The 57671-nt window shown below is 65.6% G+C and carries 57 protein-coding genes (2 of these 57 only partly in view); 44 read left to right on the forward strand and 13 right to left on the reverse strand.

The genetic code is table 11. The features are described from left to right. The 8 genes from NY08_RS02075 to NY08_RS02110 all read left to right on the forward strand — a co-directional run. Positions 1–567: the 3' portion of an FAD-binding and (Fe-S)-binding domain-containing protein gene (locus tag NY08_RS02075; RefSeq protein ID WP_094647545.1), read on the forward strand. 2346 nt of this gene lie to the left of the window's left edge; 567 of the gene's 2913 nt are visible here — the last part of the coding sequence; the start codon falls outside the window, past its left edge; it ends in the stop codon at positions 565–567. Further along, the gene (locus NY08_RS02080; protein WP_045194630.1) at positions 564–2039 is read left to right on the forward strand and encodes an NAD-dependent succinate-semialdehyde dehydrogenase; all 1476 of its coding nucleotides are present in this window, start codon (positions 564–566) and stop codon (positions 2037–2039) included. Before NY08_RS02075 ends, NY08_RS02080 begins: the two co-directional genes overlap by 4 nt. 15 nt (positions 2040–2054) lie before the next feature. Then, a complete protein-coding gene (locus NY08_RS02085; RefSeq protein ID WP_235387077.1) occupies positions 2055–2768 on the forward strand; it encodes a GntR family transcriptional regulator in 714 nt (237 codons plus the stop codon). Between the two features lie 222 nt (positions 2769–2990). Further along, positions 2991–4169: a M24 family metallopeptidase gene (locus NY08_RS02090; protein ID WP_045199566.1), complete on the forward strand. Its 1179-nt coding sequence runs from the start codon at positions 2991–2993 to the stop codon at positions 4167–4169. Positions 4170–4171: 2 nt separating this feature from the next. Further along, a complete protein-coding gene (locus NY08_RS02095) occupies positions 4172–5464 on the forward strand; it encodes an aminotransferase-like domain-containing protein (protein WP_045194632.1) in 1293 nt (430 codons plus the stop codon). After that, positions 5461–6657, forward strand: coding sequence for a M20 family metallopeptidase (locus NY08_RS02100; protein ID WP_045194634.1), 1197 nt, complete (start codon positions 5461–5463; stop codon positions 6655–6657). The genes NY08_RS02095 and NY08_RS02100 overlap by 4 nt, the downstream gene beginning before the upstream one ends. Before the next feature lie 114 nt (positions 6658–6771). Then, positions 6772–8202, forward strand: a complete 1431-nt coding sequence (locus NY08_RS02105; protein ID WP_230596658.1) for an MFS transporter — start codon at positions 6772–6774, stop codon at positions 8200–8202. Then, entirely contained in the window at positions 8202–9158 is a 957-nt protein-coding gene (locus tag NY08_RS02110; RefSeq protein WP_045194636.1) for a D-2-hydroxyacid dehydrogenase, read from the forward strand. Before NY08_RS02105 ends, NY08_RS02110 begins: the two co-directional genes overlap by 1 nt. A gap of 17 nt (positions 9159–9175) precedes the next feature. Here NY08_RS02110 and NY08_RS02115 read toward each other — a convergent pair whose 3' ends face one another. Further along, the gene (locus NY08_RS02115; RefSeq protein WP_045194637.1) at positions 9176–10327 is read right to left on the reverse strand and encodes an NADH:flavin oxidoreductase/NADH oxidase; all 1152 of its coding nucleotides are present in this window, start codon (positions 10325–10327) and stop codon (positions 9176–9178) included. Positions 10328–10440: 113 nt separating this feature from the next. Here NY08_RS02115 and NY08_RS02120 point away from each other — a divergent pair, with 113 nt between their 5' ends. The 11 genes from NY08_RS02120 (at position 10441) to holA (ending at position 21107) form a co-directional block, all read left to right on the forward strand. Next, the gene (locus tag NY08_RS02120; RefSeq protein ID WP_032394570.1) at positions 10441–11718 is read left to right on the forward strand and encodes a glutamate-5-semialdehyde dehydrogenase; all 1278 of its coding nucleotides are present in this window, start codon (positions 10441–10443) and stop codon (positions 11716–11718) included. Positions 11719–11763: 45 nt separating this feature from the next. Then, entirely contained in the window at positions 11764–12645 is an 882-nt protein-coding gene (locus NY08_RS02125) for an AAA family ATPase (RefSeq protein ID WP_032394569.1), read from the forward strand. A gap of 1 nt (position 12646) precedes the next feature. Beyond that, complete coding sequence (locus NY08_RS02130; protein ID WP_045194639.1) at positions 12647–14062, forward strand: vWA domain-containing protein; 1416 nt, start codon at positions 12647–12649, stop codon at positions 14060–14062. A 107-nt stretch (positions 14063–14169) separates the two neighbouring features. Then, positions 14170–14883: a nicotinate-nucleotide adenylyltransferase gene (gene nadD / locus NY08_RS02135; RefSeq protein ID WP_045194641.1), complete on the forward strand. Its 714-nt coding sequence runs from the start codon at positions 14170–14172 to the stop codon at positions 14881–14883. Continuing rightward, positions 14880–15269 (forward strand): ribosome silencing factor, encoded by a 390-nt coding sequence (rsfS, locus tag NY08_RS02140; RefSeq protein ID WP_032394567.1) that lies wholly within the window; start codon positions 14880–14882, stop codon positions 15267–15269. The genes nadD and rsfS overlap by 4 nt, the downstream gene beginning before the upstream one ends. Then, positions 15266–15919: a histidine phosphatase family protein gene (locus NY08_RS02145; RefSeq protein WP_032394566.1), complete on the forward strand. Its 654-nt coding sequence runs from the start codon at positions 15266–15268 to the stop codon at positions 15917–15919. Before rsfS ends, NY08_RS02145 begins: the two co-directional genes overlap by 4 nt. Next, positions 15906–16655, forward strand: coding sequence for a diglucosylglycerate octanoyltransferase (gene octT, locus NY08_RS02150; RefSeq protein WP_032394565.1), 750 nt, complete (start codon positions 15906–15908; stop codon positions 16653–16655). The genes NY08_RS02145 and octT overlap by 14 nt, the downstream gene beginning before the upstream one ends. Further along, positions 16652–17500 (forward strand): DegV family protein, encoded by an 849-nt coding sequence (locus NY08_RS02155; RefSeq protein ID WP_032394564.1) that lies wholly within the window; start codon positions 16652–16654, stop codon positions 17498–17500. The genes octT and NY08_RS02155 overlap by 4 nt, the downstream gene beginning before the upstream one ends. Before the next feature lie 109 nt (positions 17501–17609). Then, positions 17610–18491 (forward strand): ComEA family DNA-binding protein, encoded by an 882-nt coding sequence (locus NY08_RS02160; protein ID WP_045194643.1) that lies wholly within the window; start codon positions 17610–17612, stop codon positions 18489–18491. Continuing rightward, positions 18488–20080 (forward strand): ComEC/Rec2 family competence protein, encoded by a 1593-nt coding sequence (locus NY08_RS02165; RefSeq protein ID WP_045194645.1) that lies wholly within the window; start codon positions 18488–18490, stop codon positions 20078–20080. The genes NY08_RS02160 and NY08_RS02165 overlap by 4 nt, the downstream gene beginning before the upstream one ends. A 52-nt stretch (positions 20081–20132) precedes the next feature. Continuing rightward, the gene (gene holA, locus NY08_RS02170) at positions 20133–21107 is read left to right on the forward strand and encodes a DNA polymerase III subunit delta (RefSeq protein ID WP_032394759.1); all 975 of its coding nucleotides are present in this window, start codon (positions 20133–20135) and stop codon (positions 21105–21107) included. A 129-nt stretch (positions 21108–21236) separates the two neighbouring features. Here the strand turns inward: holA and rpsT are convergent, their stop codons facing one another. Next, positions 21237–21497 (reverse strand): 30S ribosomal protein S20, encoded by a 261-nt coding sequence (gene rpsT, locus NY08_RS02175; protein ID WP_027497522.1) that lies wholly within the window; start codon positions 21495–21497, stop codon positions 21237–21239. Between the two features lie 214 nt (positions 21498–21711). Between rpsT and NY08_RS02180 the strand changes: the two genes are divergently transcribed. The 3 genes from NY08_RS02180 to NY08_RS02190 are packed head-to-tail and all read left to right on the forward strand — an operon-like array spanning position 21712 to position 25220. Beyond that, positions 21712–23406 carry a circularly permuted type 2 ATP-grasp protein gene (locus tag NY08_RS02180; protein ID WP_442970788.1) on the forward strand — a complete coding sequence of 565 codons (1695 nt, stop codon included), beginning with the start codon at positions 21712–21714 and terminating at the stop codon, positions 23404–23406. Beyond that, the gene (locus tag NY08_RS02185; RefSeq protein WP_032394562.1) at positions 23407–24381 is read left to right on the forward strand and encodes an alpha-E domain-containing protein; all 975 of its coding nucleotides are present in this window, start codon (positions 23407–23409) and stop codon (positions 24379–24381) included. A gap of 8 nt (positions 24382–24389) precedes the next feature. Further along, entirely contained in the window at positions 24390–25220 is an 831-nt protein-coding gene (locus NY08_RS02190) for a transglutaminase family protein (protein ID WP_032394561.1), read from the forward strand. Positions 25221–25269: 49 nt separating this feature from the next. On the opposite strand, the gene NY08_RS02195 is transcribed toward NY08_RS02190, so the two are convergent. Further along, positions 25270–25839, reverse strand: coding sequence for a type II toxin-antitoxin system PemK/MazF family toxin (locus NY08_RS02195; RefSeq protein WP_032394560.1), 570 nt, complete (start codon positions 25837–25839; stop codon positions 25270–25272). 150 nt (positions 25840–25989) lie between these two features. Between NY08_RS02195 and lepA the strand changes: the two genes are divergently transcribed. Together lepA and NY08_RS02205 are read left to right on the forward strand one after the other, a co-directional pair. Beyond that, on the forward strand, positions 25990–27837 hold the full coding sequence (lepA, locus tag NY08_RS02200; protein WP_045194648.1) for a translation elongation factor 4: 1848 nt from the start codon (positions 25990–25992) through the stop codon (positions 27835–27837). Between the two features lie 150 nt (positions 27838–27987). Continuing rightward, complete coding sequence (locus tag NY08_RS02205) at positions 27988–28995, forward strand: nitronate monooxygenase (RefSeq protein ID WP_045194650.1); 1008 nt, start codon at positions 27988–27990, stop codon at positions 28993–28995. 10 nt (positions 28996–29005) lie between these two features. Here NY08_RS02205 and NY08_RS02210 read toward each other — a convergent pair whose 3' ends face one another. Beyond that, positions 29006–30997 carry a glycoside hydrolase family 15 protein gene (locus tag NY08_RS02210; protein ID WP_373453500.1) on the reverse strand — a complete coding sequence of 664 codons (1992 nt, stop codon included), beginning with the start codon at positions 30995–30997 and terminating at the stop codon, positions 29006–29008. 147 nt (positions 30998–31144) lie between these two features. On the opposite strand from NY08_RS02210, the gene NY08_RS02215 reads away from it, so the two are divergent. The 6 genes from NY08_RS02215 (at position 31145) to NY08_RS02240 (ending at position 35553) form a co-directional block, all read left to right on the forward strand. Beyond that, the gene (locus tag NY08_RS02215) at positions 31145–31378 is read left to right on the forward strand and encodes a hypothetical protein (RefSeq protein WP_045194654.1); all 234 of its coding nucleotides are present in this window, start codon (positions 31145–31147) and stop codon (positions 31376–31378) included. 118 nt (positions 31379–31496) lie between these two features. Beyond that, on the forward strand, positions 31497–31586 hold the full coding sequence (locus NY08_RS26625; RefSeq protein ID WP_327205197.1) for an Ms4533A family Cys-rich leader peptide: 90 nt from the start codon (positions 31497–31499) through the stop codon (positions 31584–31586). 201 nt (positions 31587–31787) lie between these two features. Further along, positions 31788–32810 (forward strand): sulfate ABC transporter substrate-binding protein, encoded by a 1023-nt coding sequence (locus NY08_RS02225; RefSeq protein ID WP_032394555.1) that lies wholly within the window; start codon positions 31788–31790, stop codon positions 32808–32810. A gap of 6 nt (positions 32811–32816) precedes the next feature. After that, a complete protein-coding gene (gene cysT / locus NY08_RS02230) occupies positions 32817–33710 on the forward strand; it encodes a sulfate ABC transporter permease subunit CysT (RefSeq protein WP_045194658.1) in 894 nt (297 codons plus the stop codon). After that, complete coding sequence (cysW, locus tag NY08_RS02235) at positions 33707–34510, forward strand: sulfate ABC transporter permease subunit CysW (protein WP_032394553.1); 804 nt, start codon at positions 33707–33709, stop codon at positions 34508–34510. The genes cysT and cysW overlap by 4 nt, the downstream gene beginning before the upstream one ends. Then, the gene (locus NY08_RS02240) at positions 34507–35553 is read left to right on the forward strand and encodes a sulfate/molybdate ABC transporter ATP-binding protein (protein ID WP_032394552.1); all 1047 of its coding nucleotides are present in this window, start codon (positions 34507–34509) and stop codon (positions 35551–35553) included. Before cysW ends, NY08_RS02240 begins: the two co-directional genes overlap by 4 nt. On the opposite strand, the gene NY08_RS02245 is transcribed toward NY08_RS02240, so the two are convergent. From NY08_RS02245 to NY08_RS02265, 5 genes are read right to left on the reverse strand one after another with little or no spacing between them, the layout of a single operon-like run. After that, on the reverse strand, positions 35484–36254 hold the full coding sequence (locus NY08_RS02245; protein ID WP_045194660.1) for a sirohydrochlorin chelatase: 771 nt from the start codon (positions 36252–36254) through the stop codon (positions 35484–35486). The two genes, NY08_RS02240 and NY08_RS02245, sit on opposite strands and share 70 nt — an antisense overlap. Next, positions 36251–37555: a sulfate adenylyltransferase subunit 1 gene (locus NY08_RS02250; protein WP_045194662.1), complete on the reverse strand. Its 1305-nt coding sequence runs from the start codon at positions 37553–37555 to the stop codon at positions 36251–36253. Before NY08_RS02250 ends, NY08_RS02245 begins: the two co-directional genes overlap by 4 nt. Further along, the gene (cysD, locus tag NY08_RS02255) at positions 37555–38499 is read right to left on the reverse strand and encodes a sulfate adenylyltransferase subunit CysD (protein ID WP_032394549.1); all 945 of its coding nucleotides are present in this window, start codon (positions 38497–38499) and stop codon (positions 37555–37557) included. Before cysD ends, NY08_RS02250 begins: the two co-directional genes overlap by 1 nt. Continuing rightward, complete coding sequence (locus tag NY08_RS02260; RefSeq protein ID WP_045199569.1) at positions 38496–39206, reverse strand: phosphoadenylyl-sulfate reductase; 711 nt, start codon at positions 39204–39206, stop codon at positions 38496–38498. The genes cysD and NY08_RS02260 overlap by 4 nt, the downstream gene beginning before the upstream one ends. After that, on the reverse strand, positions 39203–40921 hold the full coding sequence (locus tag NY08_RS02265) for a nitrite/sulfite reductase (protein ID WP_032394756.1): 1719 nt from the start codon (positions 40919–40921) through the stop codon (positions 39203–39205). The genes NY08_RS02260 and NY08_RS02265 overlap by 4 nt, the downstream gene beginning before the upstream one ends. A gap of 336 nt (positions 40922–41257) precedes the next feature. On the opposite strand from NY08_RS02265, the gene hemW reads away from it, so the two are divergent. After that, the gene (gene hemW, locus NY08_RS02270; protein WP_045194664.1) at positions 41258–42469 is read left to right on the forward strand and encodes a radical SAM family heme chaperone HemW; all 1212 of its coding nucleotides are present in this window, start codon (positions 41258–41260) and stop codon (positions 42467–42469) included. Positions 42470–42479: 10 nt separating this feature from the next. On the opposite strand, the gene NY08_RS02275 is transcribed toward hemW, so the two are convergent. Beyond that, entirely contained in the window at positions 42480–42785 is a 306-nt protein-coding gene (locus tag NY08_RS02275) for a type II toxin-antitoxin system VapB family antitoxin (RefSeq protein WP_008715485.1), read from the reverse strand. A 133-nt stretch (positions 42786–42918) separates the two neighbouring features. Here NY08_RS02275 and hrcA point away from each other — a divergent pair, with 133 nt between their 5' ends. The 8 genes from hrcA (at position 42919) to era (ending at position 50775) form a co-directional block, all read left to right on the forward strand. Continuing rightward, positions 42919–43962: a heat-inducible transcriptional repressor HrcA gene (hrcA, locus tag NY08_RS02280; protein ID WP_027497502.1), complete on the forward strand. Its 1044-nt coding sequence runs from the start codon at positions 42919–42921 to the stop codon at positions 43960–43962. Between the two features lie 98 nt (positions 43963–44060). Beyond that, a complete protein-coding gene (dnaJ, locus tag NY08_RS02285; protein ID WP_032394547.1) occupies positions 44061–45218 on the forward strand; it encodes a molecular chaperone DnaJ in 1158 nt (385 codons plus the stop codon). 3 nt (positions 45219–45221) lie between these two features. Beyond that, entirely contained in the window at positions 45222–45995 is a 774-nt protein-coding gene (locus tag NY08_RS02290; protein WP_045194667.1) for a 16S rRNA (uracil(1498)-N(3))-methyltransferase, read from the forward strand. Beyond that, complete coding sequence (locus tag NY08_RS02295) at positions 45992–46747, forward strand: alpha/beta hydrolase family protein (RefSeq protein WP_045194669.1); 756 nt, start codon at positions 45992–45994, stop codon at positions 46745–46747. Before NY08_RS02290 ends, NY08_RS02295 begins: the two co-directional genes overlap by 4 nt. 93 nt (positions 46748–46840) lie before the next feature. Beyond that, complete coding sequence (locus NY08_RS02300; protein ID WP_032394544.1) at positions 46841–47884, forward strand: PhoH family protein; 1044 nt, start codon at positions 46841–46843, stop codon at positions 47882–47884. A gap of 53 nt (positions 47885–47937) precedes the next feature. Further along, positions 47938–48480, forward strand: coding sequence for an rRNA maturation RNase YbeY (gene ybeY, locus NY08_RS02305; protein ID WP_032394543.1), 543 nt, complete (start codon positions 47938–47940; stop codon positions 48478–48480). Between the two features lie 40 nt (positions 48481–48520). Continuing rightward, positions 48521–49843 carry a hemolysin family protein gene (locus tag NY08_RS02310; RefSeq protein WP_045194672.1) on the forward strand — a complete coding sequence of 441 codons (1323 nt, stop codon included), beginning with the start codon at positions 48521–48523 and terminating at the stop codon, positions 49841–49843. Positions 49844–49860: 17 nt separating this feature from the next. Then, positions 49861–50775, forward strand: coding sequence for a GTPase Era (era, locus tag NY08_RS02315; RefSeq protein ID WP_045194673.1), 915 nt, complete (start codon positions 49861–49863; stop codon positions 50773–50775). Between the two features lie 42 nt (positions 50776–50817). Here the strand turns inward: era and NY08_RS02320 are convergent, their stop codons facing one another. Further along, positions 50818–52239, reverse strand: coding sequence for an amidase (locus NY08_RS02320; RefSeq protein ID WP_045194675.1), 1422 nt, complete (start codon positions 52237–52239; stop codon positions 50818–50820). A gap of 72 nt (positions 52240–52311) precedes the next feature. On the opposite strand from NY08_RS02320, the gene recO reads away from it, so the two are divergent. Genes recO through NY08_RS02340 form a run of 4 tightly spaced genes read left to right on the forward strand, consistent with a single transcriptional unit; the run spans position 52312 to position 55375 of the window. Next, positions 52312–53145: a DNA repair protein RecO gene (recO, locus tag NY08_RS02325; RefSeq protein WP_008715506.1), complete on the forward strand. Its 834-nt coding sequence runs from the start codon at positions 52312–52314 to the stop codon at positions 53143–53145. Next, complete coding sequence (locus tag NY08_RS02330) at positions 53102–53920, forward strand: isoprenyl transferase (RefSeq protein ID WP_045194677.1); 819 nt, start codon at positions 53102–53104, stop codon at positions 53918–53920. Before recO ends, NY08_RS02330 begins: the two co-directional genes overlap by 44 nt. Next, positions 53913–54332 (forward strand): hypothetical protein, encoded by a 420-nt coding sequence (locus NY08_RS02335; protein ID WP_045194679.1) that lies wholly within the window; start codon positions 53913–53915, stop codon positions 54330–54332. Before NY08_RS02330 ends, NY08_RS02335 begins: the two co-directional genes overlap by 8 nt. A 50-nt stretch (positions 54333–54382) precedes the next feature. Then, the gene (locus tag NY08_RS02340; protein WP_082073669.1) at positions 54383–55375 is read left to right on the forward strand and encodes an iron-siderophore ABC transporter substrate-binding protein; all 993 of its coding nucleotides are present in this window, start codon (positions 54383–54385) and stop codon (positions 55373–55375) included. A gap of 6 nt (positions 55376–55381) precedes the next feature. Here the strand turns inward: NY08_RS02340 and NY08_RS02345 are convergent, their stop codons facing one another. Together NY08_RS02345 and NY08_RS02350 are read right to left on the reverse strand one after the other, a co-directional pair. Next, positions 55382–55822, reverse strand: coding sequence for a Fur family transcriptional regulator (locus NY08_RS02345; RefSeq protein ID WP_045194682.1), 441 nt, complete (start codon positions 55820–55822; stop codon positions 55382–55384). Next, on the reverse strand, positions 55819–56280 hold the full coding sequence (locus tag NY08_RS02350; protein WP_306436606.1) for an ArsR/SmtB family transcription factor: 462 nt from the start codon (positions 56278–56280) through the stop codon (positions 55819–55821). The genes NY08_RS02345 and NY08_RS02350 overlap by 4 nt, the downstream gene beginning before the upstream one ends. A 183-nt stretch (positions 56281–56463) precedes the next feature. On the opposite strand from NY08_RS02350, the gene NY08_RS02355 reads away from it, so the two are divergent. Further along, positions 56464–57671, forward strand: the 5' portion of a protein-coding gene (locus NY08_RS02355; protein WP_032379159.1) for a glycine--tRNA ligase. 178 nt of this gene lie beyond the right edge of the window; only the first 1208 of its 1386 coding nucleotides appear in the window; it begins with the start codon at positions 56464–56466; the stop codon falls past the right edge of the window.

The following is a 57671-nucleotide window of genomic DNA, read 5'->3' on the forward strand; positions in this document are numbered from 1 at the left end:
CGCGCGCACCTCACGAAAGCCGTTGCAGCACTGGACGACGGCACCGACCGGCCCATCGTCGTCACCGAACCGAGCTGCGCGGCGGCGTTCCGCAAGGACATGCCGGAGTTGGTTCCCACCCCGGCCGCGAGACGAGTCGCGGCGCGAGTACAGAGTTTCGCGGGCGCGGTGATCGATCAGGCCGCGGCCGGGTGGGTGCCCACGGCGGAGATTCCCGACTCGGTGACCGTACAGACCCACTGCCACGAATATGCGGTGTTCGGCAACGCCACCCAGCGCACGGCATTGGCCTCCGTCGGTATCGACGCGGTGCGGGAGGCCACCGGATGCTGCGGCGTGGCAGGCAATTTCGGCTTCGAGTCTCGGCACTTCGAGCTGAGCATGGCGGTCGCCGAGCAGGCCCTCGCACCGGCGCTCCGTGACGCCGAGCCGGACACCCCGATTCTGACCGACGGATTCTCCTGCCACATGCAGGTGCGTCAACTCACCGGTGACCTGACCGGTGACGCGTCCGTACACCTGGCGCAGATACTCGATCCACGTTCGACGAAAGGACCGCGGCCATGACCGCCAGTTCGACCACCAGCCTCACGCGTCCTACCATCACGGCTCCGACCGACCTGTTCATCGCGGGCACGTGGACCGCCGCAGCGTCCGACGCCCGGTTCGATGTCATCGATCCCGCCAGCGGCGAGGTCATCGCCAACGTCGCCGACGGCGGCATCAAAGATGCCGAGAACGCCATGGCCGCAGCGGTCGACGCCGCCGCCGACTGGGCCGCGACTGCGCCCCGTGCCCGCAGTGAAATCCTGCGTAAGGCTTACGAATTGATCATGGCGCGGTCGGAGGAACTCGCCGCGATCATCACCGCGGAAATGGGGAAACCGCTGGCCGACGCGCGAGGTGAAGTGGCCTACGGCGCGGAGTTCTTCCGGTGGTTTTCCGAAGAAGCAGTGCGTATCTCAGGTGATCACACCCTCACCGGAGACGGTAAGAACCGCATCGTGGTCACCCGAGCACCCGTCGGACCGTGCATTCTCGTCACTCCGTGGAACTTCCCATTGGCCATGGGAACTCGCAAGATCGGCCCTGCATTGGCGGCAGGATGCACCGTGGTGTTCAAGCCGGCCGAGCAAACTCCGTTGACGGCTTTTGCCCTGGCCGAAATCCTGCGCGACGCCGGTGTTCCGGCGGGAGTGGTCAATGTCGTGACCACCACCGACGCGTCGGGTGTCGTGGGCTCGTGGATGAGCAGCGGTTCGGCCCGCAAGATCAGCTTCACCGGGTCGACGGCGGTGGGCAAGATCCTGCTCGAACAAGCTGCATCGACCGTGATGCGCACCTCGATGGAACTCGGTGGCAACGCACCCTTCATCGTCATGGACGACGCCGATCTCACGCGCGCCGTCGACGGTGCGATGGTCGCCAAGATGCGCAACATGGGTGAGGCGTGCACCGCCGCCAACCGATTCTTCGTACACCGCAGCGTCACAGCGCAGTTCGCGGAGGCGCTCGCCGAGCGGATGGGTGCACTGTCGGTCGGGGCCGGAAGTGCACCCGGAACCGAGGTGGGTCCACTGATCGACGACGCGGGCCGCACCAAGGTGCAGACACTCGTCGACGACGCCCTCGGGCGCGGCGCACGTGCGATCGTCGGGGGAGTGGCCCCGGACGGACCCGGCTACTTCTACCCACCGACGGTCCTCACGGACGTCGACGCGGCGTCGGATCTGATGTCACAGGAAATCTTCGGGCCGGTGGCAGCAATCGTCCCGTTCGACACCGAGGACGAGGTGATCGCCCTCGCCAACGACACCGAATGGGGACTCGTCGGATACGTCTTCACCCAGGACATCGACCGTGCTCTTCGGATGGGTGAGCGCCTCGAGGTGGGCATGGTCGGCCTCAACACGGGGCTGGTGTCCAATCCGGCTGCGCCGTTCGGTGGTGTCAAACAGTCCGGACTCGGCCGCGAGGGCGGAAAAGTCGGCATAGACGAATTTCTGGAGTACAAATATTTCGCCATTCCCCGAGGCTGAGAGAGGTTTTCGATCATGCCCAGTTCGAGACGACTGACGCCCATCGACGCACGCAACACGTCGATGGTCATTGCCGACCAGATTCGCGACCGCATCATCGACGGGTCCTACGCCCCAGGGGAACAGATCAACGAGGCCAACGTCGCCGCGGAACTCGAGATCTCGCGGGGACCGGTCCGGGAGGCGCTGCAGCGTCTCAATCAGGAGGGGCTCCTCGTCAGCTACCGGAATCGAGGCGTGTTCGTCGTCGAGCTGAGCAGCGAGGATGTCACCGAGATCTACGAATCCCGCGCGGCGATCGAGGTCGGTGCCGCGTGGACTCTCGTGCACGGCGATCGCGCTCGTTTGGTTTCGGCTGCCGATGAGCTCTCGGCCATCGTGATACAGATGCAGCCGTTCATCGATCGGGCGGACTGGCGAGGTCTTGCCGAACGGGATCTGGCGTTTCACACCGCCCTGGTCGCGGCAACGCGCAACAGCCGAATGTCGCGAACGTACGCCACGCTCGCTGCAGAGGCGCGAATCTGCATGGCCAACCTCGAAACCGCGTACTACCGGCCCGAGGCGCTGGTGGAGGAACACCAGCTGATCGTCGACCTCCTGCTCGGATCGGACTGGGACGCGCTGGAAAAGGGCGTGCACGAGCACATGGACACCGCTATCCACGATCTGACTCGCGCCATGGTCGAGGAGCAGGCAGGACACTCGGCGCTGGCCACTCCGGGTTAGTCGCCTGCCCGCAACACAGCATTTACATCCGAAGTCTTGCGAACCTCTCGCGCCAGCGCTTAGCCTGATTGTCAACAATCTACTAAAACGACTTCCTTGAAGGGGGTGCCCGTGAACGACTCACCCGACGCCGCCTACGTCACCGCACTCGGACCCGACGAGACCACAGGACGGGCCGCTCCAGGCCTGGCTCGGTACCCCGATGTTCCGAACAGCACGCCGATCACCTTCACCGACGAGGAGTACGCCGCCCGGCTCGCTGCCGTCCGAGAGCGGATGGCAGCGCAGAACCTCACCGCGCTCATCGTCACCGATCCCGCGAACCTGTACTACCTGCTCGGCTACAACGCCCTCTCCTTCTACACCCCGCAGATGCTGTACGTGCCCCTCGACGGAGAGATGTACTTCTTCGCCCGCGAGATGGACGCCAACGGCGCGTTTCGGACGTCATGGCTGCCGCAGGATCGAACGTTCGGCTACCCCGAAACATTCGTACAGCGCAAGGACACCCACCCGTTCGTCTGGGTCGCCGCAAAGCTGCGGGAACTGGGACTGGTGAACAACTTCGAGCACGGCCAGGTCGGGTTGGAGATGGACTCGTACTACTTCAGCCCGAAGGCATTCGAGGCACTGGTGAAGTCGCTGCCCGAATACCGCTTCACCGACTCCTACGAACTGATCAACTGGGTGCGAGTGGTCAAGTCGCCGGCGGAGATCGCCCTGATGCGCGGTGCCGCCCAGGTGTGCGAGTCGGCGATGTCGGCCGCGTACCGGTCGATCTCGGTCGGTGAACGGCAGTGCGATGCAGCTGCTGCCATCATGAACGCACAGGTACGCGGCACCGAGGAGTTCGGCGGCGACCACCCCGCCATCGTCCCGATGCTGCCCACCGGTGCCGGAGCCGACACCCCTCACCTGACCTGGTCGCATCAACCCTTCGTGCGGGGCGAGACCACCGTCGTCGAACTGGCCGGAGTGTTCCGGCGCTACCACGTCCCGATGGCGCGCACCATCGTTCTCGGAAAGCCAAGTTCGCGTTTGGATTACCTCGCCAAGTCCACCGGGGAAGCCCTGAACGACGTGCTCGCAACCGTACGGGCAGGCGTCACCGCCACCGAGCTGGCGCAGGTGTGGAACACCAGCCTGGCCAAGCACGGACTGCACAAACCGTCGCGCATCGGCTACTCGATCGGCATCGCCTACGCACCCGACTGGGGTGAGCGCACCGTCAGCCTGCGCACCGACGACGAGACGGTACTCGCCGAGAACATGACGTTCCACATCATCGGCGGAATGTGGATGGACGACTACGGATACGAGGTATCCGAGGCCGTTCGTGTCACCGAGAACGGCCTCGAAACCTTCACCGCATACCCCCGAGAACTACTGACGAAGGAGTGAGCATGACCGCCACCGCACAAGGTCGCCCCGCAGGCTCCACTCCTGCCATCCATGGTCGTTCCGCAGGCTCCACTCCTGCCATCCCCTGGGCACTACGAACCGACAAGCTGGTGGGATCGGTGATCGATTCGTCGACATCGCTCCTCGCCGCGCAGAAACACGACATCGTTCGATTCGCCATGGGATCTCCTGCAGCCGAGACGGTTCCGGCCGCTGCGTTCACCGAGATCGCCGGCAGCGTACTCACCGCGGACGCATTCGATTACGGTGCCACCGAGGGTGATCCGGGTTTGATCGACGCGTTGCTCGCATACCTCGACTCGGTGGGCGAACCCACGACCGAGGAGCGGGTGGTGATCACCTCAGGCGGAATGCAGGGCCTCGACATCGCGTGCAAGCTGTTCATCGACCCGGGCGACCTGGTGATCGTCGAAAGTCCCACGTACACCAACGGAACTGCCACCGTACTCAGCTACGGAGGTGACATTCTCGAAGCTCCGATGGACAGTGACGGCCTCATCGTCGAGGCGTTGCCCGAGCTCGTCGAGCGCGCAGGTCGAGTGCCGAAGATGATCTACGTGATTCCCAACTTCCAGAACCCGTCCGGGGTCACCCTGTCGCTCGAGCGGCGTCAGCTGCTCATCGAGCTGGCACATCGGTGGGGATCGGTGATTCTCGACGACGATCCGTACGGCCTGCTGCGCTTCTCGGGGGATCCGATTCCCAGTTTCGGCACGCTCAGTCCGAACGACCCGCTGATCTTCTCGGTTCGGACCTTCTCCAAGATGATCGCTCCAGGCCTGCGAGTGGGGTGGGTGGACGCCGCCCCCGAGGCTCGGCAACTGATCGTCAACGCCAAACAGGCCATGGATACGTGCACCAACCTGCCCGGTCAGCGGATGGTGGCCGAGTACATCCGGCGCGGCCTGCTCGACGAGCATCTTCGATCGTTGGCCTCGGTGTACCTGCCCCGCAAGGTCGCGATGCAGAACAGCATCGAGAGGTACTTCGGCGAGTCGATGTCGACGACGGATCCTGAGGGAGGCTTCTTTCTCTGGGCGACGTTGCGCGGCAACGATGTCGACTTCTCGACGCAGGACCTGTTCGAGACGGCGCTGGCCGAGGGCGTGGCCTACATACCGGGGCCGGCATTGTCGGTGGGTGGGAAGTTCCACGACTCGTTACGGCTGTGCTTCGCCTCGTCGACGCCCGAACGTATCGACGAGGGGATCAGGCGGCTGGCGGCAGCGGTGGAGAAGTCCAAGCATCTGCTCGCCTCCGATCCCACCCGATGACCGTCTCGGATTCCGAACGCGCTCTGCTGGATTCGATCGACGAGCACGAGATCGTCACTCTGACAGCGGCATTGATCGACGCGGGCGGCGAAAACCCCGGCGACACGGAGGAGAAGACCGCAAAGGTCCTCGCCGAGCACTGTCGCGCACTGGGATTCGACGTTCGAGCCGTCGAGGTGGTTCCGGGTCGGCCCAACATCATCGTGTCGATCGGATCCGACGATCGCCCGGGAGTCCTCTTCGTCGGGCACTCGGACGTGGTCCCCGCGGGAACGGGCTGGACCACCGACCCCTTCTCCGCCGTGGTTCGAGACGGCCGCATCGTCGGCCGCGGGGCCTGCGACATGAAGGGCGGCCTCGCCGCCGTCGTGGCCGCGATGACCGCGGTGCAGCGCGCCGGTCTTGCCGACGAGCATCCGATGACGTTGGCGTGCCTGGTCGACGAGGAGGACACCGGTCTCGGCATCCGAGCGTTCGTGGCCGACCCACCACTGCGGAACCACAGCCACTGCGTGGTGGCCGAGCCGACGGATCTGATCACCATTGTCGGTTGCCGAGGCGCCGCCAATCTGGAGATCGAGATCCGCGGCCGCTCCGCACATGCGGGACAACCTCGTAACGGAGCCAATGCCATAGCGGCTGCAGCGCGCATCATCGCGATGATCGAAGACTGGCAGATCGAGCTGGACGGCAAGCCCGACCCCGAGTTGGGCCCCGCCACCTGGAACGTGGGAACCATCTCGGGTGGGACGGGAACCTCGATGGTCGCCGATCGCTGCACGCTCACCGTCGATCGGCGACTGCTTCCCGGCGAGCGCGCCATCGATGTCGTCGCCGAATTGCGCTCACGTATCGAAGCAGCGGATGTGACCGGATCCGGTATCGAGGTGACAATCGACGTCGCGATGGAGATGCCCGGCTTTCTGACCAGCGCAGACAGCGGATTGGTCAGCACCGCAGTGCAATCGGTCCTCGACACCGGATCTGCGAGTTCGACTGACATCTGGACTGCTTCGTGCGATGGTGGTTTCGTGGCACAGCAGATGGGTATCGGCACCGTCGTGCTCGGTCCGGGGGAGATCGAAAACCAGGCACATCGGCCGGACGAATCCGTGGCCGTGCGGCAATTGACCGACAGCGCAAGGGCGTACGCGTTGATAGCCACCAGAATCGCTGCGCCACCTGGTCTTTAGCTTCCGAGAAGGGGGTTGGCCGAAAAGCACGTTCCGGTTGGCCGTACAGTCGAACGCTGCGAAGTACCACACCGACGCTCCATGTTGTTCACAAAAGCGAGAGGTATTTCGACCGTGACCGAAAATTCAGGGTCGGCATCCACGCCGACCGGATATCCACCGAGCACCGACACGCTGAGCCCGAACGAGACGAAGATCCTGCACCGAGCGATCGGCGGATCGGCGCTCGGAAACGCAGTCGAGTGGTTCGACTACGCGGTGTACGGCTATCTGGCCGTGTACATCGCCGCGAACTTCTTCCCGTCCGAGGACGGGGGCGCAAGCCTGCTCTCCACTTTCGCCGTGTTGGCCGCGTCGTTCATCATCCGCCCCATCGGCGGCATAGTGCTCGGCCCACTCGGCGACCGCATCGGTCGTCAGAAAGTCCTCGTGCTGACCGTCTCGATGATGACGTTGGCCACGGCGACGATCGGTGTGCTGCCGACATTCGACACCATCGGCATCGCCGCACCGTTGTTGCTGCTCGTCTGCCGATTGGTGCAGGGCTTCTCCACCGGTGGTGAGTACGGTGGCGCAGCAGTGTTCATGGCCGAGTACGCGCCGGACAAGAGGCGCGGATTCTTCGGATCGTTCCTCGAATTCGGCACCCTCGCCGGCACCGTGGGCGGTGCCACCCTGTGCACCCTGCTCAACGTCGCGCTCGGCGACGAGACGATGGAGGCCTGGGGCTGGCGCATCCCGTTCCTGGTCACTCTGCCGCTGGGCATCGTGGCACTGTGGTTGCGGACCCGCCTCGAAGATTCTCCGGTGTTCGCCGAGGCCAAGGAGGACGGCGGCACGGTCGACGAGGGTGCGGGCGGAGCGATCACCTCGCTCAAGGCCACCATGACGTACTGGCAGCGGATCCTGATCCTGATGGGATTCGTGTTGCTGCTGAACATCGCCTACTACACGGTGCTGACGTTCTTGCCCTCGTATCTGAGCGACACGTTGGGCCACAGCACGACTCAGTCCAACTTCACTCTCGTGGCCATCATGATCGTCATGATGGCGATCATCAACCCCATCGGCGCTCTGTCCGACCGAGTGGGCCGAAAGCCGTTGCTGCTGGCGGCCTGCGTCGGGTACTTCGTGCTCAGCGTTCCGCTGTTCCTCCTGATCATCAACACCGGACTGATCGGCCAGAGCATCGGCCTGCTCGGTCTCGGAGTGTTGCTGGTCATCATGTGCTCGTGTGTGTCGTCGACCCTGCCCGCGCTGTTCCCCACTCAGGTGCGCTACGGAGCGTTCGCCATCGGATACAACGTCTCGACGGCGCTCTTCGGCGGTACCGCTCCGCTGATCCTGACGTTCCTCATCGAACGGACGGGCTCGAACCTGGTCCCGGGCTGGTACATGATGATCGCGGCCGCCATCGCCTTCGTGCCGATTCTGCTGATGCCGGAAACTGCGGGCCGTTCGTTGCGCGGAACCCAGTGCCCCGGCGACAACGACGACGAGGTGGCCGCGTCCGGCGTCGAACTCGTCGGCTACAAGAAGAAGTAGTGGCACCGGTCCTCGTCGTTCTGCACGCCGGCGACCTCCCCGACGGGCTCGACTCCGTCGCGGAGGTCGCCGACGTCCGGTACGCCACTGCCGACACCCTCGGTGATGCGGTCGACGGTGCCGACGCGTTGTTGCTGTGGGACTTCTTCTCCTCCGCAGTCGAATCGGCATGGCCGCGCTGCAGTTCGCTGAAGTGGATCCACATCGCCGCCGCAGGCGTCGACTCGTTGATGTTCGACGATCTGGTCGATTCCGATGTGGTCGTGACCAATTCGCGGGGAGTCTTCGACCGACCGATCGCAGAGTTCGTGCTTGCGCAGATCCTCGCCTTCGCCAAGGACTCCGAACGTTCACGTGCACTGCAGCATTCGAAGATCTGGCAGCACCGCGAGACCGAGCGCATCGACGGTGCCCACGCGATGATCGTGGGTACCGGCGCGATCGGCCGCGCGATCGCGAGCCTGCTGAGCGCGGTGGGAATGTCGATCTCGGGTGTGGGTCGAACGGCACGAGAGGGCGACCCAGATTTCGGCACCGTCTGTGCCAGTGCCGATCTCGCGACTCGAGTAGAGCGTGCCGACTACCTGGTGCTGGTCGCCCCGCTGACCGATCTGACGAGGGGGATGGTCGACGATTCGGTGCTGGCCGCGATGAAGCCCGGCGCGCGGGTGATCAACGTGGGCCGCGGGGAGTTGCTCGACACCGAGGCACTGCTGGCGCACCTGGCCACCGGGCACATCGCAGGTGCCGCACTCGACGTGTTCGAGACCGAACCGCTCTCGGCCGACCATCCGTTGTGGACGGCCGAGAACGTGATCGTCACACCGCACATGAGCGGTGACGCCTCGGGATGGAAGCTGCGACTGGCAGAATTGTTCGCCGACAACGCCCATCGGTACTTCCGCGGCGAACCGTTGCTCAATGTCGTCGACAAGAAGCTCGGCTTCGTGGTCTGAGGTCGTGGTCTGAGGTCTCAGTAGGCCCGCTCGTACTGCGGTGCCACGGCCGGGAGCATCTCGACGCCGAGTTCGCGGGCAGCGCGCCGCGGCCAGTACGGATCCCGCAGTAGCTCGCGCGCCAGCAGCACGGCCGTCGCCTCGCCCAGCGAGACGATGTCCTCCGCCTGCTTGGGTTCGGTGATCATGCCGACCGCGGCAGCGGGCATGGTCGTCTCGTTCTGGATGCGCCGCGCGAACGGAACCTGGTAGCCGGGACCGACCGGAATCTTGGCGTGCACGTTTCCGCCGGTCGAGGTGTCGACCAGATCCACCCCGTGCTCGGTGAGGATCTGCGCCAAGGCCACCGTCTGATCCGACGTCCAGCTCGGAGCCTCCAATGCGGGCGTGCCCTCCCCACCGGGTCGTTCCGCAGACTCCACTCCTGCAGCATTCTCGGGCTCGTCGAGCCAATCCGTCGCCGAGAGGCGAACGAAGACCGGAAGCTCGGCCGGCCACACCTCACGCACCGCGTCGACGACCTCGATCAGCAGCCGCGTGCGACCCGAGAAGTCGCCGCCGTACGAGTCGGTCCGCGTGTTGCTGGCGGGGGACAAGAACTGGTGCAGCAGGTAGCCGTGTGCGCCGTGTATCTCGACAACCCGGAATCCTGCTTTCAGCGCGCGCTGAGCGGCAGTCCGGAAGTCGTCGACGATTTTCGCGATGTCCTCGGTTGTGGCCTCCCTCGGGGTCGCGTAGTCACCGAACGCAACCGCGCTCGGGCCGACGGTCTCCCAGCTTCGGGGATCCTCGGCGGGCAAGGACTTGCCACCCGACCAGGGAGCCGCGGTCGACGCCTTGCGGCCCGCGTGTGCCAGCTGGATACCCGGCACGGTTCCGAAGGATTCGATCTCGGTGACGATCGCCGCCAATGCGTCGGCCTGAGTGTCGTTCCAGATACCCAGGTCCGACGGGCTGATGCGACCCTCGGGGCTCACCGCGGTCGCTTCGGTGATGATCAACCCGGCACCGCCGATCGCCCGGCTCACCAGGTGGGTGCGATGCCAGTTGCCGGCGACACCGACACTGTCACCCGCCTCGTCGGCCGAGTACTGGCACATCGGTGCCATCCACACCCGGTTCGGGAAGGTGACCTCACGCAGGGTCAGAGGCTCGAACAGCGCACTCACAAGTGGTTCCTCCGGTCTTCGGGCGGCGTCGACGGTCGGTCGACGATCTTCACGCTGTGCTGCAACGACGCGGCGATGCAGCTTCATTCCCGGCCCCTATTAGTGTGTAGTTCATGACAGCTTCCGTCTCGGCCGAACCGGTGACCACGACTGCCGACGAGCGAGAGAACGTGCACGCCGCAGCCCGCCGAGCGCGCACCGCATCACGCGCGCTCGCGCTGCTGACGACTGCAGAGAAGGACGCTGCGCTGCATTCCGCGGCCGACGCGGTCGTCGCTGCAGCGGAGTCGGTACTCGCCGCGAACGCAGTCGATATCGAGAACGCGCGAGCGGCCGGTACCGACGAGGGGCTGCTGGACCGCCTGCGGCTGACCGCGTCGCGCATCGACGGCATCGCCGCCGGTCTGCGACAGGTGGCCGGGCTGCCCGATCCGATCGGCGAGATCATCCGTGGTTCGACGCTGCCCAACGGGCTGGAGATTCGGCAACTGAGAGTTCCGCTCGGCGTGGTGGGCATGGTCTACGAGGCTCGACCCAACGTCACCGTCGACGCGTTCGGTCTCGCGTTCAAGTCCGGCAACGCGGTGCTGCTTCGTGGTTCGTCGTCGGCGGCACGGTCCAACGCGGCACTTGTCGAGGCACTGCAGGGAGCGTTGCGCGGTCACGGTCTGCCCGAGGCCGCGGTGCAACTTCTCGGAAGCGCCGACCGTGCCACGGTCACCCACCTCATCCAGGCGCGCGGACTGGTGGACGTGGTGATCCCGCGCGGTGGAGCAGGACTGATCGCTGCGGTCGTGCGCGACGCAACGGTCCCCACCATCGAGACCGGCGTCGGAAACTGCCACGTGTACATCCATGCCTCTGCCGATCCGGAGACGGCCGAGAAGATCGTGCTCAACGCCAAGACCCGACGGGTCAGCGTCTGCAACGCCGCCGAGACCGTGTTGGTGGACTCCGCGATCGCCGAGACCATGGTGCCCCGGCTGCTCCAGGCGTTCCAGATGCACAGCGTCACTGTGCACGGGGACCTGCCCGGGCTCGTGCCTGCGCGCGACGAGGACTGGTCGCAGGAGTATCTCTCCCTCGACATCGCGCTGAAGGTCGTCGGCGGTATCGACGAGGCGATCGAGCACATCGACCGATACGGCACCGGCCACACCGAGGCGATCGTCGCCGCCGACATCGGTGCCGCGCGCGAGTTCACCCAGCGGGTCGATGCGTCCGCGGTGATGGTCAACGCGTCTACGGCGTTCACCGACGGAGAGCAATTCGGCTTCGGAGCCGAGATCGGTATCTCGACTCAGAAGTTGCACGCGCGTGGACCCATGGGATTGCCCGAATTGACCTCGACCAAGTGGACCGTGTGGGGCGACGGACACGTCCGAGACTGACACCCCTCGAAGTACCGGCCAGACCCGATCATCAGGAGCTGTGACATGGATCGTGCCCTACCGACGACACCCCCGCTGTTCGCCAGCGTGGACGACGTCCAGAGGCGCCTGGCCGAGACGGGCTATCTGGCCGACAAGGCCACCGCCACCTCGGTGTTTCTCGCCGATCGCCTCGGCAAGCCGCTGCTGATCGAAGGTCCGGCGGGAGTGGGCAAGACCGAGTTGGCCCGTGCCGTCGCGCAGACGACCGGGGCCGAACTGGTGCGGCTGCAGTGCTACGAGGGTGTGGACGAGGCCCGCGCGCTGTACGAGTGGAACCACGCCAAGCAGATCCTGCGCATCCAGTCCGGTACCGCGGCCGATTGGGACTCGACCAAGCTCGATGTCTTCTCCGAGGAATTCCTGTTGGCGCGGCCGCTGCTGCAGGCGATTCGTCGTACCGATCCCACGGTTCTGCTCATCGACGAGACCGACAAGGCCGATGTCGAGATCGAGGGTCTGCTGCTCGAGGTGCTCAGCGACTTCGCGATCACCATTCCCGAACTCGGCACGATCGTGGCCGAGCGGACGCCGTTCGTGGTGCTCACCTCCAATGCCACCCGTGAACTGTCCGAGGCCCTGAAGCGTCGCTGCCTGTTCCTGCATCTGGACTTTCCCGACGCCGACCTCGAGCGCCGGATTCTCGCCAGTAGGGTTCCCGAACTGCCCGAGGCCGTCGCCGAGCAGATGATCAAGACGGTGCGGGTACTGCGCGCGATGCAGCTCAAGAAGTTGCCCTCGGTGGCCGAGACCATCGACTGGGGACGCACTCTGTTGGCGCTCGGTATGGACACCCTCGACGACGATGCGGTTCGCTCCACACTCGGTGTGGTGCTCAAGCATCAGTCGGACCAGGTCCGCGCGGCAGCCGAACTCCGGCTCAACTGACATGCAGGCCCCGCACGGAATTCCCGGTCACCTCGTCGGTTTCGTCGATGCGCTGCGTCGGCGTGGAATTTCGGTCGGGCCGTCGGAGACGGTCGATGCCGGACGCGTCCTGTCGGTTCTCGACCTGCTCGATCGGGAGGCCGTGCGCGAGGGTCTGGCCTGTGCACTGCTGCGCCGGCCGACGCATCGCGGAGTGTTCGACGCCCTGTTCGACCTGTGGTTTCCGGTGGCATCGGGTACCAGGGACTCGGGGCAGATCGATACCGCGTTGCCTCGCACCGACGCCGGCGACGTCGACATCGATGCGCTCCGCGAGTTGTTGGTGGATCTGCTCTCGGACGACTCGGCCGAGGCCGCGGAGTTGACCCAGATGCTGGCAGCGCAGATGGTCGAGGAACTCGGACAGTACAAGTCCTCCAACGGGCCCTCGTTCTCGGCGTATCAGGCCCTGCGCGACGTTGCGCCCGAAACGTTGCTGCGCAAGATTCTCGACGGATTGCTCGGGCGCAGCGACGACGCGCCCGATCGCCCCACCGACGACTACGAGTCCGAGGTTGCCAAACGCACTGCCGCGCAACGTATCGCAGACCTACGCAAGATGGTCGAGAGCGAGACGAGGCGTCGTTCGGCAGAGAAGCTGGGCCGTGAGCGGGTAGCGAGCTACGGGGTGCCCAAGCTCGCCGAGGAAGTCGACTTCCTGCGGGCCTCGGACACCGAGATGGCGGCGCTGCGGCGTAACGTCACCCCTCTCGCCCGGCTGCTGGCGTCGCGACTTGCGGTGCGGCGCAGCCGAAGCAGACACGGCTCGATCGATCTGCGTCGCACGCTGCGCAAGTCGATGTCCACCGGCGGCGTCCCGATCGACCTGGTCGAGCGCAAGCCTCGGAGAGCACGCCCCGAACTCGTTGTGCTGTGCGATGTCTCGGGCTCGGTGGCAGGATTCAGCAATTTCACTCTGCTGCTGGTGCATGCACTACGCGAGCAGTTCTCGCGCGTGCGCATCTTCGCGTTCATCGACTCCACCGACGAGGTGACGCGATTCTTCGATTCCGGTTCCGATCTCGGAGCCGCGATGAGCCGCATCATCGGCGAATCCGATCTGGTGACGTACGACGGACACTCGGACTACGGCCATGCACTGACGACGTTCGACGAGAAGTACGCCCATGCGGTCACCAGTCGCAGTTCGGTGCTGATTCTCGGTGACGCCCGCACCAACTACCGCGAACCGAAGCTGCCGGCGTTGGCGCACATCGTGTCGGTGGCCAAGCATGCGTACTGGCTCAATCCGGAACCGAAATCGCAGTGGGGTTCCGGCGATTCGGCGGCCAAGGTGTACTCCGACGTGATCGCGATGCACGAGTGCCGATCGGCTCAGCAGCTCGCCACCGTGGTCTCGCGTCTGCTACCGGTGTGAGGCGTGTGACGCCCAGCGGCAGCCCGGACGTAGAATCGGCGGTTGTGCAGCGCGAATCCGAACCCGGCGACGATACCGGTAGGCAGTCCGTCCGCCGTTTAGGAGTGATGGGCGGCACCTTCGACCCGATTCATCACGGGCACCTCGTGGCCGCCAGCGAAGTGGCGAACAAGTTCGCTCTGGACGAGGTGATCTTCGTCCCCACCGGAAACCCGTGGCAGAAGGAAGGCAAGTCGGTCAGCCCGGCAGAGGATCGCTACCTGATGACCGTCATCGCGACGGCGTCCAATCCGAGATTCTCGGTCAGCCGGGTGGACGTCGACCGGGAGAAGTCGACCTACACCGTCGACACCCTGCGCGATCTGCGATCGCAGCATCCCAATGCCGAGCTGTTCTTCATCACCGGCGCGGACGCGCTCGAGTCGATCCTCACGTGGCAGAACTGGGAGGAGCTGTTCGAGCTCGCCAAGTTCGTCGGCGTCTCGCGTCCCGGGTTCGAGCTCGGCGTCGAACATCTGGCCAACCACCTTCGATCGCTACCCGCGGACACTCTCACATTGATGGAAATCCCTGCACTCGCGATATCGTCGACGGACTGTCGACTTCGAGCCGGTGAGAATCGGCCGGTCTGGTACCTCGTACCGGACGGCGTCGTGCAATACATCTCGAAGAGGAATCTCTACAGACCACGAGGCGCTCAGCGTCTCGACGGATCCGTCACCATGTCGGAACCAGCGCCCCAGAAGAAGCAACCGGCAGGGTCGGTCACCAGCGCAATGACCGAGAACCCGAGCCATACGAGTGGGAGTACACCGAAGTGACTGCAACAGCCGAAGCCGCCGAGATGGCGCGGATCGCCGCGCTCGCAGCCGACGACAAACTGGCCGGCGACGTGGTGATTCTGGACGTCTCCGATCAGCTCTACATCACCGATTGCTTCGTCATCGCCTCCGCGCCCAACGAGCGTCAGGTCAACGCGATCGTGGAGAACATCGAGGACCAGCTGCGTGAGGCCGGACACAAGCCGGTCCGCCGCGAGGGCACCAGAGAAGGCCGTTGGGCGCTGCTGGACTACTCCGACATCGTCGTGCACGTCCAGCACAACGAGGAGCGGAACTTCTATGCGCTCGAGCGGTTGTGGAAGGACTGCCCGACCATCGAGGTTCCCGGTCTCGGACAGCATCCGGCTCCGGAATCGGAGCAATGATCAGACGGCTCATCCTGCTTCGGCACGGTCAGACGGAGTACAACGCCACCGACCGCATGCAGGGTCAGCTCGACACCGATCTGTCCGAGCTCGGCCGCAGCCAGGCGAAGACGGCCGCCGCCGAGCTGGCGACGCGTGATCCGATCAGGATCGTCTCGTCGGATCTGCGGCGAGCTCTGGACACTGCGACCGCGCTCGGAGACGCAGCCGGTGTGGCGGTGTCGGTGGACGAGCGTCTGCGCGAGACCCATCTCGGTCAGTGGCAAGGGCTTACCCACACCGAGGTCGACGACATCGCTCCCGGGGCACGACCGGCCTGGCGCGCGGACGCCACCATTGCCCCACCCGGTGGGGAGAGCCGCATCGACGTCGCCCGACGCAGCGTGCCGCTGGTTCGTGAACTCACGGCAGGCGTCCCCGAGTGGGGTGCAGGCGGCAGCGAGCGACCGCTCGTCCTCGTCGCGCACGGAGGTCTGATCGCGGCGCTCACCGCCGCGCTGCTCGATCTACCGACCGATCGCTGGCCGGTACTCGGAGGCCTCGCGAACACCAGCTGGGTTCAGCTCGGCGCGCACGGCCCCGGCGAGAACCCGTCCTGGCGACTGGACGTGTGGAACGCCTCCGCGCGGGTGGCCAGTGACGTCCTCTGAGACGGCGCGGCCCGCGCTGCTCGTCCTCGCGGACTCGTTGAGCTACTACGGACCCGAGGGCGGACTGCCCGTCGACGACCCGCGACTGTGGCCCAATCTCGTTGCAGCGGAACTGGATTGGACGGTCGAGTTGGTTGCGCGCATCGGCTGGACGAGTCGTGACGCGTGGTGGGCCCTGACCCAGGATCCGCGAGTGTGGGCAGCCATTCCCCGTGCCGGTGCCGTCGTGCTCGGAATCGGCGGCATGGATTCGCTCCCGTCACCGTTGCCGACTGCGCTCCGGGAGCAGATCAGATACGTCCGACCGCCTGCCCTGCGGCGCGTGGTTCGCGCGGGATACCAAGCGGTGCAACCCGTTCTGTCGCATCTCGGTTGGCCCGTCGCGCTGCCGCCGCGGCTCAGCGTCGAGTATCTGGAACAGACCCGTGCGGCACTGGCGTACGTGCGTCCCGAACTTCCCGTCATCGGTACCTATCCATCGGTGCACCGCTGCGATGCCTACGGCAAGGTCCACTCCGGTCGCGAACCCGCCGTCCGCGCACTGCGTGCGTGGAGCTCGGCCAGGAACGTCCCCATGGTCGACCTCGCCGACGCCGTACGACCGAACATCGAGTCCGAGAACGCGAACCCCGACGGCATCCACTGGGGATGGGACGCCCACATCGCAGTCGCCGATGCGATGCTCGAGGTACTGCGACCCGTCGCCGCCGCCCGATCGATGACCGAAACGCCGTGACCGTCGCCGTCGTCACCGACTCCTCCTCCTGCCTGCCGGCCTCACTCGCCGCAGCGCGAGGCATCACGCTGGTGCCACTGCACGTGCTGGTCGACGGAATCGACCACCGTGAGGGTATCGACGAGATTCCCGATCAGTCCTCCTCGGGCAAGCAGGTGACCACTGCGGGGGCCTCTCCGGGTGAGCTCACCGAGGTCTACGCCGCGGCTCTCGAACGCAGTCGAGGTGCCGGTGTGGTGGCACTGCACATCTCTCGGGGACTGTCGAGCACCTGGGAAGCTGCGCGCCAGGCCGCAGATCACGTGGGCTCGGCCGTCCGAGTCGTCGATTCCGCCTCGGCCGGAATGGGACTGGGCTTCGCAGTGCTGGCTGCGGCAGCCACCGCCGCCGGGGGAGCAGAACTGGACGCGGTGTACCGCGACGCCGTCGCCGCGTCGACGACGTCGCGATGCTTCATCGTCGTCGATCGACTCGACCACCTGCGACGCGGCGGCCGAATCGGTGCCGCTGCCGCCTTGCTCGGCACGGCACTGGCGATGAAGCCGGTCCTGCACATCACCGACGGCAAACTCGTGTTGCGGGAGAAGACGCGGACCTCGTCCAAGGCGCTGACCAAGCTGGTCGATGCAGCCGTCGCTGCCGCGGAGGAGGTCGGTGACGAATCGGGGGTTGCGCTCGCGGTGCACCACATGCAGTGCCCTGAGCGGGCCGAGGACGTAGCCGCGATGCTGACCTCCCGGATACCGCATTCGACCAGCATCGACGTCTATCCTTTCGGTGCCGTTCTGGGTGCTCACGTAGGCCCGGGCGCGGTCGGTGTCGTCGTGGCGTCCGGACGTCGATAGGCGCGTCGCGTCCCGCGTTCATCCACAGCCTCCGGGTTCGTGCACAGGGCAGTCTGCGACCTGCAGTCCTCGGTGAACGAACCGATCGTGCGCACTAGCGTCCTCGAGCATGGGCGGCAACGACGATCGGGCGCACACGGTGGCGCGATTGAACTCCGTGCGCAGACAACACGATTCCTCCCGCGATCGTGCCGTGCCCGAGGGCGTGCGACCCGACGCCGAGTCCACGGATCCGGATTGGCTGCTGCCGGAAGCACAACGAGAAGGTGCCCCGTGGTCGGCCCTGCTGCCGGCGCGGTGGCGATCCGCCCGCGTGAACCCGGGGAAACAGGGGGCGCTGGCGATGGCGGCGGCCGGAGTCTTCGTCGTGCTGGTCGCGGGATTCGCGGTGGCCAGGGACGCACCGAGTCCCGCACCGGCACCACCCCTTGCTGTGGTCGCGACCGACAGTTCGGACACCGATGGCACGGTGGATACCTATGGCACGGTGGATTCTGTGCCGACCGCCGAGGCCGAACTCGTGGTGAGCGTCGTCGGGCTCGTGACGCGTCCCGGATTGGTTCGGCTGCAACCGGGTTCGCGAGTTGCCGACGCGCTGGCCGCGGCAGGCGGCGCTGTCGAGGGTGCCGACCTGCTGGCGCTCAACATGGCCGCGCGAGTCGCCGACGGTGATCAGGTCGTCGTCGGCGTCGTGCCGCCCGAGGCAGCTCCACCGGTCAGCAGTACGACATCCGAGATCGAGGCATCGACAGACGGTAGCGGCGTACCGGCCGGGGTCGGAGGTTCCGCGCCCGGAGGGACGGTGGACCTCAACGCCGCGACCGTGGCAGAACTGGACGCGTTGCCCGGGGTAGGGCCGGTCACCGCGACTTCGATCGTGAAGTGGCGAGAGATCAACGGCCGCTTCACATCCGTGGATCAGTTGTCCGAGGTGGACGGCATCGGGCCCGGCAGACTGGCGAAGATCCGCGACCTGGTGCACGTCGGATGACCACCGGTGCCGCGTCCGCCCCTGCGCCACAGACCGAGGATCTTCTGCCGTTCGACGTGCGACTGGTTCCGGCCGCTGCGGTGTGCTGGTCGATCACCGCGGTCGGAATTCTCGGAGGACCCGCTGCTGCCCTGGCTGCTACCGCCTCGGCGGTTGCGGTGGTCCTGCTCCTCGCGGTGGCACTGCACGGGTTGTCTGCTCGGCGTGCCTGGCCGGGTCCGAGTCGGTCCGGTGCGGCGGCGGTGATCGTGCTGGCGCTGTGCTTCGGGGGAGCGATCTGGCTTCAGATGCGCTCGCTGGCAGAGCATCCCGTGGCGGCGGCGGCAGAGAACCGAGCCTGGATCACCGCGACGGTGCGGCCGGCGGAGGACCCGCGCCGTCTGACGGCTCCCGGGCCCGCGACCGTGATGGTGAAGGCCGCGATGACGCGCGTCGACGTGGGCGGCGAGGCGTGGAACGTCGGTGGAATGGTGTCGATCATCGCACCGGAGTCCAGTTGGTCGGCATTGCTGCCGGGCCAGGTGGTCACCGTGCGGGGCAGGCTCGGCGAGCCGATTCGGTCGGACATGACCGTGGCCGTGATCCGCACTTCGGGTCCGCCGGTCACCGTGGACGAGCCTGGAATGATCTCTGCTGCGGCCGGCACTTTCCGATCGAATTTGGCTGTGGTGGCGCAGAATTCGATGCCACCCGATCGTGCGGGTCTGCTGCCCGGTCTCGTGGTCGGCGACGTGTCGCGGCTGGACGAGACGGTATCGGACAATTTTCGGGCGGCAGGCCTCACACATTTGACGGCTGTGTCCGGAGCGAACTTCTCGATCCTGATCGGTGCGATTCTGTTGGTGTTTCGAGGTATCGGGGTCGGACCCCGCACCACGGTCGCGGTGGCGTTCGTCGTACTCGTGGCGTTCGTGATCGTGGCCCGGCCGTCGCCGAGTGTGCTGCGGGCGGCAGTGATGGGGTCGATCGGCTTGGTGGCGTTGGTCACCGGCAGGCGCAGGCAAGCGGTACCGGCACTGTGCGGTGCGGTGTTGGGGCTGCTCGCGTGGTGGCCGAGGCTCGCGGTGGACGTCGGGTTCGTGCTGTCGGTGTTCGCCACCGCCGGGCTCGTACTCGTCGCTCCGATCTGGGTCGACTGGCTTCGGGCCCGTGGCTGGCCGAGAGCTGCAGCGGAAGTGGTGGCGGTCGCCGCGGCAGCGCACGCGGTGACGGCGCCGATGGTCGCGGCCGTGTCAGGAACGTTCAGCGTAGTGGGGGTGGCGGCGAATGTGCTGGTGGCACCGGTCGTCGCTCCGATCACCGTGGTGGGCTTTCTGACGGCCGTGACCGCCACCGCCAGCACCTCGCTCGCGGAGCTGATCGCGCAGTTGGTGTCGGCACCGCTGTGGTGGCTGATCACGGTGGCAGAGAGTGCCGCGTCGGTGCCGGGCGCGGGCGTCGTGGTCCCCGATGGCGTCGGGGGCGCAGCACTGGCAGCGTTCTCGACTACCGCGCTGCTGACGGCGTTGCGTTTCAGGGTGTTTCGATGGACGGCCGCAGCCGTGGCGATGGCGACACTCGCGATGTGGACGGCGCACGTTCTCTGGTGACCGCTCGGTCTTCGAGCGGATGCTCGCAGTGTCGGTCGCACATGGCACGATCATGGTCGTGACTTCGAGTGTGGCTCCTCTGCATCTGGTCCTCGGCGACGAGGAACTTCTGATGGATCGCGCGGTAGCCGCGATCGTGGCTCAGGTGCGTGCGAATGCTGCGATTCCGGGGGAGGACCTGCCGGTCACGCGGTTGCGCACCGGTGATGCCAGTGCCCCGGAACTCGCCGAACTGCTCAGTCCCTCGCTGTTCGCCGAGGATCGCGTCGTGGTGCTCGAGGCCGCGGCCGAGGCAGGCAAGGACGCTGCTGCTCTGGTACTCGACGCCGCTACCGATCCGCCCGAGGGTGCAGTGGTTGTGGTCATGCACTCCGGCGGAGGCCGGGCCAAGGCGATGGTCGGTGCGCTGCAGAAATGCGGTGCACAGGTGCACGAGTGCGCCAAGCTCACAAAGCCCGCCGAACGTATCGACTTCGTACGCGGAGAGTTCCGTACCGCCGACGTCCGGGTGAGCGGCGACGTGATCGAGGCGGTCGTCGAGTCGGTGGGCAACGAACTTCGCGAATTGGCGTCGGCCTGTTCGCAGTTGGTCTCCGATACCGGGGGCAAGGTCGATCTCGCCGCGGTGCGTCGGTACTACTCCGGCAAGGCCGAGGTGTCCGGGTTCGACGTCGCAGACAAGGCGGTGATCGGAGACCGAGCCGGCGCGCTGGAGGCTCTGCGGTGGGCGATGCACCGGGGCGTGGCGCACGTGCTGCTCGCCGATGCGTTGGCCGACGCCGTCCGCACGATCGCGCTGGTGGGTTCGGCGGGCCGCGGCGACCCCTTCCGCATGGCAGGGGAGTTGGGCATGCCGCCGTGGAAGATCAAGAAGGCGCAGGGTCAGGCGCGCGGGTGGAACGGTCGATCCATCGCCCAGGCGCTGCGTGTGGTGGCGCAGTTGAACGCCGACGTCAAGGGTCAGGCAGCGGACGCGGACTATGCAGTGGAGAAAGCGGTGGCCGAGGTCGCATCACTGGGCAGGTAGCGTCGACCGACCGCAGAGCGCAGGACAGGCACAGCGCAGGACAAGCCCTGCGCACTGGAAGTTCGGCGCACGAGAAAGCCCGCCGCATCCTTCTCGGATGCGGCGGGCTCGATCGAGCTCAGAGAGGTATCAGAGCTTGTTGACTGCGAGAGCCAGTGCCGACTTCTTGTTGGCTGCCTGGTTCTTGTGGATGACGCCCTTGCTGGCGGCCTTGTCGAGCTTGCGGCCTGCATCGAGAAGAATCTCGGAAGCCTTGTCCTTGTCGCCCGCAGCCTGTGCCTCGCGGAACGAGCGGATGACGGTGCGAAGGGAGGACTTCACCGACTGGTTGCGCAGGCGTGCACGCTCGTTGGTGAGAATCCGCTTCTTCTGGGACTTGATATTGGCCACGCGTAAAATCCTTGTCGTCTTCGTCGGTATTCCGGTCAGGGCGATCCATGCTGGAATGCCCGAAGTCTGCTGCTGAGCGTTGGAGCCCTGCGCCGAAGGTCGAGAATACCAGCACGATCGGCCAGAACCCAATCCGGACCGGGGTGACGATGCGTTTCAAGAAATTAACGCTTCTACCGCGCCTAACTCCTGTCTCTGTAGCAACATGGCCAGAATGAGTCCGCGATCGGCAACGCATGCCACCACCAAGGCCAAAGCGACCAAAACCAAGTCAGCGGATCGTGACGAACCCGAAGCCGACGGAGTGTTCGGCGGGTATTCCGACGTCGGAAAGTACAGTCTCGCCTTCGACGAGATGTTCGACGCCGACGGGCGCACCCGAACTCCGTACAAGGGCATCCACACCGCACTCGCCCCGGCGAACGCGGTGGACCTGGATGCGAGATCCGACGCGCTGGGACGAGCCTTCATCGACCAGGGCATCACCTTCTCTCTGTCCGGCCAGGAACGCCCCTTCCCGCTCGACCAGGTACCCCGTGTCATCGCGGCGGGCGAGTGGTCACGTCTCGAGCGCGGCATCAAGCAGCGCGTCAAAGCTCTCGAGATGTTCCTCGCCGACATCTACGGCGACCAGGAGATCCTGCGCGACGGAGTGGTACCCAAGCGGCTGGTGACCTCCTGCGAGCACTTCCACCGAGAGGCGGTCGGCATCACACCGCCCAACGGTGTGCGTATCCACGTCGCGGGCATCGACCTCATTCGCGACGCGCAGGGCACGTTCCGTGTCCTCGAGGACAACCTCCGGTCACCGTCGGGCGTGTCCTACGTCATGGAGAACCGTCGCACCATGGCCCGGGTGTTCCCCGATCTGTTCGCCAGCCACCGCGTCCGCGCCGTAGGTGACTACGCCTCGCATCTGCTGCGGGCACTGCGCGCGTCGGCCGCCCTCAACGAGGCCGACCCGACCGTGGTGGTTCTCACTCCTGGCGTCGCCAACTCGGCGTACTTCGAGCACTCGCTGCTCGCGCGACTGATGGGCGTCGAGCTCGTCGAAGGACGCGACCTGTTCTGCCGAGACAACATCGTCTACATGCGCACCACCGAGGGCGAGCGTCAGGTCGACGTCATCTACCGACGCATCGACGACGACTACCTCGACCCCATGCAGTTCCGTCCCGACTCGGTGCTGGGAGTTGCAGGTCTGGTCAATGCCGCTCGGGCAGGCAACGTCGTCATCTCGAGCGCTGTCGGGAACGGCGTCGGCGACGACAAGCTCGTCTACACCTACGTGCCGACCATCATCGATTACTACATGGGCGAGAAGCCGCTGTTGGCCAACGTCGACACGTTCCGGTGCTGGCTCGACGACGAGTGCGAGGAAGTTCTCGACCGCATCGACGAACTGGTCATCAAGCCGGTGGAAGGCTCGGGCGGCTACGGCATCGTCTTCGGGCCCGACGCCTCGCCGAAGGAACTCGCCACGATCAGCAAGAAGGTTCGCGCGGATCCGCGCGGTTGGATCGCCCAGCCCGTCGTGCAGCTCTCGACGGTGCCGACCAAGATCGGCGATCGATTGGTACCGCGCCACGTCGACCTGCGGCCGTTCGCCGTCAACGACGGCGACGACGTCTGGGTGTTGCCCGGCGGCTTGACCCGGGTTGCGTTGCCGGAGGGATCCCTGGTGGTCAACTCGAGCCAGGGCGGCGGCAGCAAGGACACCTGGGTACTCGCCACCCGAACCTCTCTGGAGGAGCAGGAGCTTGCCGGCGAGGAGATCGTCAGCGTTCCACCGGAGTCGCCGATGGCCGAACAGGGCCCGGAGCTGACGATGGACCAGCAGATGAATCAGCAACAACAGCAGCAGCAACAGCAGGCAACGAACTCGGACTCGAACGGCGGTGAACAGTAAATGCTCGCGCGCAACGCAGAGTCGCTCTACTGGATCGGACGGTACGTCGAGAGAGCGGACGACACCGCCCGCATTCTCGACGTCACCGTCCACCAGCTTCTCGAGGACGCCACGGTCGATCCGGACCACACGTCGCGAGTGTTGTTGCGAGTGCTCGGCTTCAAGCACGAGCCGGACGTCTCGCTCGACGTGTGGTCGCTCACCGAGGTCGTCGCCTTCAGCCGGGACGGGTTGGGTTCGATCGTGGACTCACTGTCCAGTGCACGTGAGAACGCCCGTGGTGCACGAGAAGTCACGTCCAGTGAGATGTGGGAGTGCTTGAACACCACGTACAACGGTTTGAACGAGCGCATCAGGGCGTCCAAGCGCACCGGCCCGGCCGAGTTCTTCAGCTACATCGAGGAGCGCGCCGCGATGTTCGCCGGTCTTGCGGACTCCACCCTCAGTCACGACGACGGCTACCGCTTCCTCCTGCTCGGTCGCTCGGTCGAGCGCATCGACATGATCGTTCGGTTGTTGCTCTCGCGAGCCGGTGACCGGCCGTCGTCGCCGGCTTGGGTCACGGTGCTGCGCTCCGCCGGTGCTCACGACACCTACTTGCGCACCTACCGCGGCGCGCTCGACGCCCAGCGAGTTCTCGAATTCATGTTGCTGGACAGGCTCTTTCCGCGCTCGGTGTTCTACGCACTCAACGAGGCGGAACGTTCGCTCGATCAGCTCGACCATCAGCCCAACAGTCGAGTCGGTGCACGCGCCGAAGCGCAGCGCCTACTCGGCCGCGCTCGTAGCGAACTCGAATTCCTCCGTCCCGGTGAAATTCTCGACGATCTGCAGGAGCGCCTGCTCTCCCTGCAGGAAACCTGCCGTGAACTCGGTGACGCGATCTCCAAGCAGTACTTCCATGCCGCTCCGTGGGTTGCGTGGACGGACGCCGGCTCGGGAACATTCGAAGATCAACTGGAAGGTGAACTGTGAGCTGGCGTATGCGTGTCGTGCACACCACGGGCTATCAGTACGACGCACCGGTGACGTCGTCGTACAACGAGGCTCGGTTGACGCCGCGAAGTGACAACCGGCAGAACGTGATTCTGAACCGAGTCGAGACCGACCCGGTGACGCGTTCCTACCGCTACACCGACTACTGGGGCACAGCGGTGACGGCGTTCGACCTGCACGCACCGCACACCGAGCTCGAGGTCACCGGATCGTCGGTGGTCGAGACCGACCCCTTCGTCTACCCGGACGAGAACGCCTCCTGGGAGGAGCTCGCGAGCGAGCAGGTGATCGATCGCTTCAACGAGGTCCTCGACAACACCGAGTACGTGCCGAAGAACAGGCAACTGGCGTCGGTGGCGAAGAAGCTGTCCAAGGGCCTACCGCCGCAGGAATCGGTAGTTGAGATCGCCAACTGGGTCAACCAGGAGATGTCCTACGTGCCGGGCACCACCGGCGTGCACACCTCGGCCGTCGAGGCGTGGTCGGAGAAGAAGGGCGTCTGCCAGGACTACGCCCACCTGACGTTGTTGATGCTGCGCAGCATAGGCATCCCCAGCCGGTACGTCTCGGGCTACCTGCACCCGAAGAAGCAGGCCGCGATCGGTGCGACCGTCGAGGGCCAGAGCCACGCCTGGATCGAGGCGTGGACCGGTGCCTGGTGGGGTTACGACCCGACCAACGCGATCGCCGTCAACGAGCAGCACGTGTCGGTCGGACTCGGCCGTGACTATGCCGACGTGCCACCGCTGAAGGGCATCTTCTCCGGCGGCGGTTCGACGGCTCTCGACGTGGTCGTGGAAATCACCCGGTTGGCGTGAGCCCGATGCGCGTTGTGCGTCCTTCCGCGGGACGCACAACGCGCACGCATCAGTTCCAGCCGAAGTCGCGACGCAATCTGTTTGCGACGGAATCGAATTGGGGCTTGCTCAGAATCGCACCCTCGCGGCGGATGCCGTCCTCGGGCACGTCGAGCACTCGATCCAGTCGAATCCAGCTCGGTCGGCCCTCGGCGTCCCAGGACCCGGACCCGATCGACTGCCAGTCACGATCTCCGTCGCGGCTGCTCTGGCTCGACAACATCAGGCCGAGCAGGTCGTTGCCCTCGCGTCCGATGACCAGCACCGGGCGGTCCTTGCCCTGGCTGGCATCTTCCTCGTAGGTGACCCAGGTCCAGACGATCTCACCGGGGTCGGCCTTGCCGTCCAGGTCGGGGGAGTACTCGATGGTGCGGGCGCGCTGCGCTGTAGGTCTGGTCTGCGATGCCACCGGACGCCCCGGACGAGGTGCCGGAGCGGACGTGCGCGCGGCCGTTCCGCTGATCGCGTCCTTGCCCTTCTGCAGGGCTCCGGACTTCTGCAGTTGACGCAGCAGCCGAGGTCCCTCGCGCATCGCGATCTTGCCCAGTTCCTTGCCGAATCTGCTCCAGTTGCCAGCCATGCGGCGAGTGTAGCGATGCAGACGCTGCTGCTCATCGCCCGAACCGCGGCAACGTGAACACCCGACTCGGACAGCCGGGGACGGCGCACCGTTCTCGGCGTGGGACGATAGGGAAACCCGTTCGCTCATTTCGAACACGCCAGCCGAAGGATACGAGTGCCCAGCTTCGCCGACACGACGTTCACCGATCCGTCCAGGATCAGGAACTTCTGCATCATCGCCCACATCGACCACGGCAAGTCGACGCTGGCCGACCGGATGTTGCAGCTCACGGGCGTCGTCGACGACCGGTCGATGCGCGCTCAGTACCTCGACCGGATGGATATCGAGCGCGAGCGCGGCATCACCATCAAGGCGCAGAACGTCCGGCTCCCATGGGTCGTCGACGGTGAGGAGTTCGTGCTGCACCTCATCGACACGCCAGGCCACGTCGACTTCACCTACGAGGTGTCGCGCGCACTCGAGGCCTGCGAGGGTGCGGTGTTGCTCGTCGACGCCGCGCAGGGCATCGAGGCGCAGACGCTCGCGAACCTGTACCTGGCCCTGGACAAAGAGCTCACCATCATTCCGGTGCTCAACAAGATCGACCTGCCCGCTGCCGACCCGGATCGCTACGCCGCCGAGATCGCCCACATCATCGGCTGCGAGGCCGACGATGTGCTGCGCGTGTCCGGCAAGACCGGTGTGGGGGTGGAGGAACTGCTGAACGAGGTCGTCAAGCTGGTTCCGGCCCCGGTCGGCAATCCCGACGGCCCGGCCCGCGCGATGATCTTCGACTCGGTCTACGACACCTACCGCGGCGTCGTCACCTACGTCCGCGTCGTCGACGGTGCACTCAACCCGCGCGAGAAGGTCACGATGATGTCCACCGGCTCGACGCACGAGCTGCTCGAGGTCGGGATCGTCTCTCCCGATCCGAAGGCCACCAAGGGCCTCGGCGTCGGCGAAGTGGGCTACCTCATCACCGGCGTGAAGGACGTCCGCCAGTCCAAGGTCGGCGATACCGTCACCACCTTCCGCAAGGGCGCGACCGAGCCGCTGACCGGCTACCGCGAACCCCGTCCGATGGTGTACTCGGGCCTCTACCCGCTCGACGGCTCGGATTACCCCGACCTGCGCGACGCACTCGAGAAGTTGCAACTCAACGACGCGGCCCTGACCTACGAGCCGGAGACCTCCGTCGCGCTGGGATTCGGCTTCCGCTGCGGCTTCCTCGGTCTGCTGCACATGGAGATCACCCGCGAGCGGCTCGAGCGGGAGTTCAACCTGGACCTGATCTCGACCTCGCCGAACGTGGTCTACCGCGTCGAAATGGAAGACGGTGCCGAACACATCGTCACCAACCCGTCGTACTGGCCCGAGGGCAAGGCGCGGGAAGTGTTCGAGCCGATGGTCAAGTGCACCATCATCTCGCCGAGCGAGTTCATCGGCTCCATCATGGAACTCTGCCAGGGACGACGCGGAGAACTCGGCGGTATGGACTACCTGTCCGAGACCCGAGTGGAGCTGCGCTACACGATCCCCATGGCGGAGATCATCTTCGACTTCTTCGACATCCTGAAGTCCCGGACGCGTGGATACGCCAGCCTCGACTACGAGGAGATCGGCGAGCAGAGCGGCGCGCTGGTGAAAGTCGACATCCTGCTGCAGGGTGAAGCCGTCGATGCGTTCTCGGCAATCGTGCACAAGGACGCTGCTGCCGCCTACGGCAACAAGATGACCACCAAGCTCAAGGAGCTCATTCCGCGTCAGCAGTTCGAGGTTCCGATCCAGGCAGCCATCGGCTCTCGCATCATCGCCCGCGAGAACATCCGTGCGATCCGCAAGGACGTGCTGGCCAAGTGCTACGGCGGCGACATCAGCCGTAAGCGCAAGCTGCTCGAGAAGCAGAAGGAAGGCAAGAAGCGGATGAAGACGATCGGTCGCGTCGAGGTGCCGCAGGAAGCCTTCGTCGCCGCTCTGTCCTCGGAATCCTCGTCGGACAAGCCGAAGAAGTAGAGCAGCTCCTGGTCGCCGGCAGCGACCTCACACACTTTCTGCCGACTGCGCGCCCCGCTCACCTCGGAGCAGGGGCGCGCAGTTGTCAGTAGGGGCGCGCAGGCCCCACCGAATCCGGTCACGAACGGCGCGCGAGTACATTTCGAAACTGTGACGACCCCGATTCTGAAGCAGCTACGTGTTCCCGTCGTCGGTGCGCCGATGGCAGGCGGCCCGAGTACTCCCGAACTCGCCCGTGCAGTCTCGGAGGCGGGTGGGCTCGGCATGATCGCCGGTGCGTTGCTGACGCCCGAAGCCTTTGCAACGCAGATCGATTCGGTCCGCGATCTGCTGTTCGGAGTCAATCTCTTCCTGCCCGAGGAGCCATCGGGTGCGGACGTGAAGTCCTACGCCGAGCACCTCGCGTCCTGGTTCGAGCGTTTCGACGCGGAGCCGGGAGAGCTGGTCCGACGCGACGACTTCTACGCCGAGAAGTTCGCCTGGTTGCTCGCGCACCCGGTACCGCTGGTGTCGAGCACGTTCGCGACGTTCGACGCGGACGAGGTCGCGCAACTGCACGCCGTAGGAACAGAGGTGTGGGCCACCGTCGCCACCGCGTCGGACGCGTCGGTGGCCACCGCCAACGGTGTGGATGCTCTCGTGGTGCAGGGACCCGAAGCGGGCGGGCATCGCGGCACCTTCGACGGCTCGGCCCCCGACGAGCCGCTGACCGAACTGCTGACCGCGGTGCGTGAGATATCCGATCTACCGCGAATCGCCGCCGGCGGACTGATGGACGGCAACGACATTGCGCCACTGCTCGATTCGGGTGCCGCACATGCCGCGCAGCTCGGAACCGCGTTTCTGAACACACCCGAGGCCGGCACCAAGCCGGTGCATCGACAGCAACTGACGGTCGCTTCCGACACTGCAGTGACCAGGGCGTTCTCCGGCCGACCTGCGCGGGGGTTGGTGAACGAGTTCATGCGCGAGAACTCCGAGGCCGCACCACTGGCGTATCCCGATCTGCACTACCTGACCGCGCCGATGCGGGCGAAGGCCGCGGCTGCGGGTGATCCGTCCGGACTCTCGATGTGGGCCGGCACCGGTTTTCGCCGGGCACAGGCGAAGCCCGCGGCCGAGCTGATCGCCGAATGGGCGAGGCAACTCGGCCGCTGAGCCCTCCCGCTCAGGGGTTGGAGTGGGCGGGCTGGAAGTGCCCTGCCACCTGAGCTTCCTCGGCGCGGATGACGTGCACCACCGCGTTGATCAACGCGAGATGGGTGAACGCCTGCGGGAAGTTGCCGAGATGACGGCCGGTGCGATGGTCGATCTCCTCGGCGTAGAGCTTGAGTGGGCTCGCATACCCGAGCAGACGCTCGCAGAGGTGCTTGGCGCGAGGAAGTTCGCCGATCTCGACCAGCGCCGACACGAGCCAGAAGGAGCAGATCGTGAACGTCCCTTCCTCGCCCGCCAGACCGTCGTCGGTGGTGTCGGTTCGGTAGCGCAGGACCAGGCCGTCCTCGGTCAACTCGTCGGCGATGGCCAGCACCGTCGCACGGATGCGTTCGTCCTCGGCAGGCAGGAACCGAAGCAGCGGTGCCAATAGCAGTGACGCATCCAGCGACGGGTCACCGTAGCGCTGAGTGAGAACACCCCGAGAGTCGGTGCCGTTCTCGAGAATGTCCGCCTTGATCTCGTCGGCGATCTCGTTCCACTTGGCCGAATACTCCGTCTCGCCGTGGATGTCGGCGAGCTTGGCACCTCGGTCGAGCGCAACCCAGCACATGAGCTTCGACGAGGTGAAGTGCTGGGGTTCACCGCGCACCTCCCAGATGCCGCGATCGGGCTTGCGCCAGTTGGCGATCGCCTCCTCCACCTGGCGCCTGAGCAGGGGCCACAGGAATTCGGGCACGTGCTCGCGCGACTTGACATGCAGGTACACCGAATCGAGCATCGTGCCCCAGATGTCGTGCTGCTCCTGGTCGTAGGCTCCGTTGCCGATACGTACCGGACGTGCGCCGTCGTATCCGGACAGGTGCGGCAGTTCGCTCTCGTCGAGCGTCTTCTCGCCGCCGATGCCGTACATGACCTGGAGGGGATTGACCTCGCCGTTCGCCGTTGTCGCCACGTCGGACATGAACGCGAAGAAGTCGTTGGCCTCGCGGTCGAGTCCGAGTGTGTACAGGCCCCACAGCGCGAACGTCGAATCACGCACCCACGTGTAGCGATAGTCCCAGTTACGTTCTCCACCAGGGGTTTCCGGAAGCGACGTGGTAGACGCAGCCAGCAGGGCACCGGTGGGGGCGTAGGTCAGACCCTTGAGTGTCAGGGCGCTGCGCTGCAGGTAGCCTCGCCACGGGTGATCGGGGAATCGGCCGATCGTGATCCACTGCCGCCAGCATTCGGAGGTGCGCCACATCTTGTCCGCAGCTTCGTCGAACGTCTGCGGCGCAGGCAGATCCGACCACGAGAGAGCAACGAAGACATTGTCGCCCTCCGTCATTCGGGTGCGGGCGCGGGCTTCGCGTCCTTCGATGCCGATGCGGAGGTTGGTGGTCAGCTTCAACGTGGGCTGATCACCGCCCGCGCTGGCCTCGCAGGTGGCGGTGGTTTCCTCGTACACCTTGCCGGTGTACTCCCACTTCGCGGGCGCGCGGTGGTAGTCGAAGGCCGGCTCGCAGCTCATCTCGAGTTCGACCGTTCCGCTGACGCACTTGATGGTGCGCAGCAGGATGTGTTCGGCGTCCCAGTCGCTCGGTGCGCGCTTGTGAGTACGAGAGCGCTGGTCGGTGTTGTGCCACGGTCCCATGACGAGTGCATCGCGCACCACGAGCCAGCCGGTTTCGGTCTGCCACGTCGTCTCGACGATCAGGCCACCGGGCAGGTATCGCCGCGCTGCGGGCACCGATTGACCGTACGGCCCGACCCGGAAGTGTCCCGCGCTGCGATCGAGGACCGCGCCGAAGATACTGGGGGAGTCAGGGCGAGGCACGCACATCCACTCGACCGATCCGTTACGAGCGATCAGACAGGTCGTCTCGCAGTCCGAGAGGAACGCGTAGTCGTCGATCGGCGGAAAGGCACTGCGATAGGACGTCAGGGTGGACACCGGTGCGTCGGTGCTGCCCAACGCTCCCTGAACTTCGACCCCGCCCAGACCTGGATGCCCCGACCCCATGGCGGGCTCGTCGGCCACCGGGGGCACTGGCGAAACATCTTCGTATGCCGTCATGGCGTAATCATCGACCGATCCACGGCATGCGTCCACTGCTGGTCGTCGGTCGGCGTGGCGTGAGAGCGGAACGAGCTGGTTTAAGCTGCGAGGGTGGAATCGATCGCACGCTGGTGGGACGGCGTCGAACTGTGGGTGACGGGTTTGCCGTTCGTGCCACAGTCGATAGTCGTGCTGCTGGTCATCGTGCCTACCGCGTTCCTGCTGGCACGTGTCTTCGATCGCGTGCTCGCGGTGGTTCTGCACCTGCTCGGGCGTGATGCACGGGCTGCTCGCGACGCGGAGCTGACGGGTGCGACCACCACTACGACGAAGGATGGACAGTAATGCCTCGGTCTCGGGTCACGTTGGCGCTCATCGCGCTCCTGGTGCTGGTTGTCATCGCCTGGTTGCTGACTCGCTAGCCGATTAGAGTCGGTCCGGATCCTCTGCTAGATTTCTGACCGTGTCTTCTGCCGCCGAGTACCGCGTCCGCCATCAGTTGGCGTTGATTGCTGTCGGCATCCTGGCAGTCGCCGACATCGACTGTTGTTGATTTCTTCCTTCGTCGAATCGGTTCCGTCGATCCGTTGCCCGCGCGCCTGCATCTCGCGGTCGGGTTCGTGGCGAACCCTCTGTGGTTCACGGTGATCTCGCGATGGCACGCGGACACGGTGGTGCTCCGGTTCGACTTCGGCCATGTCGACTTCTGCCCAGCTCGCATTCACTGCACATCATCACGAAAGGTCCTCTCTCGATGAGGCACAACTCTCGCTACCTACTGACCACCTTCGCGGCCGTGGGAACCCTTCTCCTCACTGCATGCGGGGGTGGATCGAGTGACGTCGTCGGCGGTGAGCCGGACACCGCCAGCGGTCCCGCATTGACTCTCGTAGGGTACGCCGTACCCAAGAACGGTTGGGACGCAATCGGTCCGGCGTTCGCAGCCACCGAGGACGGCGAGGGCACGGCGATCAACGCCGACTACGGCGCATCGGGTAATCAGTCTCGCAAGGTCGCCGACGGCGCACCCGCCGATATCGTCAATTTCTCGGTCGAACCCGACATCACCCGTCTGGTGCAGGCGGGCAAGGTCGACGAGGACTGGAACCAGAATGCCTACGGCGGAGTGCCGTTCGGCTCCGTGGTGACCATCGTCGTGCGCGAGGGCAACCCCAAGAACATTCGTACCTGGGACGATCTGATCAAGCCGGACGTTCAGGTGATCAGCCCCAGCCCGCTCAGCTCGGGCTCGGCCAAGTGGAACCTGCTCGCCCCGTACGCGGCGAAGAGCAACGGCGGCCAGGACAGGCAGGCCGGTCTCGATTTCGTTCGCACCCTCGTCGCCGATCACTTCCCGGTTCAGCCCGAATCCGGCCGCGCCGCAACCGAAGCCTTCCTGCAGGGCCAGGGTGATGCGTTGCTCAGCTACGAAAACGAGGCGCTGCTCATCGAGGAGCAGGGACAGAACGTCGAGCACGTGGACGTTCCCGTCACGTTCCGCATCGACAATCCGGTGGCCGTGATCAACAGCAGTGCCAACCTCGACCGCGCCAATGCGCTGAACGATTTCATCTACACCGACGAGGGGCAGAAGATCTGGGCGGAGTCGGGCTTCCGACCGACGAACCCCGACATCGCGTCGGAGTACTCCGACAAGTTCTTCACCCCCGAACAGCTGTACACCATCGATGATCTCGGTGGTTGGACCCAGGTGGATGCCGATCTGTTCGGTGACAGCGGTGCGATCACGACGATCTATCAGGAAAGTACTCGGTAGCGATCGATGTCATCTTCGACCACCGAAGCCGCAGCTGCGGGTTCGACCGTCTCGCCCGGCACGAGACCACGGTTTCGTGCCGGGCGGGAAGGCCGAAAGTTCAGGGGTCCGGGATCGGTGGGGCCGTTCGGCCTCGGAGTCGCCGTGTTGTGGCTCAGCGTGATCGTGCTGCTTCCGTTGGCAGCATTGACGGTTCAGTCGGTCGACGGCGGTCTGGCCGGCTTCTGGGATGCGGTCACCGTGCCGCGTGCACTGGCCACGTTCAAGGTCACCCTCCTGGTGTCCGTGGCGGCGGCGGTGATCAATCTGTTCTTGGGAACCCTCATCGCGTGGGTCCTGGTGCGGGACGAATTCCCGGGTAAGCGATTCGTCAACGCCCTGATCGATCTGCCGTTCGCGCTGCCGACCATCGTGGCCAGCCTGGTGTTGCTGTCTCTCTACGGACCGGCGAGTCCGATCGGATTGGTGTTCAACGCAACCAAGCCCGCGGTGATCGTCGCGCTGCTGTTCGTCACGTTGCCGTTCGTGGTGCGTGCGGTGCAACCGGTGCTGATCGAGCTGGACAAGGACGTCGAGGAGGCGGCCGCCTCACTGGGTGCGAACAACTGGACCATCTTCCGACGCATCGTGCTGCCGGTGCTGTTGCCCGCCGTGCTGTCGGGAGGAGGTCTCGCGTTCGCCCGAGCGATCGGCGAATTCGGATCGGTGGTGCTCATCGGAGGCAACATCCCCAACGACACGCAGGTGGCGTCGCAGTACATCCGCGAACTCATCGAATACGACCGGCCCACCGATGCCGCCGCGATCTCGGTGGTGCTGTTGGCGATCGCGTTCGCAGTGTTGTTCGTACTTCGCGTGGTGGGCAATCGCCTGGCCCGACGTGAGGAGCAGATCTCGTGAAAATCGGCCTGCCGATCAAATTGACGCTCCGCACCGTGGCTCTGCTCTACCTCGCCGTTCTGGTGCTGTTCCCCCTCGGGGCAATTCTCTATCGCACCTTCGAGAACGGCGTGGTGACGTTCTTCGAGCAGATCACCACGCCCGCAGCTCAATCCGCCCTGCAGTTGTCTCTGCTCATCGTCGCGATAGTGGTTCCGATCAACATCGTGTTCGGCGTCATCACTGCATTGGCGCTCGTGCGAGGACGGTTCCGCGGCAAGGGCGTACTCGAAGCCGTCGTCGATCTGCCGTTCGCGGTGTCGCCGATCATCACGGGCGTTGCGCTGATCCTGTTGTGGGGAGCCAACGGATGGTTCGGTGGCGTCGAGAGCCTCGGCTTCAAGGTCATCTTCGCACTTCCCGGCATGGTCATCGCGACGATCTTCGTCACGCTTCCGTTCGTCGTGCGCGAGGTCGAACCCGTGCTCTACGAAATCGGTGAGGAGCAGGAAGAGGCCGCCTCGACGCTGGGTGCGTCCTCGTGGCAGACGTTCTGGCGCATTACTCTTCCGGCGATCCGGTGGGGCCTGACCTACGGTGTCGTACTCACCGTCGCGCGTTCGCTCGGCGAGTTCGGTGCCGTCATCATGGTCTCGACCAACCTGCCCGGCATCTCTCAAACACTGACGCTGCTGGTCAATTCACGATACGAGGACTTCAACCAACAGGGCGCGTACGCCGCGTCCACACTGCTCATGGCGATCGCCGTCATCGTGCTGCTGTTGATGACTGCCCTCGACAAGAAGAGGACGAAACAATGACCGAGGCATCCCCCGAGATCGAGATCTCCGTCGTTGGCGGCAACAAGCACTACGGCGATTTCGCCGCGCTCGACAACGTCAGCATCGACATTCCCAAGGGGTCGCTGACGGCGCTGCTCGGACCCAGTGGTTCGGGCAAGTCCACTCTGCTTCGCTCCATCGCCGGACTCGAGCAGCTCGACTCCGGTCGAGTGGTGCTCGCAGGCCAGGATGTGACGTGGGTGAGTCCGCAGCGCCGCGAGATCGGATTCGTCTTCCAGCACTACGCGGCGTTCAAACACCTGACGGTGCGTGACAACGTCGCGTTCGGCCTTCAGATTCGCAAGCGGCCCAAGGCCGAGATCGCCAAGAAGGTCGACGAGTTGCTCGAGATCGTGGGGCTGGCCGGTTTCCAGACCCGCTACCCGGCGCAGCTGTCCGGTGGACAACGCCAGCGCATGGCACTGGCTCGCGCTCTCGCCGTCGACCCGCAGGTGCTGCTGCTCGACGAGCCCTTCGGCGCGCTCGACGCGAAGGTGCGTGCCGATCTGCGGACGTGGCTGCGTCGGCTGCACGACGAGGTCCACGTCACCACCGTGCTGGTGACCCACGATCAGGAGGAGGCGCTCGACGTCGCCGATCGGATCGCGGTGCTGAACAAGGGCAGAATCGAACAGGTCGGCACCCCGGAGGATCTCTACGATCGCCCGGCCAACAATTTCGTGATGTCGTTCCTCGGTCAGGTGGCCAAGCTCAACGGACTTCTGGTGCGGCCGCACGACATTCGCGTCGGACGCGACCCGTCGTTGGCGCAGGCTCAGGCGAGCGGGACGGCCGAATCGGCCGGTGTGACGCGTGCCGTCGTCGAGCGGGTGGTGCACCTCGGCTTCGAGGTGAAGGTCGAATTGAAGAACGCGGCAACCGGTGAACTGTTCGCGGCCCAGATCACCCGCGGAGACAGCGAGGCTCTCGGCCTGCGCGAGGGCGAGACCGTCTACGTACGAGCCACCCGCGTGCCCACGATCGCCGACGCCACCGACTCGCGTGCGACGGTGGAGTCGTAGCGGCGCGACGCCAGTTCGGCCACGGCCGGGTGCGCGCCGATGACCTCGGCGTGCACCACGTCCGGTAGGCCTGCCACCGACGCTTCGATCCGGTCGGTGAGCAGTCCCGGGGCCAGGAACCAAGGTGCCACGACGATGCGGTCGGCTCCCAGCGCGCGCAGCTGTGCGATCGCGTCGGTGGGGGACGGGGAGACCGATGTGGCGAAGCAGGTAACGGCTCCGGCCCAGTGCGTTCCGGCGAGCAGCTTCTGTGCGATCACACGGGTGCGCTGATTCGCCGGTGCCACCGAGGAGCCGACGGCGGCCAGGGCGATGCCGACCGTCGAATCGGAGACTCCGACACCGGTATCGGCGATCCGATCACGGACCGCCTCGATGAGGAGTCGGTCGTCTCCCAGAACCTCGGCCTGCCTGATCGACACGAGAGGGTGTCGCGTCCTCGCTGCGTCCAACAGCTCGGGCAGATCGACTTTCGCGTGGAAAGCCTTGCCCAGCAACATCGGAACGGCGACGATACGACTGTGACCGGCAGCGGCCAGGTCGTCGACTACCTGATCGACGCGGGGCTCGGAAAGATCGAGAAACGCGACACGCACGTCCAGGTCCGGTCGCCGCCGACGCAGGACGTCGACGGCGCGGTGGACCGCTGCGCTCGAGCGCGGGTCACGGCTGCCGTGGGCAACCGCGATCAGTGCGCTCACGCCGGAACTGCCGACCCCAGCTCGACGGCAGCCAGAGCGTTACCCACGAGTCCGGCAGCCAACGTGTTGCCACCGGCGGGATCGATCAGCAGGAAGCTGCCCGTGTGCCTGTTGACGGCGTAGTCGTCCGCCACGATCGGCTCGGCGACGCGCACGGAGATGCGGCCGATCTCGTTGAGCTCCAACGACTCCGGTCCTTCGTGCGCGATGAGCTCCTGCTCGTCGAACCGTTCGACCAGTGTTCCGACGATGGCCTGAGTGGTGCGAGTGCCGTGCTTGAGCAACAGACGAGCACCCGGACGAAGCGGCTTCTCGGCGAGCCAGCACACAGTGGCCTCGAAGTCGCCGATCGGCTCGGGCGCATCCTGCGGTGAGGCGATGGTGTCGCCGCGGGAGACGTCGACGTCGTCGGCCAGGACGAGGGTGACGCTGCGTCCGGCATGAGCGGTACGCAACTCGCCGTCGGCGGTGTCGATGCGCTCGACAGTGGTTCGGGTGCCGGAGGGCAGGATGACGACCTCGTCGCCGACGTCGACGGAGCCCGCTGCGACCTGCCCTGCGTATCCGCGATAATCCGGGAATTCCGCGGTGCGGGGCCGGATCACGTACTGCACGGGGAAACGCAGACCGACCCGGTGCGGTTCGGCATCGACCGGAACCGACTCGAGGTGCTCGATGAGGGTCGGACCGTCGTAGTACGGGGTCTTGTCGGACTTCACCGCGACGTTGTCGCCGTGCAGTGCGGACACCGGGATCTCGATGACGTCCTCGCTGGACCACCCGAGCGAGGAGGTCAGCGAGTTGAACTCGGCCGAGATCTCGGCGAACACCGTTGCCGGGTCCTCGACCAAATCGATCTTGTTGACCGCGAGCACCAGGCGCGGAACGCCGAGCAAGGCGAGAACCGCTGCGTGCCTACGAGTCTGGGTGATGACACCCTTGCGGGCATCGACCAGAAGGATGACCAGCTGAGCCGTCGACGCGCCGGAGACGGTGTTGCGGGTGTACTGCACGTGTCCGGGGGTATCGGCGAGCACGAAGGAGCGGTGCGGCGTCGCGAAGTAGCGGTAGGCGACGTCGATGGTGATGCCCTGTTCGCGCTCGGCGCGTAGGCCGTCGACGAGCAGCGACAGGTCCGGTGTCGCCAGTCCCTTGTCCACCGAGGCCCGTGTTACGGCATCGATCTGGTCTGCCAGAACGGATTTGGTGTCGTACAACAGCCGTCCGACGAGGGTCGACTTACCGTCGTCGACGCTACCTGCGGTGGCGAGGCGAAGAAGTTGCGTTCCCGTGCTGCTCATCAGAAGTATCCTTCTCGTTTGCGATCTTCCATGGCAGCCTCGGAGACGCGGTCGTCTCCGCGGGTGGCTCCGCGTTCGGTCAGTCGTGACGCCGCTACTTCGGCGAGGATTGCCTGGTTGTCGGCGGCCTCGGACAGCACGGCACCGGTGGTGGATCCGTCGCCGACGGTGCGGTAGCGCACCGACAGGGTCTGCAGCTCTTCGCCCTCGGCCGGTCCGCCCCAGACGCCGGGCGTCATCCACATGCCGTCGCGCTGATACACCGGGCGCTGGTGGGCGTAGTAGATGCTGGCCAACTCCACATCGTCACGGGCGATGTAGCGCCAGATATCGAGTTCGGTGAAGTTGCTGAGCGGGAACACACGCACCTGCTCGCCGGGAGAGTGCTTGCCGTTGTACAGGTTCCACAGTTCGGGGCGCTGCTTCTTGGGCTCCCATTGGCCGAATGCGTTGCGCAGCGAGAAGATTCGTTCCTTGGCGCGGGCGCGTTCCTCGTCGCGTCGAGCACCACCGAACACGGCATCGAACCGGTTCTCGGAGATCGCGTCGAGAAGAGGCACGGTCTGCAGCGGGTTGCGGATGCCGTCGGGACGCTCGGTGAGGCGTCCGTCGGCGAGGTACTCCTCGACGCTGGCCACGTGCAGGCGCAGGTTGTACTTGGCGACCACGTGATCGCGGAAGTCCAGCACCTCCTGCAGGTTGTGGCCGGTGTCGACGTGGAGCAGCGCGAACGGCAGGGGAGCGGGCCAGAACGCCTTGATCGCCAGGTGCAGCAGAACGGTCGAGTCCTTGCCGCCGGAGAACAGGATGACGGGGCGCTCGAACTCGCCCGCCACCTCGCGGAAGATGTGGATGGCCTCGGATTCGAGTGCGTCGAGGGTGTCGAACCGATCTGCATCGAGATGGGTTCGACCGACGGTTGCCGAGGTGAGGTCGAGTGTCATGAGGCGTGCAACCCACATTCGGTCTTGGCCTTGCCGGCCCAACGACCGCTGCGCGGGTCGGCTCCGGGGGCAGGTTTGACGGTGCACGGTGCGCACCCGATGGACGGATAGCCCTCGTCGACGAGGGGATTGACCAGAATCGAATGCTCGTCGATGTAGGCCTGCATCTGCTCGTCCGACCACGGTGCGATCGGGTTGATCTTGACCAGGCCGAAAGCGTCGTCGAACGAGATCAGCGGAGCGTTGGCACGGGTAGGGGCCTCCACTCGCCGGATACCGGTGACCCAGGCGCTGTAGTTCGCCAGTTCCTTCTTCAAGGGTGCGACCTTGCGCATCGCGCAGCACCGGTTGGGCTCGCGGGCGAACAGGTCCTTGCCCTCGATCGAATCCTGTTCGGCAACAGTCTTCTCGGCGCGGGCATTGACGACGTTGACGCCGTAGACGGCCTCGACGGCGTCGCGCGTTCCGATGGTCTCGGCGAAGTGGTAGCCGGTGTCGAGGAACAGCACGTCCACACCCGGGTGAACCTGTGCGGCGAGGTGAACGAGAACCCCGTCCTGCATGTTGGAGGCAACGATGAAGTCGTTACCGAAGGTGTCCTCGGTCCACTGCAGCAGCTCCAGTGGGCTCGCCCCGTCGAGTTCGCGGGCACCGCGCTCGGCGATGTCCTTCAGTTCCTCCACCGTCAAATTCAGCCTGGTAGTCATCGCAAATCCGCCTCGTCTGCTCGCACGGCCCACTGAGCGAACCGTTCGCCGTCCTCGCGGTGCTTGTCGAAATTGCGCACCACTCTGTCGATGTAATCTCCCAGCTCGGAGCTGTTCACCTTGTGCTGGCGCAACTTTCGGCCGAACGCACTGTCCAGACCGAGGCTGCCTCCGAGATGAACCTGGAAACCCTCGATCTGATTCCCGGCTCCGTCGTCGACCAACTGCCCCTTGAAGCCGATGTCCGCGATCTGCGACCGTGCGCACGAGTTGGGGCAGCCGTTGATGTTGATCGTGATCGGAACGTCGAGTCGACTGTTGATGTCGGACAGGCGCTCTTCGAGCTCCGGCACCAGAACCTGTGAACGCTTGCGGGTTTCGGCGAACGAGAGCTTGCAGAACTCGATGCCGCTGCAGGCCATCAGGTTCTTGCGCCAGTGCGACGGCCGGGCAGGAAGGCCCAGCGCATCGAGATCGGAGATCAGCTGTTCGAGCGTCTCGTCGGGAACGTCGAGCACGATCAGCTTCTGGTACGGCGTGAATCGCACGCGATCCGATCCGGCCTTCTCGGCGGCGTCGGCGACGGCGGCGAGGACAGTGCCCGAGACACGCCCCGCGATGGGTGCCACGCCGACGGCGTTGAGGCCGTTCTTGAGCTTCTGGATGCCGACGTGGTCGCGGGGCCGAGCGGGCTTCTCGGGAGCCGGGCCGTCGATGAGCTTGCGGTGCAGGTACTCGTCTTCGAGGACCTGGCGGAACTTCTCGATGCCCCAGTCCTTGATGAGGAACTTCAGGCGCGCCTTGGTGCGAAGCCGGCGGTATCCGTAGTCGCGGAAGATCGAGACGACGCCCTCCCACACATCGGGAACGTCCTCGAGCGGGACCCAGACGCCGACGCGCTGCGCGAGCATGGGGTTGGTGGACAGTCCGCCGCCGACCCACAGGTCCAGACCCGGTCCGTGCTCGGGATGCACCACGCCGACGAAGGCGCAGTCGTTGATCTCGTGCACCACGTCCTGCAGGCCGGAGATCGCCGTCTTGAACTTGCGCGGCAGATTGGAGTACTCGGGCTTGCCGATGTAGCGCTCGACGATCTCGTCGATGGCGGAGGTGGGGTCGAGGATCTCGTCGACGGCCTCGCCTGCGAGCGGGGAGCCGAGAACGACACGGGGGCAGTCGCCGCACGCTTCGGTGGTCTTCAGGCCGACCGCTTCGATTCGACGCCAGATCTCGGGGACGTTCTCCACCTCGATCCAGTGGAACTGCACGTTCTCCCGATCGGAGAGGTCGGCGGTGTCGCGGCCGAAGTCCTGGGAGATCTGCGCCAGTGTGCGAAGCTGCTCGAGATTCAACGCGCCCGCGTCGCAGCGAATGCGCATCATGAAGTACTTGGCCTCGAGCAGGTCGATGTTGTCGTCACCGGTGAACGTGCCGTCGTAGCCCTGTTCGCGCTGGGTGTAGAGGCCCCACCACCGGAAACGGCCGCGAAGATCGCCCTTGTCGATGCTGTCGAAACCCTGCTTGGAGTAGATGTTCTCGATGCGGGCACGCACGTTGAGCGGGTTGTCGTCCTTCTTGGACTGCTCGTTGGCGTTCAGTGGCTCCCGGTAACCCAGTGCCCACTGGCCCTCGGCCCGACGCTTGGTCGGCCGCGGCGTGCGCTCCCGTGGTGTGGCGGGGACAGCGTCGGTGGTCGCGTCGCTGGTCGACGACATGCATTGCTCCTGCATCTTTGTGCTGGCCGGTAACCGGGACGAAACCGCGGACATCTGCGCTTTCGACGACAGCGGGAAACCGGTGGATCGAATGGACGTGCTCGAAGGAGGGCTGGTCAGCAGCCGGTCGTGTGTCGACACGACGCGCTGCAGACACGGCCGAGATCGACGTGGCGGCGCGCCACGAGTCGAATTCCTGAGTCGGTCACGGGAGCCATTGTGCCACGTCATCGCGGCGACGGACGACGGCGGCAGCTATTTACCCCGATTTCGGGGTAAATAGGCTGGCAGGGCGAGTGGGATCGGGTGGGCCTGGACTCTGGGACACTGGAGGGCGTGAATACCGTCCTACCCGTCCCGTCCACCTTCGAGCTGCCGACCGAGGCATTCGACGGGGTGGGGGACCGCGCATTCGGGATCTACGTGCACGTCCCGTTCTGCGCCACCCGATGTGGGTACTGCGACTTCAACACCTACACGGCCGGTGAACTGGGAACGTCGGCGTCACCGCAGTCCTGGTTGGAGGGCCTGCGACGTGAGTTGGACATCGCTGCGGGGCTGATCCAGGCCGGTACGGGCCGCGTTCCGACGGCAGACACCGTCTTCGTCGGCGGTGGCACGCCGTCATTGCTCGGGGGCGACGGGTTGGCCGACGTCCTGGGGGCGGTGCGGTCCAGCTTCGGCCTGACCGACGGCGGCGAGGTGACCACGGAATCCAACCCCGAATCGACGTCGCCTCGATTCTTCGACCGGCTCCGTGATGCGGGCTTCACTCGTATCTCGCTCGGAATGCAGTCCGCTGCGCCACACGTGCTCGCCGTGCTCGATCGCACGCACACGCCGGGTCGCGCGGTCGCCGCAGCCAAGGAAGCACGTGCGGCGGGATTCGAGCACGTCAATCTCGACCTCATCTACGGCACCCCGGGCGAGCGTGACAGTGACCTGGACCAGTCTCTCGCCGCGGTTCTCGACGCCGGTGTCGACCACGTCTCGGCCTACGCGCTGATCGTCGAGGACGGCACCGCCATGGCCCGCAAGGTTCGCCGAGGTGAGCTGCCTGCCCCCGACGACGACGTACTGGCGAGCCGATACGAGCGCATCGACACGGCGTTGAACGCCGCAGGCCTGTCCTGGTACGAGGTGTCGAACTGGGCCACCGACACCGCAGCGCAGTGCCGCCACAACATCGGCTACTGGGACGGCGGCGACTGGTGGGGCGCGGGACCCGGTGCACACAGTCACATCGGCGGCACCCGGTTCTGGAACGTCAAGCACCCGGCCGCATACGCCGATCGCCTCGCCGCAGGTCACCTACCGGTGATGGGCAGCGAACTGCTCAGCGCCGAGGATCGACACCTCGAGGAGCTGATGTTGACCGTGCGGCTCCGCTCGGGAGTGCCGAGAACTCTGCTGGGGCCGGCCGAGCGCGCCGCTGCCGAGCAGACCGTCGCGGACGGGTTGATGGTGGCCCGGGGTGACCATCTCGTGCTGACCGACCGAGGCAGACTGCTGGCCGACGCGGTGGTGCGCACCATCACGGCCGCCTGAAAAACCTGGCTCAGGCTCCGAGGGCGTCGTAGTCGAACACCCTGGCGTGCAACACAGTTCGATTTCTCAGTGCCGCACGCACAGCGCGGTGCAAGCCGTCCTCGAGATAGATGACGCCGCGGAACTGCACCGCGTGGGGAAACAGATCGCCGTAGAAGGTGGAGTCCTCGGACAGCAATCTGTCCAGCTCGAGCACCTTGGTGGTGGTGACGATCTCGTCCAGGCGGAGCTGGCGCGGCGGGATTCTCGACCAGTCGCGGATGGACAGGCCGTGCTCGGGGTACGGCTTTCCGTCACGAACACCCTTGAAGATCATCGCGAGCCTCGAGCCGCTGGACCGAATCGAAAGAACGTTTCCACTCGGACCACAGTAAGGCCTTGCACGAGCATGTGTTCGCCGGCTACTAGACTCGAGCGACGATTGGAAACGAGAACGGAGGTGGGCACCGATGTCGAGCACCGACGACAGGCGGTTCGAGGTTCTACGAGCGATCGTGGCGGACTACGTGTCCACCCAGGAACCCGTGGGTTCGCGTGCGCTGGTCGAGCGCCACAACCTGGGAGTGTCCAGTGCAACGGTGCGCAACGACATGGCTGTGCTCGAGGCCGAGGGCTACATCGCCCAGCCGCACACCAGCTCCGGTCGGGTGCCGACCGACAAGGGCTATCGGCAGTTCGTCGACCGGATAGCCGACGTCAAGCCACTGTCTGCTGCCGAACGTCGCGCCATCCTGGAGTTTCTCGAGAACGGCGTCGACCTGGACGACGTGTTGCGACGCGGCGTTCGATTACTGGCCCAGTTGACCCGCCAGGTGGCCGTGGTGCAGTACCCCACGCTGTCGGCGTCCTCGGTGCGCCACCTGGAGGTGGTGGCGCTCACCCCGGCCCGGCTGCTGCTGGTGCTCATCACCGACTCCGGTCGAGTCGATCAGCGCATCGTCGAACTCGGTGACGTGATCGACGACGAGAACTTGGCTCAGCTGCGGCGCCTCCTCGGTGGTGCGCTGGAAGGCAAGCGGCTGGCGGCGGCGTCGGCTGCGGTGGCCGAACTCGCCGAGAACGCCCCGCCCGCGCTGCGCGACGCGATGATTCGATCGGCAACGGTGCTGGTGGAATCACTCGTCGAGCACCCCGAGGAACGCCTGGTACTCGGCGGCACGGCGAACCTGACGCGCAACGCCGCGGACTTCGCGGGCGACGCGGGGTTTCCCGGGTCGCTCAGAGCGGTACTCGAGGCACTGGAAGAGCAAGTGGTGGTGCTCAAGCTGCTCGCCGTGACACAGGACACCCGAACGGTGACGGTGCGGATCGGCGAGGAAACGCAGGTCGAGGAGATGCGCGGAACGTCGGTGATTTCCACCGGGTACGGGTCGGCTGGCATGGTCCTCGGAGGAATGGGTGTTCTCGGGCCGACCCGAATGGACTACCCAGGAACAATCGCGTCGGTCGCCGCGGTTGCCAGGTACATCGGCGAGGTCCTGGCCGAACGCTGACGACGAGCGAGAACCGATCGAACGACGGCCGCGGGGGCGCGGGCGGCCGCACACAGCACTATCGAACGAGATTCATCTTCTAGGACGAAAGAGACGACGTGGCACGGGATTATTACGGGACTTTGGGCGTCGGCCAGCAGGCGACGGACCAGGAGATCAAGCGCGCCTACCGCAAACTGGCGCGAGAACTGCACCCGGACGTCAACCCGGACGAGGCCGCGCAGGCACGGTTCAAGGACATCTCCACCGCATACGAGGTGCTCTCGGATCCGGAGAAGCGTCGCATCGTCGACCTCGGCGGTGACCCGCTCCAGCAGGGCGGCGGAGGCGGTGGCGGTGGATTCGGTGGAGCCGGATTCGGCGGCGGCCTCGGGGACGTGTTCGAAGCGTTCTTCGGTGGCGGCGCGGGCGGCTCCCAGCGCGGGCCCAAGGGCCGTGTGCAGCCGGGCGCGGACTCGCTGCTGCGTACCAAGCTCACCCTCGACGAGTGCGCCACCGGCGTGACCAAGCACATCACCGTCGACACGGCGATCCTGTGCGACCTGTGCACGGGCTCGGGCACCAACGGCGACTCCAAGCCGGTCCGCTGCGAGACCTGCGGAGGTGCCGGTGAAGTGCAATCGGTACAGCGCTCGTTCCTCGGCCAGGTGATGACCAGCCGTCCGTGCCCCACCTGCCGCGGCGCCGGCGAGACCATCCCCGACCCCTGCCGCAAGTGCGGCGGCGACGGTCGCGTCCGGTCGCGTCGCGACATCTCGGTCAAGGTGCCGGTCGGCGTGAGCAACGGTATGCGGATCCGACTGGCCTCGCAGGGCGAGGTCGGTCCGGGCGGCGGACCCGCTGGTGACCTGTACGTGGAGATCGTCGAACAGCAGCACGAGGTGTTCGTGCGCGACGGTGACGACCTGCACTGCACCGTCCGCGTCCCGATGGTCGACGCGGCGCTCGGCACCTCGGTCACCGTCGACGCGATCATCGACGGACCCACCGAGATCTCGATCGAGCAAGGCACACAACCGAATTCGACCACGGTGCTACGCGGTCACGGTATGCCCAAGCTGCGGTCGGGCATTCGCGGCGATCTGCACGCGCACCTCGAGGTGATCGTGCCGACCAAGCTCGACAGCAAGCAGACCCATCTGCTCGAACAGCTCAGGTCGATGCGCGACCGCGACTCGGCGGAGGTGGTCACCACCGGCTCGGCGCACAGCGGCGGCCTGTTCTCGCGGTTGCGGGAAGCTTTCAGCGGTCGCTGATCGATGGCCCCCACGGTCTTCTACCTCTCCCCGCTGCCGAACGTCGGCGAGGTCGCGGTGCTCGACGGCAAGGAAGGTCATCACGCCGCGACGGTGCGACGCATCCGCGTCGGCGAGCGGGTGCTGCTCGGTGACGGAGCGGGCGGTCTGGCCGACACGGTCGTGGCCGCAGCGGAGAAGAACCGACTGGAGCTGACAGTCCAAGCACGCAGCGAGATGCCGCGTCCCACTCCGGTGGTGACGCTGGTGCAGGCATTGCCGAAGGCGGACCGATCGGAACTGGCCGTCGAGCTGGCCACCGAGGCAGGCGTCGACGCCGTGGTTCCCTGGCAGTCCGCGCGATGCGTCGCCCGATGGGAGGGCCCGAAGGCATCCAAGGGCGTCGCGAAGTGGCGGAGTACCGCGGCCGAGGCCGCCAAGCAGTCGCGTCGGGCATTCATCCCCGAGGTCTCCGAGCTGCACGATTCGCGTGAGGTCCACGCGTTCGTGCGCGGCGTCGTGGAGCGCGGTGGCATTGTCGCCGTGCTGCACGAGGGAGCCACCTCGGCGTTCCGAGACCTGCCGTTCGACTCGGTGCCCGAGGTCGCGATCGTCGTGGGACCCGAGGGTGGCCTCGACGACCGAGAGGTGGCCGCCCTGACCGCGGCGGGTGCAACCCCGGTCGTGCTCGGCCCTACGGTGCTGCGGACCTCGACGGCAGGAGCGGTGGCCCTCGGCGCGCTCGGGGTTCTGACCTCGCGGTGGGCACAGTTGCCGCCCGACTTCCAGAACGCATGAGCGCACGGATCAAGATCGCCTACGGCGACCACCCGGAGCAGTTCGGCCATCTCTATCTGCCGGCCGAACCCGTCGACGACACGACCCCGGTGGTCGTGGTGGTGCACGGCGGGTTCTGGAGCGGACAGTACGGATCCAATCTGGGTACACAGTTCGCCCGCGCCGTGGCCGGAGCCGGAGCGGTGGCGTGGAACATCGAGTACCGACGCGTCGGCGCAGGTGGGCACTGGCCGGAGATGCAGTCCGACGTGACCGCAGCACTCGACGTGGTCGCGGGGGAGCTGCAGCACCACGCCCCGGTCGGGATCGACAACGTGCGCGTGATCGGGCATTCCGCAGGCGGGCATCTGGCCGTGTGGCTCGGCGGAGAGACCGGCACGAAGGTCCGCCCGTCACGCATCGTCTCGCAGGCCGGCGTTCTCGACCTCGAACCGCGAGGTGCGTCGGGACGCACCAACCCGGCGGTCGAGGCGCTGTTGCAGGCCCGGTACCAGGACGACCCCGCGCTGTACCGATCCGCCTCGCCTGCTGCCCGTGCACCCATCGGTATCCCGACGATCTGCCTGCACGGGGCCGAGGACGTCCAGGTGCCCGCCGCGCAGAGCGAGCGGTACGTCGCGCTGGCGCAAGCCGCCGGAGACGACGCCCGACTGACGATCGTGCCTGGGGAAGACCACTTCGCTTTCCTGAACCCCGATTCGCGGTGTTGGGCGCTCTCGCTCGACGCCGTGCTCGGTGCCACCGCCGGTTAATGGGAATGCGCATCGTTGCTGCGGCGTTAAACTCCATCCATAGCAAGTGCACATCCGAGCAGCCGACACCAGAGAGCAGGCCATAGCCACCACGTGAGTGAACACAGCGAATTTCCCGCCGAGCGTGACGTTCGGTCCACCTTGGAACTCGCCCCCGAAGCGGTGATGCCACTGCTGGGACAGTCCGACGAGAATCTGCGGGCGCTCGAGCAGATGCTGACGGCAGACATCCACGTACGAGGAAACGCCGTGACGCTCACCGGAAAAGTGGCGGATGTGGCGCTGGCCGAACGGGTGATCTCCGAGTTGGCCGCGCTGGCCAAGCGTGCTCAGCCACTGACTCCCGATGCGGTGCGCCGATCGATCGCCATGCTCACCGAGGGCGTGTCGGATTCACCGGCCGAGGTGCTCAGCCTCGACATCCTCTCGCGCCGCGGCAAGACGATCCGGCCCAAGACGCTGAACCAGAAGCGGTACGTCGATGCGATCGACGCCAACACCATCGTGTTCGGCATCGGCCCGGCCGGTACCGGCAAGACGTACCTGGCGATGGCGAAGGCCGTGCAGGCATTGCAGACCAAGCAGGTCAGCCGCATCATCCTGACGCGTCCTGCAGTGGAGGCGGGGGAGCGCCTCGGCTTCCTGCCCGGAACGCTGCACGAGAAGATCGACCCGTACCTGCGCCCGCTGCACGATGCGTTGCACGACATGATGGACGACGAAGCGATCCCCAAGTTGATGCAGGCGGGGGTCATCGAAGTCGCCCCGCTCGCCTACATGCGCGGCCGCACGCTCAACGACGCATTCATCATTCTCGACGAGGCACAGAACACCACCGCCGAGCAGATGAAGATGTTCCTGACGCGACTCGGATTCGGGTCGAAGATCGTCGTCACCGGCGACGTGACCCAGGTGGACCTTCCCGGTGGCGCGCGATCCGGGCTGCGCGCGGCGTCCGAGATCCTCACCGACGTCGACGACATCCACTTCGCGCAGCTGACCAGCAGCGACGTGGTGCGGCACCGATTGGTTTCGGAGATCGTCGACGCGTACGAGCGGTTCGAGTCGACGTCGGAAGGCGTCATTCCCAATCGGGCGCAACGGCGGACCGGTGGACCGCGTTCGGCGAGAAGATGATTCAGGCGTACGGAACGACAGATGCAGGTAACGAGAGCGTGGGTAGTGGCTAGATGAGTATCGAAGTGTCCAACGAGTCGGGGATGGACATCTCCGAACCCGAGCTGGTCTCGGTCGCACGGTTCGCGATCGCCGGCATGGACGTGCATCCCGCCGCGGAACTGTCGATGGTGCTGGTGGATTCGGCCACGATGGCCGATCTGCACATGCGGTGGATGGATCTGCCCGGCCCCACCGACGTGATGTCGTTTCCGATGGACGAGCTCGAGCCGGGCGGTCGTCCCGATGCGCCCGAGCCAGGACCGGCGATGCTCGGCGACATCGTGCTGTGCCCGTCGTTCGCCGCGGATCAGGCTGCAGCTGCGGGACATTCGCTCGAGCACGAGTTGGCGTTGCTGACCGTGCACGGTGTGTTGCACCTGCTCGGTTACGACCACGCCGAGCCGGACGAAGAGAAGGAAATGTTCGAGCTGCAGAACCGTCTGCTGGCCGAATGGTACGAGGACGCAAGGCGAGCGGAACAGGCTGCCGAACAGGCCGCCCGCGATGCCCGGCTCCTCGGCAAGGCCGGTTTCGTCGATGGACTCGATCGATGAGCTGCGTCGTCGAACAGGTGGAAGTGTGGGGTCGTAGCGCGTGAGCAGTGCTGCTGCGCTCATCGTGTTCGCTGTCCTTCTGGTGCCTCTCGGAGGCCTGTTCGCTGCCGTCGATTCCGCGCTGAACACGGTGTCGCGGGCGCGAATCGACGACATGGTCAAGGACGAGCGCCCCGGTGCCGCCGGCCTCGTCGTGGTGGTCGGCGACCGCCCGCGGTACGTCAATCTGATGGTGCTGCTGCGCATTCTGTGCGAAATCGGCGGCACGGTGTTGCTCGCGGGTGGCCTGACGCAGTTGATCGACTCCACCACGGCACTGGTGATCAGCGCGGTGGCGATGGTGTTGGTCAGTTACGTCGTGATCGGTGTCGGTCCGCGAACCCTCGGTCGGCAGAACGCGTACTCGATCGCGTTGGCGGCCGCACTGCCGCTGCGTGCACTCGGGTGGCTCCTCGGGCCGATCAGCCGCCTGCTCATTCTCATCGGTAACGCGATCACCCCCGGTAAGGGATTTCGCAACGGCCCCTTCGCTTCCGAGATCGAACTGCGTGAACTGGTGGACATGGCCCGCGAGCGCGGTGTCGTGGCCGACGACGAACGGCGGATGATCCAGTCGGTGTTCGAGCTCGGAGACACCTCCGCCCGTGAGGTCATGGTTCCGCGCCCCGAGATGGTGTGGATCGAGTCCGACAAATCAGCAGGACAGGCCACGTCGTTGGCCGTGCGCAGCGGCCACTCCCGCATCCCGGTGATCGGCGAGAACGTGGACGACGTGGTGGGGGTCGTCTACCTCAAAGACCTTGTGCAGCAGACGTATCACTCCACCGACGGTGGTCGCGGAGTGCAGGTGTCCGAGGTGATGCGTCCGGCCGTCTTCGTTCCCGACTCCAAGGCGCTCGACAGTCTGCTCGCCGAGATGCAGCGCGATCGCAACCACATGGCCCTGCTCGTCGACGAGTACGGAGGCATCGCCGGACTGGTGACCATCGAGGACGTGATCGAGGAAATCGTCGGCGAGATCGCCGACGAGTACGACTCGGACGAGGTTGCGCCCATCGAGGAACTGGACGACGGACGTTATCGGCTGTCCTCGCGGTTGCCGCTCGAGGACCTCGGCGAGATCTTCGGCATCGACATCGAATCCGAGGAAGTCGACACCGTCGGTGGACTCCTCGGCTACGAACTCGGCCGAGTACCGTTGCCCGGTTCGCAGGTGATCACCCACGGACTCCTGCTGCGCGGAGAAGGTGGAGCCGACCCGAAGGGGCGCGTCCGTATTGCCACGGTCCTGGTCGAGAAGCTCGAACCGGACGAAGAATCCACCGAGGACGACGACTCGTCGGACGTCTCTCGCCAACACTGAAATCTGGAGGTGCTCTTGTGTCAGAGCAGAACAACGGTGAGTTCCGATCCGGATTCGTCTGTTTCGTAGGTCGACCCAACACCGGCAAATCCACGCTGACCAATGCGTTGGTGGGATCGAAGATCGCCATCACGTCCTCACGTCCCCAAACGACGCGGCACACCATTCGCGGCATCGTGCACCGAGAGCACGCCCAGCTGATCCTGGTCGACACCCCGGGCCTGCACCGACCGAGAACGCTACTGGGTCAACGCCTCAACGACCTGGTGCAGGACACCTACTCCGAGGTCGACGTCATCGGACTCTGCATCCCCGCGGACGAGAAGATCGGGCCCGGCGACCGGTGGATTCTCGAACAGGTGCGCCACATCGCGCCCAAGACGACGCTCATCGGCATCGTGACCAAGATCGACAAGGTCAAGAAGGAACGCGTCGTACAGCAGCTGATGTCGCTGTCGAAGCTGCTCGGTGAGAATTCGCACGTCATCCCGGTGTCGGCCGAATCGGGCGAGCAGATCGAGAAGCTCGTCGACCTGTTGGCCTCCGAGCTCCCACCGGGCCCGGCGTTCTACCCCGACGGAGAGTTGACCGACGAGCCCGAGGAAATCCTCATGGCCGAACTCATCCGTGAGGCCGCGCTCGAGGGCGTCCGCGACGAGTTGCCGCACTCGCTGGCCGTCGTCATCGACGAGGTCCTCCCTCGGGAGGGCCACGACAACATGCTCGACGTGCACGCAATTCTGTACGTCGAACGATCGAGTCAGAAGGCGATCATCATCGGCAAGGGCGGTTCACGTCTCAAAGAGGTCGGCACGGCGTCGCGACTGCAGATCGAGAAGCTGCTCGGCACCAGGATCTACCTGGACCTGCACGTGAAGATCGCCAAGGACTGGCAGACCGACCCGAAGCAGATGGGCAAGCTCGGCTTCTGATCGGAGCGGCTTCGCCGCACGTGCGCGACAATTCGTAGCAGACTACGAAGTTTCGCTCACCTGGGTCCACCAGGGATCGGGGCGCTTGCGGTGCCACTGCAGCACGTTCTCGAGCTGAGCGGCCACCGACACCAGTAGCGGCTCCGAGGATTCATGGCCCATCAGTTGCAGACCGATCGGCAGGCCGGCGGTGGTGAACCCTGCCGGCACGTTGACGCTCGGCCAGCCAAGCACGTTCCACGGCCAGGTGTAGGGACAGTGCTCGGTGATCACCCGATCGGTGTCGGCATTGGAGATGCCGTCGATCGCCTCGATCCGCGGCGGTGGGGTGGCCGTCGTCGGGGCGAGCACGATGTCGTACTCGTCGAAGAATCGGCCGATACGACGCCCGATGCGCGGCTCGGCGGCGCGGGCTGCACGGAGCGGCGCTCCGGCGAGAGCTCGGCCGCTCCTGGCATTGGCTCGGGTCCTCGGGTCGGCGAGAGACGGATCCGGCAGACGGTCCACCCAGGCCGCCACACCGGCCAGCGAGCGGGGTAAGAAGTTGAGCCCCAACAGCATTCCGTAGGCGGGGTCGTCGACGACCACTCGGTGTCCGAGCAGTCGCAGCACCGCGGCCATCTCGTATGCGGCACCGGCGATCTCGGGGTCCAGGGGTGCGGGCGTCGGGATGAAGGGCTTACGCAGGCTGAGCGCGATGCGCAGTGAGCCGGGGTTGCGTCCGACGGCATCGGAGACGGTCAGTGGTTTCGGACGATGGAGATCTCCGTCGTGACTACCCGAGACCACGTCGAGGATCAGTGCCGCGTCGGCCACGGTACGTGCGAGCGGGCCGATGACGGTGATGCCGTTGAACGCCTCGGGCTCCGGCCACGACGAGATGCGTCCGCGTTGCGGCTTGATCCCCACGAGATTGGTCCAGGAGGCCGGAATTCGTACCGAGCCGGCACCGTCGGAACCGAGAGCGGCAGAGACCAATTCGGCAGCCACTGCGGCAGAGCTCCCACCCGAGGAGCCGCCGGGGGTGCGCTCGCGGTCCCATGGATTGCGGGTGTGCCCGAAGGTGCCGCCGGTGAAGGGCCATTGGCCGAGTTCGGGGCTGTTGGTCTTTCCGACGATGACGGCCCCGGCCGCACGCAGTCTGCGCACCACTTCCGAATCCGTGGTGGCCGGTGGAAAGTTGCCCGCGCAGCCGAAGGCGGTCGGCTCCCCGGTGACGTCGACGTCGTCCTTGACGGCAACGGGAACGCCGAGCAGGGGAGCGGTGGTGCCGGCGGCGCGCAGCCGGTCCGCTTCGGCGGCCTCGGCGAGGGCGGCGTCGCGGCGCACGAGGCGGAACGCGTTGAGCGTGGGTTGGCTCTTGTCGATCCGATCGAGCGATTCGGTGACCGCCTGTACCGAGGTGATGCGACCCGACGCGAGAGCGGCGGCCTGGGCAACGAGAGTCGACCGATGGAAATCCACGCCTGCACAGTATCGACTTCTCGTCAGCGCGGGAACGGTCGCCGCCGCTGCGCGCGTGGGACACTGGACGACGTGAGGCCATACCGTGACAACGCAGTCGTCCTGCGCCAGCACAAGCTGGGCGAGGCCGATCGCATTGTCACGCTGTTGACCAGGGAGAACGGGATCGTGCGGGCGGTCGCCAAAGGGGTTCGCCGCACCAAATCCAAGTTCGGTGCCCGGCTGGAACCGTTTGCGCACATCGACGTGCTGCTCTATCCGGGACGCAACCTCGACATCGTCACCCAGGTGCACACCGTCGATGCGTTCGGTGGAGACATCGTGGCCGACTACGGCCGCTACACCACCGGCTGTGCGGTTCTCGAAACGGCCGAACGGCTGGCCGGTGAGGAACACGCTCCTGCGCAGCGGCTGCATCAGCTGACCGTGGGCGCACTGCGTGCTCTTGCTCAACACGTGCGGCCGCCCGAGTTGGTGCTCGACGCGTACCTGCTGCGCGCGATGGGCTTCGCCGGTTGGGCTCCCGCACTGACCGACTGTGCGCGGTGCGCCGCGGTGGGGCCGCACCGAGCCTTTCACGTCGCTGCCGGTGGAGCGGTGTGTGTGCATTGCCGACCGCCGGGCTCGGCGACGCCGTCGACCGGGGTACTCGACCTGATGGTGGCGCTCGAGCGAGGCGAGTGGGACTACACCGTCACCACCTCCGATGCCGTCCGCAAGCAGGCCAGTGGCCTGGTGGCGGCTCATCTGCAGTGGCATCTCGAACGACAGTTGCGCACCCTTCCGCTCATCGAACGCTCGCACCCGCACCAGGTGCCGCTGGCCCAACCTGACTCCGTGTTCGCCGACACCGTCGGGCAGGATGGGGACCGTGATTCGACGACGCGAGCCGCAACCCCGGCCTGACGAACGGCCGGCGGTGCGCCCGCCGGACCCGCACCCCTCGGGTGCGCGGCCACCGATCCTGCAGCCGGAACTGATTCCTCGTCACGTCGCTCTGGTCATGGACGGCAACGGTCGGTGGGCACAGGATCGTGGATTGCCGCGAACCGCAGGGCACGAGCAGGGCGAAGCGGTACTGATGGACGCCGTCTGTGGCTGCATCGAGATCGGTGTGCAGTGGTTGTCCGCGTACGCATTCTCGACGGAGAACTGGAAGCGCAGTCCCGACGAGGTCAAGTTCCTGATGGGCTTCAACCGGGACGTCATTCGTCGTCGACGCGACGAGATGAACGAGATGGGCGTCCGGGTTCGCTGGGCCGGCCGTCGCCCGAGGTTGTGGGGCAGTGTCATCAAGGAACTCGAGGTTGCCGAGGAGCTGACGAAACGCAACACCGTGATGACCTTGACGATGTGCGTCAACTACGGCGGCCGAGCCGAGATTGCCGATGCCACAAGGGAAATCGCTCGACAGGTGGCCGCGGGCAAGCTGAACCCGGAGAAGATCACCGAGGCCACCGTCGCCAAGTACCTCGACGAGGCGGACATGCCGGACGTGGATCTGTTCCTGCGTCCGTCGGGGGAGCAGCGGACGTCGAACTTCCTGCTGTGGCAGTCGGCGTACGCGGAGTTCGTGTTCCAGAAGAAGCTCTTCCCGGATTTCGACCGTCGGGATCTGTGGGAGGCGTGTATCGAATACGCCTCGCGGGACCGACGATTCGGTGGAGTCAAATATGAGTGAGGACGCGAACGGGACGCCGGACGAGGGGCTTTCGTTGCAGGCCCGCGCCCAGTTGGCGCTCTCGCAGTTCGCGACGGTGACACTCGGCGACGAGGGATCTCTCGGTTTCGACTACGCGGGCGCTCTGTGCTCGCTGCGTGCCGTTCGACTCTCGCCCGAACTCGAGGTGCTCTCGCTCACCGCGGTCTTGGCTTGGGACCGGCCGCTGAAGCCGGCTCTGCACAAGAAAGTTGCCGACCGCAATGCGGACTCGCAATTCGGCGCGATCTCGGTCAACACCCACGGCAAGCTCGCGGATGTGTTGTTGCGCTACACCTTTCCCGCGAACGGTCTGGACGACGAGGCGATGTTGACGATGCTCATTCTGGTGCTCGCCGGAGTCGAGAAGGCGCGTGAGGGCCTACTTCCCTGACTCGTCAGCTAAGGTTTGCCTGTACTTAGTTTCTAGTAGAGGTGGATGCGATGACTGTGCGGTGGACCCGAATGCTCACGGTAGTGGTGGCGGTGATCACCCTCGGTGCGGCCGTGACGGCCTGTTCGACCACCGACGACGTCGACACGGCGACGCAGTCGGCGGACGGTGCGTTCCCGGTTGTCATCGACCACATCTACGGCAGCACGACCATCGCCGAGAAGCCCACGCGCATCGTCACCCTCGGGGTGTCCGACGCCGATGCCGTCATCGCGCTCGGCACCGTTCCCGTCGGGAACACCGGGTACACGTTCTACGAGACCGGACTCGGTCCCTGGACCGACGAGTTGGTCGGTGACGCGCCGTTGACGCTGCTGGGCTCGGAGTCCGAGCCTAACTTCGAGCTGATCGCCTCGCTGGCGCCGGATCTCATCACCGGACTCAACGCGGGTTTCGACGAGGCGACGTACGACAGGCTCAGCGGCATCGCGCCGACGGTCGCCCGACCTGCAGGATCTGCTGCCTATGCCGTCGATCGTGAGGTTGCCACCGACACCATCGCTCGCGCGATGGGTGAACGCGACCGCGGTGAGCAGTTGAACGCGCAGACCGACGCCGCGCTCGAGCAGGTTCGAAACGAACATCCGGAGTTCGCGGGCAAGACTGCAGCAGTGGTGCTTCCGTACGACGGCCAGTTCGGCGCATATCTGCCCGGTGATGCCCGCGGCACATTCGTCACCTCACTGGGCTTCGAGGTCCCGGAATCGATCCGCGCCCAGGACGACGGCACCAACTTCTTCGTTCCGGTCTCGTCCGAGAACATTTCGATGCTCGATGCGGACCTGGTGCTCTATCTCGGTACCGGTGCCGACATCGACGTGGTGGCGGAGAACCCGATCTTCGGAACTCTCGATGCTGCTCGGCGCGATGCGATCGTGCCGTTGTCCACCGATCAGCGTGGAGCGATCACGTACAACTCGGTGCTGTCGATTCCGTTCGCCATCGACGCGTTGGTACCTCGCATCGCAGAGGTCGTCGCCTGAGCTGCGTCACCGCGTGGCTGCGGTGCACTGACTGCAGGTGCCGAAGATCTCGATCGTGTGGCTCACGTCGCTGAAGCCGTTGGATTCGGCGACGCTCTGCGACCACTTCTCGACGGTGGGGCCTTCCACTTCCACGGTGAAACCGCACGAGCGACACACCAGGTGATGGTGATGTCCGGAGGAACAGCGCCGGTAGACCGACTCGCCGTTGTCGGTGCGCAGAACGTCGACCGTCCCGGCGTCGGCCAAGGTCTGCAGTGTCCGATACACCGTGGTGAGCCCGATACCCTCACCGCGCTTGCGCAATTCGTCGTGCAGATCCTGTGCGGACTTGAACTCCTCGATGGTGTCGAGCAGATCGGAGATGGCACTGCGCTGCTTGGTGGCCCGCACTCCGACGACGACGGGTCGTCGCGATGTCGCGGTGTCGGTGGACTTGTCGGTCACAGGTTCCGGCCTTCCTCGGCGTGGGCCACGGCGTCGACGACGATATGGGAGAGGTGATCGTCGACCAATCGGTAGAGGACCTCGCGTCCGTTGCGTTCTCCGCGCACCACACCCGCTGCCTTGAGCACTCGAAGGTGCTGGCTGATCAACGGTTGCGTGACGCCGAGGGCGACGACGAGTTCGTGTACGCACCGCTCGGACTCACGCAGCTGCAGCACGATAGCGATGCGCACCGGGGCCGCGAGTGCCCGGAGGATGTCGCCCGCCGCGGTCAGAGTCTCCTTCGGCGGGATGTGAGCCGGGGGAGCGGCGGCGAACGGATCGCCGGAGTGCAACGGGTGCTCCGGGTCCTGGCGGTGGGTCGAACTTGCTTCCACTGTCGAATCCGTGGACACGGTTGCGGCTCCTTCGATCGCCGGTTCGTTGTCGGCGGACTCTCCCTGCACGAGCGACGTCATGACACCAGGTTAGTGCAGTAGTTGTTATTGCAAATCGTATTCATTGTGATATGCACAGGTGCGCATGTCAACTTCCGCACCCGACCGCTGTTCGGTTTAGCCCGCCGAGCCAGATAGTCTGATCAGGGCGAAAACCGCCCGTCACCTCTTACACGATGTAACCGAAGATGGAGAGCTCCGCCAGTGGCACCCAAGTCCAAAGTCGAAACCGTCGCCAACCTCGCCAAGCGCAGAGGCCTCGTCTACCCGTGCGGCGAGATCTACGGCGGTACCAAGTCGGCCTGGGACTACGGCCCGCTGGGCGTCGAGCTCAAGGAGAACATCAAGAAGCAGTGGTGGCGCAACATGATCACCAGCCGCGACGACACCGTCGGGCTGGACTCCTCGGTGATCCTGCCCCGGCAGGTGTGGGAGGCGTCTGGCCACGTCGAGACGTTCTCCGACCCGCTGGTGGAGTCGCTGCACACGCACAAGCGGTACCGCGCCGATCACCTCATCGAGGCCTACGAGGAGAAGCACGGCCACCCGCCGGAGAACGGCCTGGCCGACATCCGCGACCCGGAAACCGGTGAACCCGGCTCCTGGACCGAACCGCGTGCATTCTCGGGTCTGCTCAAGACCTTCCTCGGCCCGGTCGACAACGAAGAGGGCCTGCATTACCTGCGTCCCGAGACCGCACAGGGCATCTTCGTCAACTTCGCCAACGTGCTGACCACCTCACGCAAGAAGCCACCGTTCGGCATCGGCCAGATCGGCAAGAGCTTCCGCAACGAGATCACTCCGGGAAACTTCATCTTCCGCACCCGTGAGTTCGAGCAGATGGAGATGGAGTTCTTCGTCAAGCCCGGCGAGGACGACGAGTGGCATCAGTACTGGATCGACTACCGCATGAAGTGGTACACCGATCTCGGTATCGATCCGGAGAACCTGCGGCTCTACGAGCACGCCAAGGAGAAGTTGTCGCACTACTCCAAGCGCACCGTCGACATCGAGTACAAGTTCGGCTTCCAGGGCAGTGCGTGGGGCGAGCTGGAGGGCGTGGCGAACCGCACCGACTACGACCTCTCGGTGCACTCCAAGGCGTCGGGCCAGGACCTGAGTTACTACGAGCAGGCCACCGACACCCGTTACACCCCGTACGTCATCGAGCCTGCGGCCGGTCTGACGCGTTCGCTGATGGCGTTCCTCGTCGACGCGTACACCGAGGACGAGGCCCCCAACGCCAAGGGCGGCGTCGACAAGCGCGTCGTGCTCAAGCTCGATCGTCGCCTGGCACCGGTGAAGGTCGCGGTGCTTCCGCTCTCGCGTAACGCAGACCTGACGCCCAAGGCGAAAGACCTTGCGCAGCAACTGCGTCAGTACTGGAACGTCGAATTCGACGACGCCGGAGC

It is taken from the genome of Rhodococcus sp. B7740, assembly GCF_000954115.1.
GTDB lineage: Bacteria > Actinomycetota > Actinomycetes > Mycobacteriales > Mycobacteriaceae > Rhodococcoides.

Coding starts and splice junctions, on each gene's coding strand:
- NY08_RS02080 (WP_045194630.1), top strand. CDS start 564: ATGACCGCCAGTTCGACCACCAGCCTCACGCGTCCTACCATCACGGCT.
- NY08_RS02085 (WP_235387077.1), top strand. CDS start 2,055: ATGCCCAGTTCGAGACGACTGACGCCCATCGACGCACGCAACACGTCG.
- NY08_RS02095 (WP_045194632.1), top strand. CDS start 4,172: ATGACCGCCACCGCACAAGGTCGCCCCGCAGGCTCCACTCCTGCCATC.
- NY08_RS02100 (WP_045194634.1), top strand. CDS start 5,461: ATGACCGTCTCGGATTCCGAACGCGCTCTGCTGGATTCGATCGACGAG.
- NY08_RS02120 (WP_032394570.1), top strand. CDS start 10,441: ATGACAGCTTCCGTCTCGGCCGAACCGGTGACCACGACTGCCGACGAG.
- NY08_RS02125 (WP_032394569.1), top strand. CDS start 11,764: ATGGATCGTGCCCTACCGACGACACCCCCGCTGTTCGCCAGCGTGGAC.
- NY08_RS02130 (WP_045194639.1), top strand. CDS start 12,647: ATGCAGGCCCCGCACGGAATTCCCGGTCACCTCGTCGGTTTCGTCGAT.
- nadD (WP_045194641.1), top strand. CDS start 14,170: ATGGGCGGCACCTTCGACCCGATTCATCACGGGCACCTCGTGGCCGCC.
- NY08_RS02145 (WP_032394566.1), top strand. CDS start 15,266: ATGATCAGACGGCTCATCCTGCTTCGGCACGGTCAGACGGAGTACAAC.
- NY08_RS02160 (WP_045194643.1), top strand. CDS start 17,610: ATGGGCGGCAACGACGATCGGGCGCACACGGTGGCGCGATTGAACTCC.
- NY08_RS02165 (WP_045194645.1), top strand. CDS start 18,488: ATGACCACCGGTGCCGCGTCCGCCCCTGCGCCACAGACCGAGGATCTT.
- holA (WP_032394759.1), top strand. CDS start 20,133: ATGGTCGTGACTTCGAGTGTGGCTCCTCTGCATCTGGTCCTCGGCGAC.
- NY08_RS02180 (WP_442970788.1), top strand. CDS start 21,712: ATGAGTCCGCGATCGGCAACGCATGCCACCACCAAGGCCAAAGCGACC.
- NY08_RS02185 (WP_032394562.1), top strand. CDS start 23,407: ATGCTCGCGCGCAACGCAGAGTCGCTCTACTGGATCGGACGGTACGTC.
- NY08_RS02190 (WP_032394561.1), top strand. CDS start 24,390: ATGCGTGTCGTGCACACCACGGGCTATCAGTACGACGCACCGGTGACG.
- NY08_RS02195 (WP_032394560.1), bottom strand. CDS start 25,839: ATGGCTGGCAACTGGAGCAGATTCGGCAAGGAACTGGGCAAGATCGCG.
- NY08_RS02210 (WP_373453500.1), bottom strand. CDS start 30,997: ATGGGGTCGGGGCATCCAGGTCTGGGCGGGGTCGAAGTTCAGGGAGCG.
- NY08_RS02225 (WP_032394555.1), top strand. CDS start 31,788: ATGAGGCACAACTCTCGCTACCTACTGACCACCTTCGCGGCCGTGGGA.
- cysT (WP_045194658.1), top strand. CDS start 32,817: ATGTCATCTTCGACCACCGAAGCCGCAGCTGCGGGTTCGACCGTCTCG.
- NY08_RS02240 (WP_032394552.1), top strand. CDS start 34,507: ATGACCGAGGCATCCCCCGAGATCGAGATCTCCGTCGTTGGCGGCAAC.
- NY08_RS02250 (WP_045194662.1), bottom strand. CDS start 37,555: ATGAGCAGCACGGGAACGCAACTTCTTCGCCTCGCCACCGCAGGTAGC.
- cysD (WP_032394549.1), bottom strand. CDS start 38,499: ATGACACTCGACCTCACCTCGGCAACCGTCGGTCGAACCCATCTCGAT.
- NY08_RS02260 (WP_045199569.1), bottom strand. CDS start 39,206: ATGACTACCAGGCTGAATTTGACGGTGGAGGAACTGAAGGACATCGCC.
- NY08_RS02265 (WP_032394756.1), bottom strand. CDS start 40,921: ATGTCGTCGACCAGCGACGCGACCACCGACGCTGTCCCCGCCACACCA.
- NY08_RS02275 (WP_008715485.1), bottom strand. CDS start 42,785: ATGATCTTCAAGGGTGTTCGTGACGGAAAGCCGTACCCCGAGCACGGC.
- hrcA (WP_027497502.1), top strand. CDS start 42,919: ATGTCGAGCACCGACGACAGGCGGTTCGAGGTTCTACGAGCGATCGTG.
- NY08_RS02290 (WP_045194667.1), top strand. CDS start 45,222: ATGGCCCCCACGGTCTTCTACCTCTCCCCGCTGCCGAACGTCGGCGAG.
- NY08_RS02295 (WP_045194669.1), top strand. CDS start 45,992: ATGAGCGCACGGATCAAGATCGCCTACGGCGACCACCCGGAGCAGTTC.
- ybeY (WP_032394543.1), top strand. CDS start 47,938: ATGAGTATCGAAGTGTCCAACGAGTCGGGGATGGACATCTCCGAACCC.
- NY08_RS02330 (WP_045194677.1), top strand. CDS start 53,102: ATGGGGACCGTGATTCGACGACGCGAGCCGCAACCCCGGCCTGACGAA.
- NY08_RS02335 (WP_045194679.1), top strand. CDS start 53,913: ATGAGTGAGGACGCGAACGGGACGCCGGACGAGGGGCTTTCGTTGCAG.
- NY08_RS02340 (WP_082073669.1), top strand. CDS start 54,383: ATGACTGTGCGGTGGACCCGAATGCTCACGGTAGTGGTGGCGGTGATC.
- NY08_RS02350 (WP_306436606.1), bottom strand. CDS start 56,280: ATGACGTCGCTCGTGCAGGGAGAGTCCGCCGACAACGAACCGGCGATC.